56 protein-coding genes (2 of these 56 cut by a window edge) are annotated in these 57,671 nt (G+C 44.3%); 44 read left to right on the top strand and 12 right to left on the bottom strand.

Annotation, left to right across the window (positions count from 1 at the left end):
- The 7 genes from MKY14_RS12510 to MKY14_RS12480 all read left to right on the top strand — a co-directional run.
- On the top strand, positions 1–471 hold the 3' portion of the coding sequence (locus MKY14_RS12510; protein ID WP_038572516.1) for an ABC transporter permease. 381 nt of this gene lie to the left of the window's left edge; only the last 471 of its 852 coding nucleotides appear in the window; its start codon lies off the left edge, out of view; it ends in the stop codon at positions 469–471.
- Positions 468–1,280 (top strand): ABC transporter permease, encoded by an 813-nt coding sequence (locus MKY14_RS12505; protein WP_076129474.1) that lies wholly within the window; start codon positions 468–470, stop codon positions 1,278–1,280. Before MKY14_RS12510 ends, MKY14_RS12505 begins: the two co-directional genes overlap by 4 nt.
- Positions 1,281–1,311: 31 nt before the next feature.
- Entirely contained in the window at positions 1,312–2,670 is a 1,359-nt protein-coding gene (locus MKY14_RS12500; protein WP_076277666.1) for an LLM class flavin-dependent oxidoreductase, read from the top strand.
- 308 nt (positions 2,671–2,978) lie between these two features.
- On the top strand, positions 2,979–3,137 hold the full coding sequence (locus tag MKY14_RS12495; RefSeq protein WP_175618933.1) for a hypothetical protein: 159 nt from the start codon (positions 2,979–2,981) through the stop codon (positions 3,135–3,137).
- A 3-nt stretch (positions 3,138–3,140) separates the two neighbouring features.
- The gene (locus MKY14_RS12490) at positions 3,141–3,377 is read left to right on the top strand and encodes a hypothetical protein (RefSeq protein WP_076193172.1); all 237 of its coding nucleotides are present in this window, start codon (positions 3,141–3,143) and stop codon (positions 3,375–3,377) included.
- A gap of 230 nt (positions 3,378–3,607) precedes the next feature.
- Positions 3,608–3,928: a cyclic-phosphate processing receiver domain-containing protein gene (locus tag MKY14_RS12485; RefSeq protein ID WP_340976557.1), complete on the top strand. Its 321-nt coding sequence runs from the start codon at positions 3,608–3,610 to the stop codon at positions 3,926–3,928.
- A gap of 106 nt (positions 3,929–4,034) precedes the next feature.
- Positions 4,035–4,325: a MazG nucleotide pyrophosphohydrolase domain-containing protein gene (locus MKY14_RS12480; protein WP_036676004.1), complete on the top strand. Its 291-nt coding sequence runs from the start codon at positions 4,035–4,037 to the stop codon at positions 4,323–4,325.
- A 78-nt stretch (positions 4,326–4,403) separates the two neighbouring features.
- Here the strand turns inward: MKY14_RS12480 and MKY14_RS12475 are convergent, their stop codons facing one another.
- On the bottom strand, positions 4,404–5,153 hold the full coding sequence (locus MKY14_RS12475) for an SDR family NAD(P)-dependent oxidoreductase (protein ID WP_076129478.1): 750 nt from the start codon (positions 5,151–5,153) through the stop codon (positions 4,404–4,406).
- 164 nt (positions 5,154–5,317) lie between these two features.
- Between MKY14_RS12475 and MKY14_RS12470 the strand changes: the two genes are divergently transcribed.
- The 5 genes from MKY14_RS12470 (at position 5,318) to MKY14_RS12450 (ending at position 14,886) form a co-directional block, all read left to right on the top strand.
- Entirely contained in the window at positions 5,318–6,235 is a 918-nt protein-coding gene (locus MKY14_RS12470; protein WP_340976555.1) for a LysR family transcriptional regulator, read from the top strand.
- Between the two features lie 117 nt (positions 6,236–6,352).
- The gene (locus tag MKY14_RS12465; protein ID WP_340976553.1) at positions 6,353–12,784 is read left to right on the top strand and encodes a phosphodiester glycosidase family protein; all 6,432 of its coding nucleotides are present in this window, start codon (positions 6,353–6,355) and stop codon (positions 12,782–12,784) included.
- A gap of 616 nt (positions 12,785–13,400) precedes the next feature.
- Positions 13,401–13,538 carry a hypothetical protein gene (locus MKY14_RS12460; RefSeq protein WP_340976551.1) on the top strand — a complete coding sequence of 46 codons (138 nt, stop codon included), beginning with the start codon at positions 13,401–13,403 and terminating at the stop codon, positions 13,536–13,538.
- A 257-nt stretch (positions 13,539–13,795) separates the two neighbouring features.
- On the top strand, positions 13,796–14,455 hold the full coding sequence (locus MKY14_RS12455; protein WP_036676012.1) for a helix-turn-helix domain-containing protein: 660 nt from the start codon (positions 13,796–13,798) through the stop codon (positions 14,453–14,455).
- A gap of 122 nt (positions 14,456–14,577) precedes the next feature.
- Complete coding sequence (locus MKY14_RS12450; protein ID WP_036676014.1) at positions 14,578–14,886, top strand: hypothetical protein; 309 nt, start codon at positions 14,578–14,580, stop codon at positions 14,884–14,886.
- A 181-nt stretch (positions 14,887–15,067) separates the two neighbouring features.
- On the opposite strand, the gene sda is transcribed toward MKY14_RS12450, so the two are convergent.
- The 5 genes from sda to MKY14_RS12435 form a co-directional block, all read right to left on the bottom strand.
- Positions 15,068–15,241, bottom strand: a complete 174-nt coding sequence (gene sda / locus MKY14_RS30825; protein WP_081393959.1) for a sporulation histidine kinase inhibitor Sda — start codon at positions 15,239–15,241, stop codon at positions 15,068–15,070.
- 220 nt (positions 15,242–15,461) lie between these two features.
- Complete coding sequence (locus MKY14_RS12445; protein ID WP_036676016.1) at positions 15,462–15,797, bottom strand: LytTR family DNA-binding domain-containing protein; 336 nt, start codon at positions 15,795–15,797, stop codon at positions 15,462–15,464.
- 21 nt (positions 15,798–15,818) lie between these two features.
- Positions 15,819–15,938, bottom strand: coding sequence for a cyclic lactone autoinducer peptide (locus MKY14_RS12440; protein WP_139330034.1), 120 nt, complete (start codon positions 15,936–15,938; stop codon positions 15,819–15,821).
- Positions 15,935–16,462, bottom strand: coding sequence for an accessory gene regulator ArgB-like protein (locus MKY14_RS30820; RefSeq protein WP_076129481.1), 528 nt, complete (start codon positions 16,460–16,462; stop codon positions 15,935–15,937). The genes MKY14_RS12440 and MKY14_RS30820 overlap by 4 nt, the downstream gene beginning before the upstream one ends.
- A complete protein-coding gene (locus MKY14_RS12435; RefSeq protein WP_248548450.1) occupies positions 16,443–17,108 on the bottom strand; it encodes a hypothetical protein in 666 nt (221 codons plus the stop codon). The genes MKY14_RS30820 and MKY14_RS12435 overlap by 20 nt, the downstream gene beginning before the upstream one ends.
- 137 nt (positions 17,109–17,245) lie before the next feature.
- Here MKY14_RS12435 and MKY14_RS12430 point away from each other — a divergent pair, with 137 nt between their 5' ends.
- On the top strand, positions 17,246–17,764 hold the full coding sequence (locus tag MKY14_RS12430) for a DinB family protein (protein WP_076184145.1): 519 nt from the start codon (positions 17,246–17,248) through the stop codon (positions 17,762–17,764).
- Positions 17,765–17,828: 64 nt separating this feature from the next.
- On the opposite strand, the gene MKY14_RS12425 is transcribed toward MKY14_RS12430, so the two are convergent.
- Positions 17,829–18,398 (bottom strand): thymidine kinase, encoded by a 570-nt coding sequence (locus MKY14_RS12425; RefSeq protein WP_036676019.1) that lies wholly within the window; start codon positions 18,396–18,398, stop codon positions 17,829–17,831.
- A 136-nt stretch (positions 18,399–18,534) separates the two neighbouring features.
- Here MKY14_RS12425 and MKY14_RS12420 point away from each other — a divergent pair, with 136 nt between their 5' ends.
- The 3 genes from MKY14_RS12420 to MKY14_RS12410 are packed head-to-tail and all read left to right on the top strand — an operon-like array spanning position 18,535 to position 22,356.
- On the top strand, positions 18,535–18,765 hold the full coding sequence (locus MKY14_RS12420) for a hypothetical protein (protein ID WP_036676022.1): 231 nt from the start codon (positions 18,535–18,537) through the stop codon (positions 18,763–18,765).
- A gap of 17 nt (positions 18,766–18,782) precedes the next feature.
- The gene (locus MKY14_RS12415; protein WP_340976547.1) at positions 18,783–20,516 is read left to right on the top strand and encodes an ABC transporter ATP-binding protein; all 1,734 of its coding nucleotides are present in this window, start codon (positions 18,783–18,785) and stop codon (positions 20,514–20,516) included.
- Positions 20,497–22,356: an ABC transporter ATP-binding protein gene (locus MKY14_RS12410; protein WP_076129485.1), complete on the top strand. Its 1,860-nt coding sequence runs from the start codon at positions 20,497–20,499 to the stop codon at positions 22,354–22,356. The genes MKY14_RS12415 and MKY14_RS12410 overlap by 20 nt, the downstream gene beginning before the upstream one ends.
- Before the next feature lie 242 nt (positions 22,357–22,598).
- On the opposite strand, the gene MKY14_RS12405 is transcribed toward MKY14_RS12410, so the two are convergent.
- Positions 22,599–22,904, bottom strand: a complete 306-nt coding sequence (locus tag MKY14_RS12405) for a DUF2627 domain-containing protein (RefSeq protein ID WP_076184138.1) — start codon at positions 22,902–22,904, stop codon at positions 22,599–22,601.
- 167 nt (positions 22,905–23,071) lie between these two features.
- Between MKY14_RS12405 and lpdA the strand changes: the two genes are divergently transcribed.
- The 5 genes from lpdA to lipB all read left to right on the top strand — a co-directional run bounded on the left by lpdA (position 23,072) and on the right by lipB (position 28,947).
- On the top strand, positions 23,072–24,493 hold the full coding sequence (lpdA, locus tag MKY14_RS12400) for a dihydrolipoyl dehydrogenase (RefSeq protein WP_340976545.1): 1,422 nt from the start codon (positions 23,072–23,074) through the stop codon (positions 24,491–24,493).
- A gap of 141 nt (positions 24,494–24,634) precedes the next feature.
- Positions 24,635–25,666: a thiamine pyrophosphate-dependent dehydrogenase E1 component subunit alpha gene (locus tag MKY14_RS12395; protein WP_036676031.1), complete on the top strand. Its 1,032-nt coding sequence runs from the start codon at positions 24,635–24,637 to the stop codon at positions 25,664–25,666.
- 3 nt (positions 25,667–25,669) lie between these two features.
- Complete coding sequence (locus tag MKY14_RS12390) at positions 25,670–26,656, top strand: alpha-ketoacid dehydrogenase subunit beta (RefSeq protein WP_036676034.1); 987 nt, start codon at positions 25,670–25,672, stop codon at positions 26,654–26,656.
- A 145-nt stretch (positions 26,657–26,801) separates the two neighbouring features.
- Positions 26,802–28,172 (top strand): dihydrolipoamide acetyltransferase family protein, encoded by a 1,371-nt coding sequence (locus MKY14_RS12385; protein WP_340976543.1) that lies wholly within the window; start codon positions 26,802–26,804, stop codon positions 28,170–28,172.
- 55 nt (positions 28,173–28,227) lie between these two features.
- Positions 28,228–28,947, top strand: coding sequence for a lipoyl(octanoyl) transferase LipB (lipB, locus tag MKY14_RS12380; protein ID WP_076184128.1), 720 nt, complete (start codon positions 28,228–28,230; stop codon positions 28,945–28,947).
- A gap of 70 nt (positions 28,948–29,017) precedes the next feature.
- Here lipB and prli42 read toward each other — a convergent pair whose 3' ends face one another.
- Positions 29,018–29,119 carry a stressosome-associated protein Prli42 gene (prli42, locus tag MKY14_RS12375; RefSeq protein WP_094872112.1) on the bottom strand — a complete coding sequence of 34 codons (102 nt, stop codon included), beginning with the start codon at positions 29,117–29,119 and terminating at the stop codon, positions 29,018–29,020.
- Positions 29,120–29,213: 94 nt separating this feature from the next.
- Between prli42 and MKY14_RS12370 the strand changes: the two genes are divergently transcribed.
- Positions 29,214–30,341, top strand: a complete 1,128-nt coding sequence (locus MKY14_RS12370) for a tripeptidase T (protein WP_076129490.1) — start codon at positions 29,214–29,216, stop codon at positions 30,339–30,341.
- Between the two features lie 1,384 nt (positions 30,342–31,725).
- On the opposite strand, the gene MKY14_RS12365 is transcribed toward MKY14_RS12370, so the two are convergent.
- A complete protein-coding gene (locus tag MKY14_RS12365; RefSeq protein WP_162636775.1) occupies positions 31,726–31,899 on the bottom strand; it encodes a hypothetical protein in 174 nt (57 codons plus the stop codon).
- 77 nt (positions 31,900–31,976) lie between these two features.
- Between MKY14_RS12365 and MKY14_RS12360 the strand changes: the two genes are divergently transcribed.
- The 9 genes from MKY14_RS12360 (at position 31,977) to MKY14_RS12320 (ending at position 40,255) form a co-directional block, all read left to right on the top strand.
- Positions 31,977–32,549: an NUDIX hydrolase gene (locus MKY14_RS12360; RefSeq protein ID WP_036676048.1), complete on the top strand. Its 573-nt coding sequence runs from the start codon at positions 31,977–31,979 to the stop codon at positions 32,547–32,549.
- Entirely contained in the window at positions 32,540–33,739 is a 1,200-nt protein-coding gene (locus MKY14_RS12355; protein WP_340976542.1) for an endonuclease Q family protein, read from the top strand. The genes MKY14_RS12360 and MKY14_RS12355 overlap by 10 nt, the downstream gene beginning before the upstream one ends.
- An 82-nt stretch (positions 33,740–33,821) precedes the next feature.
- Positions 33,822–34,472 (top strand): stage II sporulation protein M, encoded by a 651-nt coding sequence (gene spoIIM, locus MKY14_RS12350; RefSeq protein WP_036676050.1) that lies wholly within the window; start codon positions 33,822–33,824, stop codon positions 34,470–34,472.
- 90 nt (positions 34,473–34,562) lie between these two features.
- Entirely contained in the window at positions 34,563–35,027 is a 465-nt protein-coding gene (gene fur / locus MKY14_RS12345) for a ferric iron uptake transcriptional regulator (protein WP_036676051.1), read from the top strand.
- Between the two features lie 163 nt (positions 35,028–35,190).
- Complete coding sequence (locus MKY14_RS12340) at positions 35,191–35,424, top strand: DUF4227 family protein (protein ID WP_340976541.1); 234 nt, start codon at positions 35,191–35,193, stop codon at positions 35,422–35,424.
- A gap of 159 nt (positions 35,425–35,583) precedes the next feature.
- Positions 35,584–36,477, top strand: a complete 894-nt coding sequence (gene xerD / locus MKY14_RS12335; RefSeq protein ID WP_340976540.1) for a site-specific tyrosine recombinase XerD — start codon at positions 35,584–35,586, stop codon at positions 36,475–36,477.
- A 238-nt stretch (positions 36,478–36,715) separates the two neighbouring features.
- Positions 36,716–37,894, top strand: a complete 1,179-nt coding sequence (gene deoB, locus MKY14_RS12330; RefSeq protein ID WP_076129494.1) for a phosphopentomutase — start codon at positions 36,716–36,718, stop codon at positions 37,892–37,894.
- Between the two features lie 49 nt (positions 37,895–37,943).
- Positions 37,944–38,762 carry a purine-nucleoside phosphorylase gene (locus MKY14_RS12325; protein WP_036676055.1) on the top strand — a complete coding sequence of 273 codons (819 nt, stop codon included), beginning with the start codon at positions 37,944–37,946 and terminating at the stop codon, positions 38,760–38,762.
- A gap of 161 nt (positions 38,763–38,923) precedes the next feature.
- Positions 38,924–40,255 (top strand): pyrimidine-nucleoside phosphorylase, encoded by a 1,332-nt coding sequence (locus MKY14_RS12320; RefSeq protein WP_036676056.1) that lies wholly within the window; start codon positions 38,924–38,926, stop codon positions 40,253–40,255.
- Between the two features lie 110 nt (positions 40,256–40,365).
- On the opposite strand, the gene MKY14_RS12315 is transcribed toward MKY14_RS12320, so the two are convergent.
- Complete coding sequence (locus tag MKY14_RS12315) at positions 40,366–41,379, bottom strand: serine hydrolase domain-containing protein (protein WP_076310281.1); 1,014 nt, start codon at positions 41,377–41,379, stop codon at positions 40,366–40,368.
- A 374-nt stretch (positions 41,380–41,753) separates the two neighbouring features.
- Here MKY14_RS12315 and MKY14_RS12310 point away from each other — a divergent pair, with 374 nt between their 5' ends.
- From MKY14_RS12310 to MKY14_RS12250, 13 genes are all read left to right on the top strand, one after another.
- The gene (locus MKY14_RS12310) at positions 41,754–42,890 is read left to right on the top strand and encodes a D-alanyl-D-alanine carboxypeptidase family protein (protein ID WP_235219379.1); all 1,137 of its coding nucleotides are present in this window, start codon (positions 41,754–41,756) and stop codon (positions 42,888–42,890) included.
- A gap of 175 nt (positions 42,891–43,065) precedes the next feature.
- Complete coding sequence (gene spoIIAA / locus MKY14_RS12305) at positions 43,066–43,419, top strand: anti-sigma F factor antagonist (RefSeq protein WP_036676057.1); 354 nt, start codon at positions 43,066–43,068, stop codon at positions 43,417–43,419.
- Complete coding sequence (gene spoIIAB / locus MKY14_RS12300; RefSeq protein ID WP_036676058.1) at positions 43,416–43,871, top strand: anti-sigma F factor; 456 nt, start codon at positions 43,416–43,418, stop codon at positions 43,869–43,871. Before spoIIAA ends, spoIIAB begins: the two co-directional genes overlap by 4 nt.
- Before the next feature lie 11 nt (positions 43,872–43,882).
- Complete coding sequence (sigF, locus tag MKY14_RS12295; protein WP_036676059.1) at positions 43,883–44,638, top strand: RNA polymerase sporulation sigma factor SigF; 756 nt, start codon at positions 43,883–43,885, stop codon at positions 44,636–44,638.
- Positions 44,639–44,734: 96 nt separating this feature from the next.
- Complete coding sequence (locus tag MKY14_RS12290; RefSeq protein WP_340976539.1) at positions 44,735–47,665, top strand: sensor histidine kinase; 2,931 nt, start codon at positions 44,735–44,737, stop codon at positions 47,663–47,665.
- 37 nt (positions 47,666–47,702) lie between these two features.
- The gene (locus MKY14_RS12285) at positions 47,703–48,365 is read left to right on the top strand and encodes a response regulator transcription factor (protein WP_076219667.1); all 663 of its coding nucleotides are present in this window, start codon (positions 47,703–47,705) and stop codon (positions 48,363–48,365) included.
- Positions 48,366–48,573: 208 nt separating this feature from the next.
- A complete protein-coding gene (locus MKY14_RS12280; protein ID WP_076129498.1) occupies positions 48,574–50,172 on the top strand; it encodes a methyl-accepting chemotaxis protein in 1,599 nt (532 codons plus the stop codon).
- Positions 50,173–50,212: 40 nt separating this feature from the next.
- Complete coding sequence (gene cheB, locus MKY14_RS12275) at positions 50,213–51,316, top strand: chemotaxis-specific protein-glutamate methyltransferase CheB (RefSeq protein ID WP_076129499.1); 1,104 nt, start codon at positions 50,213–50,215, stop codon at positions 51,314–51,316.
- Positions 51,317–51,481: 165 nt separating this feature from the next.
- Positions 51,482–52,486: an AraC family transcriptional regulator gene (locus MKY14_RS12270; RefSeq protein ID WP_076129500.1), complete on the top strand. Its 1,005-nt coding sequence runs from the start codon at positions 51,482–51,484 to the stop codon at positions 52,484–52,486.
- 199 nt (positions 52,487–52,685) lie between these two features.
- Positions 52,686–54,101, top strand: coding sequence for an MFS transporter (locus tag MKY14_RS12265; RefSeq protein WP_340976537.1), 1,416 nt, complete (start codon positions 52,686–52,688; stop codon positions 54,099–54,101).
- A gap of 134 nt (positions 54,102–54,235) precedes the next feature.
- Positions 54,236–55,003 (top strand): ABC transporter ATP-binding protein, encoded by a 768-nt coding sequence (locus tag MKY14_RS12260; protein ID WP_340976535.1) that lies wholly within the window; start codon positions 54,236–54,238, stop codon positions 55,001–55,003.
- A complete protein-coding gene (locus tag MKY14_RS12255) occupies positions 54,993–56,969 on the top strand; it encodes an ABC transporter permease (RefSeq protein WP_340976533.1) in 1,977 nt (658 codons plus the stop codon). Before MKY14_RS12260 ends, MKY14_RS12255 begins: the two co-directional genes overlap by 11 nt.
- Before the next feature lie 46 nt (positions 56,970–57,015).
- Positions 57,016–57,237, top strand: coding sequence for a hypothetical protein (locus MKY14_RS12250; protein WP_076129504.1), 222 nt, complete (start codon positions 57,016–57,018; stop codon positions 57,235–57,237).
- A gap of 88 nt (positions 57,238–57,325) precedes the next feature.
- On the opposite strand, the gene MKY14_RS12245 is transcribed toward MKY14_RS12250, so the two are convergent.
- On the bottom strand, positions 57,326–57,671 hold the 3' portion of the coding sequence (locus MKY14_RS12245; RefSeq protein ID WP_076281412.1) for an ABC transporter substrate-binding protein. 653 nt of this gene lie beyond the right edge of the window; only the last 346 of its 999 coding nucleotides appear in the window; its start codon lies off the right edge, out of view; it ends in the stop codon at positions 57,326–57,328.

The raw sequence follows: 57,671 nt of genomic DNA, 5'->3' as shown, positions 1-57,671 counted from the left end.
CTGCCCCATTTAGCAATCGCTCCACTATTTATTTTGTGGTTCGGATTCGGTGAAACCTCAAAAATATTGTTGATTGCCAAAGGTTCATTTTTCCCATTATACGTGAACACATTTCTAGGAATCCGTTCGGTGGACAACAAGTTGTTTGATGTTGGGAGAGTACTGCAATTCAGTAAATGGCAGATGGTGAGTAAGTTAATTATTCCAGCCTCACTGCCCAACATCTTTTTAGGTATCCGTTTGTCTGTGGGCATAGCTTGGCTTGGACTTGTCGTAGCGGAGATGATGGGCTCTAGCTCAGGTGTTGGCTATCTAATCAATGACGCGCGATCGTTTTCTTTGACCACAGTGGTATTTGTTGGGATCATCGTGTTTGCTGTAGTAGGTAAACTGTCAGATTCATTAGTGAAGCTGTTGGAATCGAGATTGCTAAGATGGCAGGACAGTTATAGGGGAGATAAAGGATCATGAGCAATCACCTATCCAGTAATAAAATAGAGCGTCACGACGATGGTTTAAGCTGGATTCCAAAAAAACTGCATGGTTGGATTGTACCTCTAGCTCTAGTGGTGATTTGGGAAGTGGCAGCTGCGCTCCATCTAGTCTCTGCGACGACATTGCCTGCTCCATCTACCATTATTGCGCAGTTCTTTTCTTTAATAGCTAGCGGTGAGCTGTTTCGACATCTGGGGATTAGCGCCTATCGGGCAGGGCTTGGCTTTTTATTGGGATCTGCTACTGGACTGCTGCTTGGCTTATCTACAGGACTTGGGAAGTTGGTAGAGCGTACACTGGATCCATCTTTACAGATGCTTCGGACGATTCCATTACTTGCCCTTATTCCGTTATTCATTTTGTGGTTTGGTGTAGGTGAATTTTCTAAAATACTAATGATTTCATTAGGTGCTTTTTTTCCAGTTTATCTGAACACTTTCCTAGGAATTCGTAATGTTGATATCAAGCTTGTTGAAGTATCCCGTATTTTCCAATATACAAGATGGCAGTTGCTTAGCAAAATGATTATTCCGGCTGCAATGCCTAATATTCTACTTGGTATTCGCTTATCACTTGGTGCATCGTGGCTTGTACTCGTCGTAGCGGAGATGATGGGAACAAGTGCGGGGATAGGCTATATGATTCAGGATGCCAGAGCTTATTCGCAAACAGATATAGTATTCGTTGGAATTTCAATCTTTGCAGTGATAGGAAAACTTTCGGATTCCGCAATTCGATTGCTGGAGAGAAGATGGCTGCATTGGCGTGATACATTCAAAGGTTAACGAACTCTAGAATTCGAAAGGCAGGGTCATTATGGGAACCAGAAAAGATCAGCTACATTTAGGTGCATTTATTTATTATTCAGGACATCATCATTATGGCTGGCGTCATCCGGAATCGGGAGCGGATAAGATCTTCAATTATAAATTTTATCGCGAATTGGCAAAAACCGCCGAGCGTGGGAAGTTCGATATGATGTTTTTGGCGGATTTGTTGTATGTGATGGGTGCGGATCAAGCAGCTTCGGGTATGCTGGACCCATTGACGCTGTTGTCAGCCCTTTCGACAGAAACAGAAAAACTCGGATTAACGGCTACCGTATCGACCACGTATAACGAACCTTATAATGTGGCTCGCAAATTTGCTTCTTTAGATCATATTAGTGAAGGCCGAGCGGGTTGGAATATTGTCACCTCCCAGCTTGATGTGGAAGCTTATAACTATGGGAAGCCGGAGCATCCAGAGCACGGACTTCGGTATAAAATGGCACGTGAATTTGTTGAGGTGGCAACGCTTCTCTGGGACAGCTGGGAGGATGACTCTTTAATCGTCAACCGCGAAGAGGGACAATTTGCTGACGCGAAGAAGATCAAAGAAGTGGAATACAAAGGGGAGTGGTATTCTACAAAAGGAACCCTCAATGTTCCTCGCTCACCTCAAGGGTATCCTGTACTTATTCAAGCCGGATCTTCTGGTCCAGGACAAGATTTTGCAGCTAGTTTTGGAGAGGTGATCTTTACGGCACAGCAGTCGCTTGAAGCGGCTAAGGCCTTCTATGAAAGCGTCAATTCCAAATTAGCAGATTATGGCCGTGAACGTGGTAGCTTAAAAATTATGCCGGGCTTGTCTCCGATCATTGGAGCGACCGAAGAGGAAGCCCAAAGTAAATATAAAGAACTGCAGGAGTTGATTCCTCCTGCCGCTGTTGTTGGTATGTTGTCTGGCATGTTGAGGTTTGACCTGTCCGAATACCCAGTAGATGGACAGCTGCCTGAGATTCCTGATCCAGTAGAAGCATCAAATGGAATGAAAAGCCGGGTTCAGCTGATTATGGATATGGCTCGTAAGGACAAATTATCGATATTAGAATTAGGCCGCCGTTTGCTTGGTGCACGAGGACATATGCAGTTTGTTGGAACCTATGAACAATTGGCAGATTTAATGCAATTGTGGTTCGAAGAGTACGGCTGCGATGGATTTAATATTATGCCACCAGTACTGCCGGGCAACTTGGATGAATTCGTGGATCATGTTGTGCCCATCTTGCAAGCACGCGGCTTGTTCCGCACTGAGTATACGGGGAGTACCCTTCGTGAACATCTAGGATTGGAGCGTCCGGATATTCGTCATTTTCAGAATCGTAGAGTGGCTGAAGTAGGGGCTGGTAAATAAGGTTGGATTCACTCCTTTATCGGTTTTTGAAGAACCAATAGAGGAGTGTTTTTGTTATAATAGAATAATCTGAATTGTAAAAAATCATTCTATAAATGCCACATTTTAAATGTTTACCGCCCTACAATAAGGTTTATATATGGTAAATATTGTGATAGACTTAAATAGTATTAGAGCACAACTACAGTGTTTGCAGCTGCATTGGTATACTGGTCTAAACCATACCAAAGACGGATATGCTTAAACCAAGCAATAAAATGCTTGGGAGGTGTCATTCTAAAATGTGTGAGAAGGAGGAGGAAAATGGTATGAGTCTTGTACAAAAGAAAAAAAATATCCCTAACTCATTGTCTGAACATCCTAACTTCAAATCGAAAGTACCGCGTTTGAATGTAGTTGATGGAAAGGCTAAAATTGACTCTGATAACCGTCTCCAACAAAAATGGTTTGAGGAATTTAAGAAGTAATAGATGAATCTAAAAGCCGGGCAAGTTTTTTGGTATGAAGTAGATTATCCAAAAACAGGAGAAACCGAAATAAGACCAGTCGCAATAGTGGAAATTATTGATGGATTACCAATTTTTGTTGTTTTCGTTGCATTGACCCACTCTAAAATAAAAAATTTTGAAGGAAAGTATGATAAGTGGAAAATTCCATTATTTAAAGGAAGAGACTGCGGATTAGGGAAAGTTCATTTGCAAAAGTGAATTGCGTAGCCCAAGCGGAGGCCTCCTCCTTTAATTCATCTGATTACATCGGTCAACTAAACCCAATCGATTTAAAGAACGTTAAGAAAAAATTAATGGAATTCCTCGATTCAGGGGATGGATTTTGGTGAATTATACATAATTTTTTGAAGAACACTTCTTCAACGAAGTGTTTTTTTGTACCATAAAGCTGGAGGATACTGTTCACTAGATAAGGACGTCATGAAGAAATGAGGTTCGATATGATAACTGTTTATCTTGATGACTTACGAGACTGTCCAGAAGGGTTTACCTTGGCAAGAACATTTGAAGACGCTGTTAAACTTTTCGAAAATAATGAAGTGAACATCCTTACGCTTGATCATGATTTAGGTGAAGACGCCGAGGGAATTGAACTAAAGAACGGGTATGATTTTGTGAAATACTTTTGTGAGCATGGTTTAAGGGCGAATAAGATTTATCATCATACGGATAATCCTGTAGGCAGAAGAGATATGTACGAGACCTTATTGGCAGCTCAACGCAGAGGTTTTATAAAGAAGGATATATAAATTTACTATTATCCTATAACAGTCAATAAGTATAGTGGAGATTGATGGGACTAAGAGATGTGTTAATCTTTACATAACTTTATACCAAAAAGCGAGGCGTAAGGAAATGAATGCAGCAGAGTTTCAACAGTATGTTAAGGAGTTCAGTGAAATCAAAGGGTTTGATACCAGCACCATTGAGCAGAGAATGCTGTACTTAATGACTGAGGTTGGGGAGTTGTCCAAAGAGGTTTTGTCGGTATCTTTTCATCCAGATGCGGAGCGGAAAGAAAACTTGGGATACGAGATGTACGATGTGGTGTGGAATATTTTTGATCTGGCCAATAAACTTGGTATTGATCTGGAGCAGGCGTTTAAACGTAAGCTGGAGATTAATGAACAGAGGACTTGGGAGTAGGGTGTATCTATTGAATACTTTTAAAAAAATCCAAGGACCTCCCTCGAGGGAAGCCTTGGATTTTTTTCACCCTAAACTTTATTTAAATGAAGCATAACCTTCATCAGCCATTACAACACTACCGTTAATTGCACTAGCTTCTGGTAAGGAGAGCAAGTATACAGTGTCTGCAACTTGTTCAGGTAATGTTAGTTTGTTACCCATTACTTTGCTCTTCATTTGGTCAACCATTCCTTGATCTTTATATCCTTGGATAATTGGCGTATCTACAGCGCCTGGAGCAACGGCAAGCACGCGGATGCCATGAACCGAAAGTTCAAGTGCTGCGGATTTAGTCATCATAATGACCGCACCTTTAGAAGCGTGATATGCGAATGTACCTGGGGAAGCTAGGAATCCAAATACAGAAGCTGTATTGATGATCACACCTTTGATGCCGAGCTCACGCATTTTTTTACCAGCAGCGATAATCCCATGGGCTACACCATGCTGATTGACATTAATGACACTGTGATAATCCTTAAGGTCTTGGTCTAGTACAGGAGTGACGCGGCCGATCCCGGCATTGTTGAACATAACGTCAATTCTTCCATAAGTATCTACAGTTTTTTGAACCAGCGCTTCGACATCTTCATATTTGGAAACATCTGTTTTGACGAAAATTGCTTCGCCACCCTCTTTAATAATTTGTGCTACCGTTTCTTCACCTAATTGTTGATTGAAATCGGCAACGACAACTTGATCACCTTTACTTGCAAATTTAATGGCGGTTTGTTTCCCGATTCCACTGGCTCCACCAGTTATTACGGCTACTCTTTTGTCTGTCATTTGAGTTTCCTCCTCAAGAAATATAGTTATACTAGAAATGAAAGTTGATATAGTAAAAATGGTTACTTACTAACTTATTTACATTGTAACACTTGTCTAAATTAATTAAAATTTAAGTAAATTTAATAGTTATTAAGTAAAGATTAACTTAAGGGGTGATTCAAATGAATTTAGAGCAATGCGAGAATATTGTAGAAGTCGCAAAGATTGGTTCTTTAACCAAAGCAGCTCAGAATCGTCATATCACTCTATCCGCAATGAGTCAGTCCATTACCATGCTGGAGGCTGAGCTGGGAGTTACTTTGTTCATCCGTTCGCGCGGGCAAAAGGCGGTTCCCACAGCAGAAGGAAATACCATTATTAGCAAAGCAAATGAAGTCCTGATGAAAGTAAATGAATTAAAAGAAGAGGCACAGATTTACAGCGATACGTTAAGTGGTCATTTGAAAATTGCTACGATACCTGGACCCATGCATCTGATGGTGAAGGTAATCTCTAGTTTTAAGGCAGATTTTCCAAATGTGAAAATAGAGATTTTTGAAAAAGGACCCAAAGAAATTCTGGATAATGTACTTCAGGATGAAATGGACATTGGACTTATGGTCTCACCGGAGGGAATGCCTGACACATATAAGGGGGTTAAGTTTGAACGGTTAATGGAAGGAAAAATTGTAGTGGGTGTACATCCACAGTCACCGCTAGCCCTGAATTCAATCCTTACACCGGATCAGTTAGTGGGGCAGACGTTAGTTTTATACGATGATCCTTACATTAAGGACTATGTAGAGCGATATTTATCTGACTATGGGCCGATCAATTTGCTTTTTGTAAGTAACAACACACGGGCGATTGAGAATGCAGTTGCAGAAGGACTGGCCATCACAATTGGTCTGGATTATTCGTTTCTAAAAATATCAGAGATGACTTCTGCCTTCATGAAAACCATCGAGTTACGATCACCAGATACCCGTGCGAAATATTCAGGAGCTATTGTCTCTGCTTCAAAACAGACCTCCCAGACCGCCCGAAGATTTATCAACAGGCTAAAGCATGAATTTGATGAAATGATTAGACGAAGTTAACAGTATGCCTTGGTAAATTTTATCTAACCTTTACGCTTCCTAGTTAATATTAACCCTATGATGTTGTCCAAGCTCAGATCGATATTAGGACAGCCAAGTGGGGAGGATGTCAACACAGTGAGAAGGTATCTAAGGCAAATTAATGTTGTTGTTATCTTTGTTTTGTTGATTTCGTTGTTACAACCGGGGGCAATTGTTCGCGCTTCCATCTCTGATTTACCAGCAACAGACTACGGAACCGTTATTGATGTTCGCCAAACAGAGCTTGCACCTGGGGCGATGTATACCTGGATGGATCTCCAGAATGAACGTGGTTTACAAAAGATACATGCAGTGGAGTTCAACCCGCAACAAGGAAATTTGGAGCTGCGGGCAGGTACGAAGGATGGAAAGGTATACGGTATGAAGGGCGTTACAGAAATGGCCACGTATGCGGATTCACCTGAAAACCGAGTGATCGCAGGAATCAATGGTGATTTCTATGAAATCTCCGGTTTTGCTACGGGTGTTCCTAATGGGTTATTTATGGATGAGGGTGTAATCCTGAACAGTTCGATTTCAGCTTTTACTTTCGGTTTAAAAGAAGATGGCAGCTCGATTTTTGGGGTGCCGAGGCTGACCAAAAACGTGACGATAAATGGAAAAACAACCAATCTGACCAGCATCAACCGATACCGAAATACAAATGAGCTGGTTCTTTATACGGAAGATTATAATACAACTACAAAGTCAACCAATGAGGGTGACGAGGTTGTTCTAGATATTGTCGAGGGAGAAGTGAAAAGCGGCCAGACCTTGAAGCTGAAGGTATCTGAAATCCGCAACAATCAAGGCAATACGCCGCTTTCCCAAGGAAAAGTGGTTTTATCTGCCCAGGGTACGTCCCGTGCTGTTCTGCAAGGGTTATCGGTTGGCGATAACGTTACTGCAACCTTTGCGCTTAGCGGAGAATGGAATGATGTGAAGGTAGCCATTGGCGGCGAAGGGCCGCTGGTAAAAGACGGAGTAGTTCAACAAGGTGTAGGGCCTTTAGGAATTCATCCGCGGACAGCCATTGGGACAAAAGCGGATGGAAGTCTCGTTCTATTCGAAGTGGATGGAAGATCTCCAGGTTTTAGTGAGGGCGTAGATACCGATGAGCTTGGCAACATTCTGAAGGATATGGGCGTAGTGAACGCCATGAATCTGGATGGTGGCGGTTCTTCTACTTTTGTGGCCAGAATGCCGGGTACATCTGGTGTCCGAATGATGAATCAGGGCTCAGATGGTTACGAGCGTAAAACCGGTAACGGTTTATTGCTTGTCAATACAGCCCCTGAGCAACCTTCGGCTTCTAAGCTGGTTGTGCAGCCGAATACGGAACGTATTTTGCAAGGCTCCAGCTTTATATTCAAAGCGGCAGGAGTGGACGAGAACGGCCATCCGGCGCCTTATTCGGGTACGCTGAATTGGCAGGTGGACGCTAACCTTGGTACTGTCGATGCGAACGGAGTCTTCACCGGAGGAATCACTGCCGGCACAGGAAATGTAATTGTAGAGGCTGGGGCAGTCAAAGGCAGTGTTGAAATTGAGGTTGTAGATAAGCTTACAGAGCTTAGGTTTCCTGATGAGATCAAAACTTATTCTTCAGGTGCTGCTGCACAATTAACTGTGAAGGCGCTACGTAATGGACAAGTGATTCAAGCTGACAACCCTAGCTTCGAATGGCGGGTTGAGGGCGAGATCGGAACCGTGGACGAGAAGGGTCTGTTTCAGGCGACGAGTGAGAACGGGAAAAACGGAAAGATTTATGCTAAATACAGGGACGTTGAGACCTCTTTTGAAGTAAATGTGGGGTTACCGCCTGTAATGCTGGAGGATTTTGAGAATGGCATTGATAAATATATAGCCTCTAGTGCAGCAGCTAACAGCGTGGCGATTCTGGAAGTGTCTGATCTGGATTTTGTCCGCAACGGGGACAAAGCCTTGAAGCTGGAATATGATTTTGTTAATAAAACAGGCACATCCGGTGCTTATTTAGCCGCAAGCTCAACCGCCAATCGGATTCAGATTCCGGGGTATCCTGAGAAGATCAGTATGTGGATCTACGGAGATGGCAAAAAGCACTGGCTGCGGGGACAGATTCGGGATGGCAATAATGCGGCAGTGCCAGTGGATTTTACTGATCAGGTAAATGGTGTGAACTGGACGGGGTGGAAATACGTCGAAGTATCCGTTCCTAAGGGGAAAACCACCCCGTTAACGATGGATATGCCTGTCCGCTATATGGAGACAAGCAATCTTAACAAGAGTGCGGGAGCTATTTACGTTGATGATATTCGTGCCATTTATGGCCCGCTAGAGGAGGACAGAACACCTCCTATTCTTAAAGATGCATATCCCGGCGTGAACGAAATTGTCAAAACAGCTACACCGACCCTTTCCGTCAATGGTGAGGATGATGGTTATGATCCAGTAGTGCATCCGGGAACGACCTTAATCGATCCTGACAAAACACGAGTATATGTGGACGATCAATTAGTGGAGCATGGCTTTTATCCTCCAAAAGGTCAGATCACTTATAAACCAAAGGTTCCACTTACAGAAGGCCGTCATAAAGTAAAAGTTGCCATCCGCGATTTGAGCGGTAACCAGACGATAAAAGAATGGTATTTTACAGTAAATTTGGGCTCTCCGTTCTATTTGTACAAAACACCAGAAGTAGTATATGCCGGCAACACTTACACTTTGGACGTAACGGCAGAGAAAGCGAACAAGCTGAAGGAAGGACATCTTACGTTTGCTTTTAATCCGGCTGCAGTTAAAGATTTGCAGGTAATTCGGGGGAATATGTTATCAGAAACACAAGTGGAGTCCATCATTGATCCGGTATTGGGCACTGTGCGTCTTAACTTAACGAATATCAATTCTTCCAATCTGGGAGATACGGATCTCATCGGGCAAATTCAATATACAGTTCGAAATGATTTTGTGGGTCCCTACACTCAGGAGCAGTTGGCTGGAGATATTAGCAAAGCTTTTGTAATTGAAAATACATCCGGATCGGTAACTTCTACAGAGGGTACTGGGGTTCCTATTTCTTTTATTGGAGCAGCTGTTGAATCTGTTGTGAAGACACAGTTGATGCTCACTTGGAACCATTATGATCTTGCGAAGGGCTTTGATGCATCTTTTGCGGTAAAAGATCTGAATGGAAGTGTCGTTGAAGGAGCAAAGCTGCTGTTCGATGGAGTGGAGGTACAAGGTGTTGCTTCAGGGGCAAGTGGAACACTAACTACTGACTTTGTCACTTCAGCAGAAGGAACTTTTAAATTGCAGGCGGTAAAAGGAAATACCTATAGTCCTGTAATGACGTTCAAGGTTGCTCCATATGACGCTACTGCAGCTCCGCGTAATGTTAATGTTACGATGGGCCAAGATGCAGCAACTTCTCGCCAGTTCACTTGGCAGACAGAACCGTTGACCATGGATACTGTAGTAGAACTTGTGAAAAAAGCGGAGTTTACAAGCTTTCAAGCTGCGAATGTAATAAAAATTACCGGTAGCAGTTCAATTTACAACACCAACAATGACGGAACGATGCGAGTTCATAAAGCGGAGGCCACTGCGCTTACCCCCGGAACGGAATATGTATATCGTGTGGGTGATGGCGAGTCAAATGTAAGTGAGCAAGGAGCTTTTGTTACAAGTGGTGGTGAGGACACTTCTACAAAATTCCTGTTTATCGGAGATTCCCAAGCAGATTCTAAGGCTGGTTTTGGTCTTTGGGGAGATACGATTGAAGCGGCTTACGCGTATATGCCGGATGCGGAAATGCTGGTTCATGCTGGAGATATGGTGGATAAGGGCTTTGAACAAGAGCAGTGGAACTGGTGGTTTGATGCAGCTCAAAAGCAGCTGATGAATACCACACTTGTTCCGATTATCGGGAACCATGAAGTGATGGGAACCAATGGAGATGGGGATTATCTGGCGCAATTCAATAACCCGCAAAATGGTGCGGCGAGCGTAAAAGGTACGAATTATTCTTTTGATATTAAGGATACGCACTTTGTGGTTATGAATACAGAGCATTCAGGTAGTCCGTTCACTGAACAGGCCGAGTGGTTGGATCAGGATCTTTCCGCTACAGATAAAAAGTGGAAGGTGATTTTTTTCCATCAAGGACCGTACGGCAGCATCTATTCGAATGAGCAGGTACAAGCGAAGTGGGTTCCGGTCTTTGATAAGCACAACGTAGATTTGGTCATGAACGGTCATGATCATATCTATTTGCGAACTTTTCCGATGAAGGAGGGTAAACAGGTTGCAGAAGGCGAAGGCACTCGGTATGTTATCGGCGGTTCCTCGGGTCCTAAGTTCTATGCGCTGACACCACGTTTTTGGCAGGAAAAAATATATGACGAAGATGAGCAAATCTATACGGCTGTTGAGATTGAGAAGAACGAGATTACGGTTACCGCAAGAACAGTAGACGGGGTTGAGATTGACCGTTTAGTAATCGGCAAATTGGTTCCGGAATCCATTACGCTGGATCAAACTGCTGTAGAGCTTGAGCTTGGGGCTAGCCTGCAATTGCAAGCTAAGGTGGGGCCGGATGAGGCTAATCATCTGACAAAGCTTTGGACCATCGTTCCTGATCCGGCAGAATCAGTTGTTACTGTAAATGAAAATGGCTTGGTTACTGCATTGAAGCCAGGGACAGCTAAGATAAGAGTCACAGTGGCAGGTTACCCGAATATTTTTGCTGAAAGTACGATAACTGTAGATGCGCTGCAAGCAATTAAGCTTCAGGGAAAGAGACAGCTTAAACCGGAAGAAGTCGACCAATCTGTAACAGAAGCTGTCTATGCATCTGGTAAATGTACCGCAATATTAGATGGACTTCATTATTCCAGCTTGAATGAGCATATTGCTACGATCAATGAACAGGGTTTAGTTCAGGCTCATCAGGAAGGCTCCACTGTAATTTCAGTAACCTATAGGGAGTTCGCCTCTGAGTATAACCTTGTAGTAACAAATGATGAAGCACCTATTCTTACAGAAATAACAATGGATGGGCCGGATTCGCTGGAACAAGGAAGTATTGGCTCCGTTGTTGTTCAGGCGGTATACAGTGACGGCAGCAAGCAAGAATTGTTCGAGGGAGTAATCTTTGATACATCTGATCATTCCATTGCAATGATTAGTGAGGCTGGAGAACTTCATGCTTTGAGTGCTGGTACAACAAAAGTCAGCGCTGTTTATAACGGTTTGAGCACTGAATATATTCTGATAGTGACTGAGGGCTCGCCGGGTACGACACCAAGCCCAGAGCCGACACCAACACCAAGTCCAGAGCCAACATCAACGCCGGGTGCTTGGGTGCCGGGACCTGCGGTGACACCAACGCCAACCGCTACACCAACTCCGTCGGCATCAGCACAAACGGGCGTAGTCACTATAACGGCTTCTCAACTGTCAGAGAGCAAGAATGCTCAAGGTGAAGTTGTGGTTTCTGTTAATGGGGCGGTTACGGAATTACTTTTGCCAGGCAATGCAGCAGAGCTGCTTGGACGCGCACCGCTTAGAGTGGTTATGCAGGATTTATCCGTTACGATTCCTGCTACAGTACTGGCAGAACTAAGTAAGCTAATCTCAGCTGAGGCTCTTGCCAAGAGTACGATTTCGCTACGGCTGAAACCTGTAGCTGATAATACAGCAGTGGATCTGTTGGCTCGTGCAAGTGCACTTGCGGGTGCACAATTGCGGGCGAAAAGTGATCTGCGGGAATGGTCGCTTAGCATATTCACACAAAATGATCAGTCCTTCTCGTTAAGACAGTTTGCAGAGCCGATTATGATTTCATATAAGGTCGGTGCAGATGTAGATCGAAGCTTATTAGGTATTTATTTTATCGAAGACGTGGGTAAATTAGAGTATATGAGCAGTACATGGACGAATGGTTATCTATCTGCTGCCGTCAGTCATTTTAGTAAATACGTTGTTTTAGAAGTTGATAAAACATTCAAAGATTTGAAGTCCGATCACTGGGCTTACCTTGCTGTGAAGCAGCTTGCGGCAAAACAACTTGTACAAGGTGTTGCTGCGGACCAATTTGATCCGAACCGTGCGGTTACACGGGCGGAGTTCACAGCGATGTTAGTTCGTGCGCTTGGCTTGAAAGGTCAAGCGGAACCTGCTTTCGCTGATGTACCTGCAGATAAATGGTATGCAGAAGCAGTAGGGTTAGCCAAACAAGCTGGAGTGATTAACGGCCAGACTGCTTCACAGTTTGAACCGGAGGCGAAGATTTCCCGCCAGGAGATGGCTGCAATGCTGGCTCGTGCATATGCTTACGCGAAGAGTAATGTATCTGTAGCTAGCCGTAACATTTCGGCATTCAACGATATTGGTTATGCTCCACAGTGGGCTCAAGAGGCAATCAGCGAAGTGTACAGACTTGGTTTGATGCAAGGACGGGCTGAAGGACAATTTGCACCGAACCAAAACGGAACACGTGCTGAAAGTGCACAGATGATCCTCAACCTGCTGAGTGTTATGGAGTAATGATTGTGGCCAGTCTCAGGTTGATGGGGACTGGCTGTTTTTTTGATAATTGGATTAGTTGGATATGTGCAGGGTACGCACGCATGTACACAGAGGGGGAAAGCGAATTAAAAGTAAAACAGGTGGTGAGACACAAAGGATTGGAGAAGGGAAAATGGAGAACGGAAAGTTAAGGCACGCTCGCTGAGGTACGGCTAAACCTAAGACACGCTCGCTGAGGAACGCTAAAGCTAAAGTACGCTCGCTGAGGTGTGCTAAAGCTAAAGTACACTCGCTGAGGTACGGATAAACCTAAGACACGCTCGCTGAGGAACGCTAAAGCTAAAGTACGCCAACAGCGATGCACACTTGGTAAGTTCGGCTCGGACGAGCTACTTTTATCAAGAAAGTTTGTTTTAACAGATAGCCTCGATGGTTTGGGATCGTAACGGACTGTATTGCCGCTATTTTAACTTTTTGGTCCATTTTTCCAAATTTTCGGACTCCACAGCTCTTATTGTCATACTTTTGCCCGGAATCGTAATATATTTTAATGAATAGCTGCATCTGAGTCCGATAGATGAGCAGAATGGCTGAAATCAGCTTAATAAGGTCTCCTCGGTCCGATGAGGTAGAATTGAGTGAGCTAGGTAAGCAAGGTGAGCTAGTTGAGCTAGTTGAGTTAGGTGAGTCAGGTGAGCTAGTTGAGCTAGTTGAGTTAGGTGAGTCAGGTGAGCTAGTTGAGCCAAGTGTGCCAAGTGAGCCAGGTGAGTAAAGTGAGCAGAAAGCGGAAGGTAAGACCAAGAAGATGGATGGGGCTTAAGCAGAAAGTAAAACTGAGGCGAGTAACGAGCATATTCCAAATCCTTACAGACGGGCGCTGAGTCTTTTTCCGGTATTTTGTAAAGATAGGGTTATATTGGGCGTGGAATACTGGGAATTACTCTTCAGAGGCAAGTAAAAACAAGGAATAATTGTTATTAGCCAACACAAATTGTTATGTTGTGTTATGATAGTAGGGAGGTGACTCCCATGAATGATTTTGAGAACTATCCCGATGAGCTGGGTAATTTCATTCGGCACATCAGAAAGACGAGAGGGTTAACCTTAAGAGGACTGGAAGAAAAGAGCGGTATAAGTTACTCACAGCTTAGCAAAATCGAACGTGGAGAGAGCATTCCGCTTAAAGACAATCTGGACAAGATCATTGAAGCGCTTGGAACGGATCTGAAGAATCGGATGTACCATTTGGCAGATTATATGCCAGATATTGAATATATCAAGACCTTGAAGCAAGGATATGAGCTGCCACAGCTCAAACAGTCTCAAGATTACATCTACGAGACAGCCTTTAACAAGCTTAAGGAATTCAGAGCGAAGGAAGGGAAAGAAACATCGTACGTTTCCTTTGATTCGAATGAAGTTATAGTTTACGAAACGGAATATGGGGCAGGAATGGTAATAGAGAAGATTGAGAAATACAATCTGACCGATGTCCTGAACGATAAGTTTGAGGGTAACCTCGACTCCTTAAGAAAGAGCCCCCGTAAAGGGCGTCAAGCCTTTCTATTTGGCGAGTGGCTACGGGAGTGCGTTTATGAACTGAAGGAAGAGGAACAGGATCAGGTCATACAAGCACTTAAAGAATTTACTCAGTTTAAAGTACAACAAATAAAGGGTGCTTATAAATAATGTATGCCTTTTGCTAATGATCTCAAAAATGAATGAATGTTGCCCTTTCTTGCAGCCATCTATTCATCTTGATCCATAAACTAACAACTAAAAATGGTTTGACAGAAAAGGGGATATTAATAATGAAAATTAACATGAAGTTTACCAGCAAGGGCAAAGTCGCTATAGAAAATTTTAATAACGAGGAATTGCTGGAGATCTTCGCACGTTACATCAAGACATTATCCAAAAAGTATGACATCGAAGTTGATGTTCCTCTTGAAGCGAATCAAAACATTGTTGGTGATGGTGCGGTAATCGCAACTGCAAAAAATGTGAAATGTGATGTTGAAACTTTCTTTAAAGAATTGGGCAGAGATATTAAAGTTCCCTTGAAGAAAAGACTCGGCGGCAAATTGGAAAATGTTTTCAAAACAGAAATTACAGAATAGAGCATTATTTTTATCTCAGATTAACCATCATATGTGCATATAAAAAAGGTAGGGCCGCGGAGGCTCTACCTTTTTTATGTTAATGTAGTTGACTTAAGGCGACCTAAGGAGTTTATTGTTGGTTGAAGCTGAAGAAAAATGTGTACCATGCGTCAGTGTGAATTTAATGGGGAAGGGGATGTTATATACTTTCAGAATCTATGAGATTTCTACTTCTCATGATCTCTTTAATAATTTCAATGAAATCCGGTAACGCATGGGCATCAACCGCTAGCTCATAGATTCTTAGTAAATCCTCGTCAGATATAGATTCCAGAGATGAGGGCCGTGGAGAGGGATGAAAATAGTAATTCATTATGATCCTCCATCATTAATTGTTTTTATTATAGGTTTATCTATATGGTATCATTTGGAATAGGATCCGTCTCCTGTCATTCATCCTACGAATTTATCTTTACATTTGAGGATTATTATGGCATAATGTGCGATTTTGAGGAAATTGCTAAAAAGTTTCAATTTTTAATAAAATAATCCCGGCATGCGTGAACATGCCGGGATTATTAAAAAACTGAATTTTATTCTGACGGTTTTTTCTTTTGTGAAGCAAGATACTTCTTAAGGCGAGGTTCATTGGATTCCGAAACAGTAGTGAACTGCGTACCTTGATTAAAGCATACAATCTTCCGCCCGGGATCATAGCCTTCTATGTTGTTGATATTGACGACATTGCTGCGGTCAAGGCGTTCGAATCCCTTACCCTCATACGCTACGGAAAGATCGGAAAGCGTGGTGGGGAGAATAAATTCGCCTTCTTTCGTATGGACGAATATTGTATTCTTATAATTCGAGAAATACAATATATCTTCCTCTAGAATATCACTAGAGGAACCGTCTTTCTGTAAGACACGCATCGTTTCCCCATCCTTGTTTAATTACTTGCGCAGTTCTTTTGGAATCTCAGGGCTGTGAGCAAATGGTTTCAGAATTGTTGCAAAAACAGTAGCAGAAGTACCTAAAATGTTAGAAGCATAACGAGCTAAGTTTTTTTTCATCTGATTGTCCTCCTTTGTAATGGGATTATGACTGTAAAGGATTGAACTAAAAATGCCAATCCAATGACAGGCGAATGGAGCCGAAAATTTAAAAAAACCAGAATTATGGAAAGTAGCTTTAAACCCAAATACCATTCTTTGGGGATTTGGGCATTAGCATCAGGATTCGGAGCACATAAGATCATTACAAGTAAAGAAAAAAGATTAATCCAAATCAAATGGTTATGTATTAGATAAGTTATATGAGGGATCAGTGAACAGATAAAGATAGATACAATATTGCAGGCTCTTGCGGATTTTAAATGCACACCACCAGATGACATTCTTAGGAGCATGAAGCTGAATAAGGCTAAGAATGTTTCCTTTAGCTGTCCAGTGAGCCCGCCAATGCATAAAGAAGTCATAATAATGAATAAAGTATTCAGAATAATGCTAAGGGCATAATGCATGATTTCAATTGAATGCGATTGCTCTGGATTACTTTTCTTAATGACCTCAACAATTTTAAGTGCTAAATGACTCATAGTTATTTCTGTCCTTTTTGTATGAGAAATATAGATATCCCCATAATATTACCCCATAGAAAATTGGGATCAAGAAAAAGAAATTAGATTCAATAAAGTAAGTGAATAAAGTAACGACAATTACTGTAGGAAGATTAAGAGCGAATAATATTTTTTCACTAGTTGTTGGTTTGACTTTTACATCGGGTTTATCAGGTACAAAGTCAAATCCAATACGTTTATAGCCCACATACATACCAATGAGAATCGCGGCTAATGCTGATAAAATCTGCATTGTCATTATGTTTTTTGTAATCGGGTCCGAAGTATTTAGAGGCATGGAGATTACAGAGTTTAATAGATACACAATACTGGCTTGAATCACCGAGTAAGCTTGATAGGCCATCCCGGTTAATATTGAAGCGTAGAAGGGATGAATCCGGAATAACATCCACATAAAACAAAACATTAGTGCAAATTGTGAGAAAATATCTAATGGAAAAATCCCATAGTTGATCCTAATTGTATAAGAACAAAAGCCCATAATAAAACTAGCAAACACCATCTCTTTATGATATAGATCAATTTTGAAGATTTTGAAAGCCAGAAAAAACATTGCATAAGTCTCTAGTATTGAAAATATCATAAAAAGAATAAAATCTAGCATGCCGACACTCCCGATGACTTCTAGTTTAACCAACCCTATTATTGCAAGTATCGTATAAAATGAGCTAAAATACAACAACTACAGTATAATTTTCCTCCTATTTTTTCAAAAAAATTCAAAATGAGAGGGGTTTAGACATGGATCGACGTCCAGAAAGCAGTGAGTATCTCAAAGAATTATCAAAATATGTCGATTTAGTGCCAGCTGAAGGAGACATGATTACTATTTTTAGAGAGCAGACGGATGAGATTTGCACTTTTATTTCGAATCTTACGGAAGAACAAGGGGACTATCGTTACGCTCCGGAGAAATGGAGTATCAAGGAAATGGTCGGACATCTGGCTGATACCGGAAGAATCATGTCCTACCGTTTATTGTGCATCGCCAGAGGGGATACGACTCCACTACCGGGTTTTGAAGAGAAAGACTATGTACTTACCGCCAATTTCGAAGCGCACACTTTAAAAGCATTGCTGGCCCACTACAAGCTTGTTCGAGAATCGACATTACTCCTAATGGAAACTCTGCCGGAGGAAGCATGGATCCGGAAGGGAATAGTTAACGAGGCTACTCTTTCTGCGAGAGCTCAGGCCTGCATTATGATTGGACATGACCATCATCATTTGAATATTCTTAAAGAAAGATATTTAGGGTAATATCTTCTTAATCAAAAAAGCATTCCAATAGCCTTTATGGCTTTGGGATGCTTTTTATACACGGCTATAGCGGTGGATTCTTGTGACATTTGCGGCATACCGGATAGTAAGCTTCATTGCCACCAATCTGGATTTGCTTGCCGCTATATACGGGCTTGCCGTTTTCTACTCGTAGAGCCATAGTAGCTTTGCGCTCGCAGAACCAGCAGATCGTCTTCATTTCCTCAATTTTATCAGCGTAGATCAGCATATATTTGCTGCCTTCAAATAACTGATTCTGAAAATCATTTTTAAGTCCGAAGGCCATTACCGGAATGCCCAGCTCATCAACGATACGCACTAGCTGGAGAATACATTCCTTGCTTAGAAATTGACATTCATCAATAAGTACACAGTGTGGTTTAGGTTGGTTACTGCTGACGATATTATAAATATCTGTGTTCTCATCGATGGGGATTGCTTGTTTCCGAAGCCCAATACGAGAAGAAATAAAACCAACCTCGTCCCGGTCGTCTATGGATGGAGTGAAAATGAGCACCGATTTCCCCTGCTCTTCATAATTATGTGCAACCTTGAGTATCTCAATAGATTTACCACTGTTCATTGCTCCGTATTTGAAAAACAATTGTGCCACTTCCATCTATCCTTTCGTAAAAAACATTGATTATATCTTAAAAATGCGACCATATTAGAGTATCATATTCGGATCAGATGTATCCAGTGAAAACATTGCGATTGATTGGATGTGGTATGATAAGAGGTAATAAGAGATGGGAAAGGAAGTAATAAGTGTGACTGAAAGATTAGACGAATATAAGGAACGGTTAGCTCTTTTGCAGCAGAATGGAGATTTATCCAGTGACACTGAAAGCTTGCTGGAAGAAATGATGGCGGATTTGGTGGAATTGAATCGGAGTAATAAAGCACTGCGTCGAGCAATACTGAAAACTGGACAGGCTTCCACGATGTCAACTCGGTTAAGGGATGCACTGTACGAATAGAAAAAGAGGGTATGCGAATGGCTTTGATTTTCTCTTTTCTCAAAAAATATAAGGTAGCTGCAATAGCTGCCCTTGTAATGATGCTCATTGAATTGACGGTAGAATTATCACAGCCTTTGATCATTTCCAAAATCATTGACTTGGGGATCCGAGAAAAAGATACCTCTGTAGTATGGCTGTGGGGCAGTGTATTGATCGGCAGCGCGGTAGTTGCGTTTACAGCCGGGGTACTCAGTTCTTTTTTTGCTGCCCATGCAAGTCAGAGCTTTGCGTTCGATCTTAGGGACAAATTGTACGAAAAGGTACAGTCTTTTACGTATGAAGTATTTAATCGTTTTGCTACTTCGTCACTGATTACCCGTCTGACTGGCGATGTATCACAGCTGCAGGATACTATTTTTATGAGCTTGCGCTTTATGACACGGGTGCCACTTGTTGTGGTAGGCAGTGTGATTATGGCGTTAGTTGTTCATGTGAAGCTGGGATTACTGCTGACGGTGGCGTTACCTTTGTTGATTTTTTTCCTCTACTGGATTATGAGAAAAGCTTCCTTGTTATTTCGTACGGTCCAGCAGCGTTTAGACGGAGTTAATGGCGTGATTCAGGAGAATCTTACGGGTATTCGCTTGATCCGTGTATTTGTGCGTATGGGGTATGAGATTGAACGTTTCACGGTATTTAGCGGGAATTTGATGAGATCAACGGTGTCTGCCTTGCGTTTGACTGAGACGACGATGCCTTTTGTTATGCTTATTGTGAATGCGGCGATTTTGGCGATTTTATGGTTTGGACGGATAGCCATTTCCAATGGGGAGGCTACTTTGGGTCAGACTGTTGCTGTTATTAATTACTCCTTGCGAACAATTGGGGCGTTATCAGCTATCTCTGGTCTTGTTGTAACATTTTCCCGCGCTCGTGCCTCCTCTCAACGTGTTTCAGAAGTTATGGAAGCGGGAGCTGGAGTTCGTGAAGGCGGGACTTTGCAAGGTGAGCCAATTCAGGGCCACGTTAAATTTGAAGGCGTTTGCTTTAAGTATCCTAATAGTGATATCACTGTCCTGGAGGACATTCATTTTGAAGTAGCTGCTGGTGAGCGAGTAGCGATTATGGGGGCGACCGGATCAGGAAAATCCTCACTCGTGAGTCTGATTCCGCGCTTGTATGAAGAGACAGAGGGCATCATTTGGATTGACGGTGAAAAAAGTGCCGATATCGATATTTCCAGACTGCGGAGATCGATAGGTTATGTGCCTCAGGAATTGCAGCTTTTCAGCGGATCAATTCGCGATAATATTGCATGGGGCAATGAACACGCCACACTGGAACAAATCCAACAAGCAGCGGGAGGTGCACAAATTGACGAGACGGTAAAAGGGTTGCCAGATGGTTATGACACGATGCTTGGTCAACGAGGGGTTAATCTCTCCGGCGGACAAAAGCAGCGGTTAACGATTGCCCGTGCACTTGTTAGAAAACCGGCTATGTTGATCCTTGATGACAGCACCAGTGCCCTTGATGCGGTTACGGAAGGGCTTTTGCTGGAGGCGCTAAAGGATATCTCCTGTACAACCTTTTTGATTACTCAGAAAATCAGTTCAACGGCATCAGCCGATTTGATCCTGTTGCTGGATGAGGGACGATTAATTGGCAAAGGCTCGCATAAGGAGCTTATGGCAAGCTCCGAGCTGTACCGCAAGATTTATGAATCACAGGTAGAGGAGGCGAAGCAGCATGTTCAAAGCATTAATTGAACCTTTTCGTCATCCTAAACCGAATTTTGAACTTGGCGTGGGACGAAGTCTAGGGACAGCATCTGGCGGCAAACCCAAAGCAAAGGCGAAGGATTGGTCAGGGACGCTGATCCGGATCTGGAGTTATCTAGCTGAGCGTAAAGCCAAGCTTATTCTTGTACTGATCATGGTTGTCTTCAGCTCAGCGCTAGCGCTGCTGGGGCCATACATGATTGGCAGAGCGGTGGATAATTATCTGGAAGGTACCGGCGGGCGATCATGGGTTGTTTTTCTGACAAGCCTTGCTTGTGTGTACATTTTTTATTCTCTGACTTCTTGGCTGCAAAACATATGGATGATCGAAATTGCTCAAGAAACTGTATTACGGATGCGTACGGAGCTATTCTCCCATTTACACCGTCTGCCTATTTCCTTTTTTAATCGGAGACAGCAGGGGGAAATTATGAGCCGTCTTACCAATGATATCGAGAACGTCAGCTCTACGTTGAATAGCTCGGCTATTCAGATATTTTCAAGTGTCTTAACCTTGCTAGGAACCGTAGGGGTTATGCTGTGGCTTAGTCCCTTGTTGACGCTGCTCACATTCCTCGTAGTGCCTTTGATGTTGTTAGGCATGCGCTGGATTACACGCCGTACAGGCCCATTATTTAAAGAACGCCAGCGTAATGTAGGGGAACTTAACGGTTATATTGAGGAGACCTTATCCGGACAACGGATTATCAAGGCTTTTTCACAAGAGGAACGCGTCATCTCTGGTTTTCATGAACGCAACAAGCGAATTATGCTGTCAGGTTACTGGGCGCAGTCCATTTCTGGTTTCATCCCGAAGCTTATGAATGGTCTTAATAATCTTAGCTTCGCCATTGTTGCAGGAATTGGTGGTCTGCTTGCGATCCGTGGGTCGATTACAGTGGGTGTGATCATCGTATTCGTGGAATATACCCGCCAGTTTACTCGTCCGCTTAATGATTTAGCGAATCAGTGGAATACCTTGCTCTCAGCGGTGGCAGGGGCCGAGCGGGTGTTTGAAGTGCTGGACGAAGAGACCGAGGCTAAAGATGAAGGTGCAGCCAAATCACTTGAAACTGTACAGGGTGCGGTGAAGTTTGAAAATGTAGCTTTTTCTTATGATGGAGGTTCTAACACGCTGCAGGATATCAGCTTTGAAGCGAAGCCTGGCGAGATGATCGCTTTAGTTGGACCTACCGGTGCAGGCAAAACAACGCTAATTGGGCTGTTATCCCGTTTCTATGATCCCAATCAGGGGAAAATCACGCTGGATGGCTTAGATATCACTTCGATTCGGCGGGAAAGCTTGAGAAGTCATATGGCCTTTGTATTGCAGGATTCCTTTTTGTTCAAAGGGAGTATCCGCGATAACATCCGATACGGGAGGCTGGATGCGTCCGATGAAGAGGTTGAAGAGGCGGCTAAGCTGGCCAATGCCCATTCTTTTATTATGCGAATGCCCGAAGGTTATGAACGGATGCTCTCGGCGGATGGCAGCGGTATAAGCCAAGGGCAGAAGCAACTGCTCTCCATTGCGAGAGCGATTCTTGCTAACCCCTCTATGCTTGTGCTTGATGAAGCAACCAGCAGTATTGATACAGTGACCGAGATCAAGATTCAGGAAGGGCTGCAGGCGCTGATGAAAGGGCGAACGAGCTTCGTCATTGCTCATAGACTTGGCACGATACGTGCAGCTGATCGAATTCTTGTGCTTCAGGGCGGCAGATTATTGCAGCAAGGCTCTCATGAAGAGCTGCTGAAGCAAGGCGGACTGTACAGCGAGTTGGTACAGGGGCGGCGGAAAGAGGCGCTTGATAAGGCGGGTATTTAAGAAAAAGGCGGGAATTTTCAGGGAGCGCAGATTGCGTCCATGAAGTTCTCGCCTTTATGTTATTTATGATAGATAACGAGCACCAGATCGGGTGAGCTGGGAGGGTTTGAATGTGGGGAAATCTATTGTACAAATTACAATCAGCAGGGTAATAAGGCTTGATTGTGTGCGATTCGAGATTCAGATGATCAGGTGAATAAATGATGAGATGAAAAAGCTGATCCTAAGTTTAGCATAGCCTCTTAAGAGATCGTTTCCTGCGTTCCGGCTTGTTTCACCTTTTGCTTCTCCTTGAACCTTGGACCTACGTAATTCTTCTTACGGTCCCTAGCCAGAATCCAGCCACCAAGGAAAGTCATGCCAGCTGCGAAGAGCAGCAATCCACCACCGAAATGCAGCCAAGCAAAGTGGGGCACAACAGAATCATCACCATGCATGGATATGTAATCAAAAATATCATCCTTCATCATGAGGAAGCCCTTCATTGCTATTAAGCCCGGAAACACAAGAATAAGGATGGCAATGAAGCGTGAAATTAACAGTTTCATAAGTGTCTCCTACCCCTCTTAGCCCTTTAGATTCACCCATATGATAACGCTTTAGCAAGAAAAAGTCCATTTGCATATGACGTTTATAAGTTTTGTAATAGAGCAAAAAGAGAGTACAATATACTAAGTAAAATGAACTTACGTGTAATGACTGGAGGATACATATCATGACAATTTCATGTGACGTGGCCATACTTGGCGGAGGTACTGGAGGGTATGTGGCGGCTATTCGCGCTGCACAGCTTGGAAAGTCCGTTGTCGTCATCGAAATGGACAAACTGGGAGGAACCTGTCTGCATCGGGGCTGCATTCCTAGTAAATCGCTGCTCCGTAGTGCAGAGGTATATGCTGAAATCAATGAGAGCGAGAGCTATGGCATTGAGACAAGCGGTGTACAGCTGGTATTCCCAAAGGTACAGAAACGCAAAGAAGCTGTAGTTGAGCAACTTCATCAAGGCGTACAATATTTGATGCGCAAAAATAAAATACAAGTTGTCAAAGGTAAAGGGCGCGTAACGGGTCCTTCTATTTTTTCTCCGCGCAGCGGTGCTGTAGCTGTGGAACTGGAAGATGGGGAGATGGAAACAGTAGTTTCTAGCCATCTTATTATCGCTACGGGCTCACGCCCCCGAGTATTGCCTGGTCTCGAACCAGACGGGAAAGTGATTCTTAGCAGTGATGAAGCTCTCACACTCGAAGAGCTCCCATCCTCTATCATTATTGTGGGCGGCGGTGTAATTGGGGTCGAATGGGCTTCAATGCTGGCTGATTTTGGAGTGCAGGTGACTGTGGTTGAAGCGGCAGGTCAGTTACTGCCTCAAGAGGATGAAGAGATAGCTAAGGAACTGCAACGTTTGTTGAAAAAGCGTGGGGTTAAGGTACTGACTGAAACTACAGTGGATGCTGCAACCTGCCAGGTAACGGAGGATGGAATTTCGATCGAAGCCCGTAAGGGAGAGCAAAGTCAAAGCCTAACGGCAGAAAAATTGCTTGTATCCGTAGGCAGAGTGGCCAACATCGAGAATATTGGACTGGAAAACACAGACATTCGCTTTGACAAAGGGATTATTGCTGTAAACGCTAGTATGCAGACGGCAGAGCCGCATATTTATGCCATTGGCGACTGCATCGGTGGGCTTCAATTGGCTCATGCAGCCAGTCATGAAGGGATAATGGCGGTTAATCATCTATCTGGTGAGAAGCTACATCCTTATCATACACATTTAGTACCACGCTGTGTCTATACTCGGCCTGAGGTAGCAAGTGTGGGTTACACCGAGAAGGAAGCTAAACAGCTTGGACATGATGTAGTGATTGGGAAGTTCCCATTCTCGGCCATTGGTAAGGCAATTGTATATGGCCAGAAGGATGGATTTGTCAAAGTTGTAGCCGATCGTAGCAGTGGAGATATTCTTGGTGTGCAGATGATTGGTCCTCATGTGACGGATCTAATTGGAGAAGCGGCCTTGGCACAGCTTCTGGATGCAACACCTTGGGAGATTGGCGAAGCTATACATGCTCACCCTACCCTTTCGGAGATTATCGGAGAAGCAATGTTAGCTGTGGATGGAAGATCTATTGGATTTTAGTTTTTCTTAGCTTTTCTTTTTGGGTAGAAAGGGATTATAATATACTCAAGTCAAGTCTTAGTACCAGGTTTTAAGATCAGGGCACAATTGGTCTTAATTCCTGTAAGACTTCAGGCTTTATGAATAAGGAGGTATCTCTTTATGGAATCCCAAGGTACTGTAGAAACGATTAACAGACATAAGCAGCTTGGACTTAGTGACGGCCAGGTCATCGATATGTACAGATATATGTCGCTCGCTCGTAAATACGATGAGCGCAGTCTGCTGCTTCAGCGCGCTGGCAAGATCAACTTTCATGTCTCCGGTATAGGCCAGGAGGCGGGTCAGGTGGCGGCGGCGTTCGCGCTGGACCGGCAAAATGATTATTTTTTACCTTATTACCGCGATTATGCTTTCGTGCTCTCAGTGGGTATGACTACACGCGAACTTATGTTGTCCGTATTCGCTAAGGCAGAAGATCCAAACAGTGGTGGGCGGCAAATGCCGGGTCACTTTGGCAGCAAACGTCTGCGTATTGTGACAGGGTCAAGCCCTGTAACCACTCAGGTCCCTCATGCGGTTGGCTTTGCTCTGGCGGCCAAAATGCAGAAGAAGAAATTCGTCTCCTTTGTAACCTTCGGTGAAGGTTCCAGCAATCAGGGGGATTTTCATGAAGCTTGTAACTTTGCCGGAGTGAATAAGCTGCCGGTTATTATCATGTGCCAGAACAATCAGTACGCAATCTCTGTTCCTGTTCATAAACAGTTAGGCGGCAAGGTTAGCGACCGTGCACTGGGTTATGGATTTCCTGGTGTGCGTGTAGACGGAAACGATCCGCTTGAGGTTTATCGTGTCGTTAAGGAAGCGCGGGAAAGAGCCCTCGCGGGTGAAGGTCCTACGCTGATTGAAGCGATGATGTACCGTTTGTCTCCACACTCCACCTCAGATAATGATCTGGCTTACCGGACCAAAGAAGAGGTTGATGAGAACTGGAAGAAGGACGGCGTAGCAGGATTCCGTAATTACTTGATCGGTCTGGGATTGTGGAGTGACGAGCAAGAACAAGATCTTGCTGCTGAATGCAATCTTGAGCTTAAAGCGGCTATCGAGTATGCCGATAATGCTCCGTTCCCGAAACCGGAAGACACACTGCTGCATGTATACAGTGATTCCGACCTCAAAGGAGGGGCATAAACCATGGCTATAATGGAATATATCGATGCCATCAGGCTCGCGATGAAGGAAGAAATGGAGCGCGATGATTCCGTGTTCGTGCTTGGTGAGGACGTTGGTCTCAAAGGCGGCGTATTTACCACAACTAAAGGTCTACAGGAACAGTTTGGCGAAGAGCGGGTTATGGATACACCCCTCGCTGAATCAGCGATTGCTGGTGTAGCCATCGGAGCAGCTATGTACGGAATGAAACCAATAGCTGAAATGCAATACTCCGACTTTATGCTTCCGGCGACGAATCAAATTATCAGTGAAGCGGCTAAAATCCGCTATCGTTCAAATAACGATTGGAGTTGCCCGGTTGTCATTCGTGCTCCTATTGGCGGCGGGGTGTTCGGCGGTTTGTATCATTCACAGTGTCCAGAATCGATTTTCTTTGGTACACCTGGATTGAAGATTGTAGCGCCTTACTCCGCTTATGATGCTAAAGGATTGTTGAAAGCAGCTGTTCGGGATCCTGATCCGGTTCTTTTCTTTGAGAACAAAAAGTGTTACAAGCTGATCAAGGAAGAAGTGCCGGAAGGGGATTACACCGTTCCAATTGGCGAAGCTAATCTGTTGCGTGAGGGAACGGATATTACGGTGATTGGCTACAGTCTCCCGCTGCATTTTGCTATGCAGGCTGCGGAAGAATTGGAACGCGAGGAAGGAATTACAGCACATATTCTTGATCTGCGTACCTTGCAACCGCTGGATCGTGATGCGATTATTGCTGCTGCCCGTCAGACCGGTAAGGTATTGATTGTGCATGAAGATAATAAAACAGGCGGTATTGGCGGCGAAGTGGCGGCTATTATTGCTGAGCATTGTCTGTTCGAACTGGATGCACCGATCTTCCGTCTTTGTGGTCCCGATGTTCCGGCGATGCCAATCAGCCCGCCAATGGAGAAGTTTTTCATGCTAAGTAAAGAAAAAGTGAAGGCGGAAATGCTCCGGCTGGCACAATATTAATTTGTTGAGTAGATGCGAAGCTTCCTAAAACTCAGGTGATGCTGACGAAGCTTCGTAAAACTTTAAGAATATGCTTACGAAGCAAGTTTTACTATGTAGTCTTTCTAAGAGTCAATGCTTCGTAAAACTTTTAAGGAGTGAAAAGATGTCTGACAACCAAAAGTTGACTGACGTGATCATGCCGCAGCTGGCGGAATCGCTAGTATCGGCGACGATCGGCAAATGGCTGAAGAAACCGGGCGATCCGGTAGAACAATACGAACCAATATGTGAGCTTATTACAGATAAAGTAAATGCGGAATTACCTTCAACGATAGATGGAGTTATGGGTGAACTATTGGCGGAAGAAGGCCAGGTTGTCAATGTCGGCGAAGTCATTTGTCGTATAGCCGTGCCTGTGACTGCATCTGCTGCTGTAAACGTGACTAACACTAACACAGTTGCAGCTAATTCCTCTAATAATGTTGCAGGACAAAGTGCGACTTCAACTGCTGGCGATATGATGCGTGCACGCTATTCTCCTGCGGTACAGACTTTGGCTGCTGAACATAACATCGATCTGACTTTAGTTGCTGGTACTGGTATGGGTGGTCGGATTACCCGTAAGGATGTGCTGACTTTCCTCGAAAGCGGCGGAGCTAGATCTGCAGCTTCGATTTCTGCTAGCCAGCCTGCCCCAATGGCGTCACAACCGCCTGCTCCACAGTTCGTTCAAGCCCAAGAGAAGAAGGCAGAAGAGCCACTTCGCCATTCGGGTCTACACTTGAGCGAATCTCCTCGTATTCCAACAATTGAAGTTGAGGGTGGCAGAGGCAGCAGTTCTGAATACCTGATTGATGTAACGCCAATCCGGAATACAATTGCTACAAGAATGCGTCAAAGTGTCTCTGAGATTCCGCATGCTTGGACAATGATTGAGGTAGACGTGACTAATCTGGTCGCACTGCGCAATAAACATAAGGATGAGTTCAAGCGTAAAGAAGGTATCAATCTAACCTATCTGGCTTTCATGATGAAGGCTGTTGTGAGTGCGATTAAGGATTACCCGATTATGAACTCTGTCTGGGCTGTAGACAAAATTATTGTCAAACGTGATATCAATATCTCGTTAGCGGTAGGTACAGAAGATTCGGTTATCACTCCTGTGATTAAGAAGGCTGATCAGAAAAATGTCGCTGGGTTGGCTCGTGAGATTGATGAATTGGCACAAAAAACACGCGAAGGCAAACTGAGCCTGGAAGATTTGCAGGGAGGGACTTTCACTGTAAATAATACAGGCTCGTTTGGCTCCATTCTTTCTTATCCAATCATTAACTATCCACAGGCAGCGATTTTAACATTTGAATCGATTGTAAAAAGACCTGTGGTCATTAACGATATGATAGGTGTGCGATCAATGGCTAATATTTGTCTGTCGCTCGATCATCGGATTCTGGACGGAGTCATTTGTGGTCGTTTCTTGCAACGCGTCAAGGATAATATTGAAGGATATACCCCGGATACGAAACTTTACTAAAATAATAACGAGCCAAACTGTGCAGGCATGAGACTGAAAAAGGGGACCTGACGGTATGAATAATTCGGATATTCGTAAGCTGCAGATTTCATATGACCCTATTATGGAGTATGGGACGGCCTGGGAGCTGCAAAAAGAAAGTGTGCATGCCATTGATTCTGGCGAGCAGCCGGAGAGACTTATTCTTTTGCAGCATCCGCCTACCTATACTATTGGTTCACAAAATCATCCTGAACATCTTCTCTTGGATCAAAAGCAGCTCGAAGAAAAAGGAATCGCGCTGTTTGAAATCGATCGCGGAGGAGATATTACATATCACGGACCCGGTCAGCTTGTAGGTTATCCGATCCTTAAGCTCGGAGAAGATGGCAAAGTGGATTTGCATGGGTACTTGCGCAGTCTGGAGGCTGTTATTATTGATTATTTGGCATCCTACGGTATTGCCGGAGATCGTAAACCGGAGTACACCGGAGTATGGGTTGGCGATGAGAAGATCTGTGCTATTGGTGTGAAGTTTAATAAGAGTAAATTTAGAAGAGGTTTTATTACCAGTCATGGTTTTGCTTTTAACATTTCTGAGGGGATTGCGGCGCGCGGGTTTCAAGGGATTATTCCATGCGGGATCACCGATTTTGGGATAACTTCTCTAGAGGAATGTGCAGGTCGTCGATTTGAGCTTCAAGAGGTGGCTAGAGAGCTGGTTCCATATTTCTTGAAACATTTTCCATATGAAGAGCTGATGGATACTTTCTGTGATATGGCAACGGTTGATTAGGAACAAACGTGCAGGCCAAATAGCGGCAAGGAGTTCCTAGCCGCTATTATTAATGCTTCCTGAGCAATGTTTAACCTGCAAGGAACGGCTCGATAACCATAAAGAGCGTAGAGGCAATCATGGCAAACAACATGACGTAGATGAAGATCTTGAACCATTTATTACGTTGCATGGGTAACTCCTTTAGATTTAGTTTAAGTTATTAACATGAAGATGGTAATGCCGTACAACCATTGTACCGTATTCACGAAAGAGAGGGAAGTCCAGTGATTTCACAAGACCGATTGATTCAGGAGTTTATGGAACTTGTCCAAGTTGATAGCGAAACAAGAAATGAACGGCAGATTGCCGATGTCCTTAAGAGTAAGTTTAACGAACTGGGTTTAGAAGTGCTCGAAGACGATTCCCAGGAAAGAACCGGACATGGAGCAGGTAATCTATTCATTACCTGGCCAGCTGAGAATGGAGGAGCTGCTCCAAAGCTTCTGTTCACTTGCCATATGGATACGGTTGTTCCCGGACAAAATATCAAGCCTACACTTGGTTCAGATGGATGGATTACAAGTGATGGCACTACGATTCTTGGAGCTGATGACAAAGCAGGGCTTGCGGCATTGTTCGAAGCCATTCGCGTGATCCAAGAGCAAAAGCTTCCGCATGGTCAGATTCAATTCGTGATTACAGCGGGTGAAGAATCTGGATTGCTGGGCGCACGTTCGATGGATCCAAGCAACTTGGATGCAGACTTCGGCTTTGCGCTTGATTCCAATGGTGAAGTTGGAGCGATTGCGGTGGCAGCACCGACACAGGCTAAAATCACGATGCAAATCTTTGGGAAATCGGCTCATGCTGGCGTGAACCCAGAGGACGGCATCAGCGCAATTCAAGTCGCTAGCAAAGCGATTGCAGCCATGAAGCTGGGTCGTATTGATAACGAAACCACAGCGAATATTGGAAAGTTCGCTGGCGGCGGCCCAACGAATGTAGTGTGCGATCACGTCCAGCTGGATGCAGAAGCACGCAGTATTGTGCAGGAGAAGGTTGGCGATCAAATCGCTTCGATGCGCGAAGCACTCGAGACAACTGTGCGGGAATACGGCGCAGAATGCGAATTCCGCAGTGAAATCATCTACCCTGCTTTTAGCTTTAATGAACATGATCCGGTAGTGCAGCTTGCACAGCGGGCCATTACTTCTATGGGGCTTACTCCACGTCTGTTCCACTCTGGCGGAGGTAGTGACGCTAACGTGTTCAACGGTCTAGATGTTCCGACTGTTAACCTTGCAGTGGGTTATGAACATATCCATACTACCAAGGAACGGATTAAAGCCGAAGATATCGTTAAAGTGGCTGAACTCGTTGTGAATATTGTAAAAGAGAGCGTAAAGGGCTAACGCCTTATAAAACACCAGAGCAGCGATTCTACCGTAACGGAGGATCGCTGCTCTGCATTTTTTTTATGGGGAGTTTAGTGCAGCTATATTTAGGGTAATCCCAAAAAAGTCATGCGACCTCTAACGCCGCTTTTGGCGAGTCTCGAAGTAGAGATTTTCGGAATCCCCGGATGCCACCCCTCTCTTGAGGCTAAAAGACCCAGATGACGCTAAAAGCAAAATTATCGCCATTTGAGAAGAGTTTCGGACACCAGCGCAGCTATTCCATAAGAAGAGGAGCATATAGTGTGTTTTTCGTGCCGATAGCTGCAATGGGGTCCGATAGAATCGCAAAAGTAGGGAAAAGGTGTGTTTAAGGGAAGCAGTGTCCGATAGCGCCAAGTCCGCCCCCTCTTTTGAGGCTAAAGGACCCAGATGACGCTATAAGCAAAATTATCGCCATTTGAGCAGAGTTTCGGACACCCGTGCAGCTATTCCTTATAAAGAGGAGCATATAGTGTGTTTTTCGTGCCGATAGCGTCACTGGGGTCCGATAGCATAGCAAAAGTGCGGAAAAGGTGTGTTTAAGGTCAACTGAGTCCGAAAGCGCGAGTCACTTCCAATGGGCAGAGAGCGACAGCACCAAGTCCGCCCCCTCTCTTGAGGCGAAAGGACCCAGATGACGCTAAAAGCAAAATTATCGCCATTTGAGAGGAGTTTCGGACACGAGCGCAGCTATTCCTTAAGAAGAGGAGCATATAGTGTGTTTTTCGTGCTGATAGCGTCACTGGGGTCCGATAGCATAGCAAAAGTGGGGAAAAGGTGTGTTTAAGGTCAACTGAGTCCGAAAGCGCGAGTCACTTCCGATGTGAGAGAGCGATAGCGCCAAGATCCCCCCTCTCATGAGGCTAAAGGACCCAGATGACGCTAAAAGCAAATTTATCGCCATTTGAGAAGAGTTTCGGACACTAGTGCACCTATTCCTTAAGAAGAGTAGCAAATAGTGTGTTTTTCGTGCCGATAGCGTCACTGGGGTCCGATAGCATAGCAAAAGTGCGGAAAAGGTGTGTTTAAGGTCAACCGAGTCCGATAGCGTACAAAGGTAGGCGCAATAGCAACCTAATCAAACAACTTGTGCTAGATATCAGCATCGTGAGCGATCAACAAGTTGTGTCTGACGCCAGCATGGTGAGCGATCAACAAGTTGTGTCACATGCCAGCATCGTAAGCCCATTAGTTGCTTAATCAATCAACCTGTGCCCAATACCAGCGGCCTAAGCGCAATTCCCCCTAATCGGGGCGACGCAAAAAGACTGGGGTGCCCCAGCAGCCATTTCATGGCTTTTGAGACACCCCCTATAGTTGTGTGAACATGTATGGCTAAGTCCCAAAGGAGAGGATGAATTCATCCTGCCTTGGACGGAAGGATTGCGGATTGATCGTGCAGGGAAAGAATGTATGCCAAGGGCATATCGCGCCCATACTGCTGGATCCATCCAGCCAAGATGGCCTTTATTTCCTCCGGCTTACCTACCATCATCACTGCGGATGAGCTTGTACGGCTGAAGATTTCATTCATCTGAAATTCCTTCTTTCCCTTTAAGTTTGCTATAATACACCGTATGCACAATAGAGAAAAAGGAGACCAGAAACTTTATGGGAGAACAACATTTGCACAGCAAACCCGAGCTTGATGAAGTGACATTGTCTACACAGCCAGTTTTTGATGGGAAGATTATATCTTTGCAGGTGGACACAGTGAGACTGCCTGATGGAAATACTGCGACACGTGAAGTTGTGAAGCATCCCGGCGCCGTAGCGGTGCTTGCTTTAAACAACAACAAAATGCTTGTTGTAGAGCAATACCGTCAGCCCATGCAACGCACTGAGGTGGAAATTCCTGCTGGGAAGCTGGATAAAGGTGAAGATCCATTAGTTGCGGCTGGTCGTGAACTTCAGGAAGAGACTGGATTTCACAGTGGAGATCTGAAATTGCTTAAATCTTTCTATACTTCTCCCGGCTTCGCCGATGAGATTATTCATTTGTATGTGACTACTAACGCTCAACCAGGGGACATGTCACTGGACGAGGATGAATTTCTAGAGGTTTCGGAGCTTACCCTGGAGGAAGCGTATCAATATATGGCTGACGGGCGCATCGCGGATGCAAAAACGATGATGGCAGTGTACGCTTGGCATCTATACACGCTGACAGGCCAATGGAATTAACAACTGAACTGAAGAGTTTCTATTGCGATTTGCATGTTCATATTGGGCGAACGTCGGAAGGTCAGGCTGTCAAAATTAGCGGCAGCCGCGAGCTTACCTTTGCGGGCATTGCCAAAGAAGCTGCAGAGCGCAAAGGACTAGAAATGATCGGTATTATAGATAGTCATTCACCTGGCGTCCTGCGGGATATTCAGCGGTCTTTGGAATCTGGAGAGATGACATTAGCTGAAGGTGGAGGCATTGCTTACCGAGGGACTACGATCATTCTGGGAACAGAGATTGAAATCCGCGAGCCAGGGCGAAAAGAGTGCCATGTGCTCGCTTACATGCCGGACGTGGAACGCATGACCGACTTTAGTGCGTGGATGAGCCGCTATATGCGGAACGTGAATCTAAGTTCCCAACGCCTGTATGCTCCGGCTAGGGAGCTTCAGGATGAGATTTACGGCCGGGGAGGCATTCTTATCCCTGCACATGTTTTCACGCCTCACAAGGGCTTGTACGGCTGTGCTGCCGAGCGTATGGCGGACATCTTTGATCTGGACCGCATAGCTGCGGTTGAACTTGGGCTGAGTGCAGATTCCGAAATGGCTGGATATCTCTCTGAGCTGGATAATTTCACGTTTCTAACCAACTCAGATGCGCATTCACTGGGTAAGTTAGGGCGTGAGTATAATGTGATGGAGCTGGCACGGCCTTCGTTCGCTGAACTGCGGCTTGCACTGGAACGTAAAGATGGGCGGAAGGTAAGTGCTAATTTCGGACTTAATCCGCGGCTTGGCAAATACCACCGGAGCTATTGCGGGGGCTGTGGCAGTATTATTGATGAGGCTTATGTCAACTCGGACCGTTGCCAATATTGCGGCAGTCTTAAGCTGGTTAGAGGTGTCTTCGACCGGATCCTAGATATTGCGGACCGCAAGACCCCGTTAGTGCCTGCTGACCGTCCACCCTATCATTATCAGGTTCCGCTTGAATTTATCCCGGGGTTAGGGAAGGCGAAGATGAACGCGTTACTGCAAGCGTTTGGAACTGAGATGAACATTTTACATGGTTGTGGTGAAGCGGAAATTGCCAGCGTTGTAGGTGCGGATCTGGCGTCGATGATCGTCCAGGCCCGCTCTGGAATTTTGGAGCTATCAGCAGGCGGTGGCGGGACGTACGGTAAAGTGGTACAGCCCAGAAAGTAGAGGCATTACCTGAAGGACAAGTCATATCGCGGGACGTTTTCTCATATGGTGTAACATGTAACCGGAAAGGGGAACGTCCCAAATGCGTAATTTACGGCTGATGATGAAGGAACAGACGCCTCTGTATATTTTTGTCGGCGTATTATTTCTGGTAGGTGTTGTGTTTGGAGCTCTTATCGTTAGTGCGCTTACGATGGATCAGCAGCAGGAGCTGGGGGATTATCTGGGGAATTTCTTTGTTACGGTTGATCAGCAAGGTCTGCCAGCCGCACCTGATTCGTACTGGAGTATAGCGGCCTTGAATCTGAAATGGATCGGACTGATCTGGATTCTTGGGTTGTCGGTCATTGGGCTGCCGGGAATTTTGATTCTTGATTTTTTAAAAGGGGTACTGATCGGTTTTACGGTTGGCTGTCTGGTCAGTCAATATTCTTGGCATGGGATGTTGTTCGCGTTAGTCTCTGTGGCTCCACATAATCTGGTGCTGATCCCTGTGTTGCTGGTAAGCAGTGCAGCTGCGATAGCTTTTTCCTTGCAGATGATCCGCAGCCGGGTGATGGGACAGCGCCGGACGCCAGTGACTCGTCCTTTTACCATGTACACTATATTGTCATTTGTGATGGCGCTTTTGATCCTGGGTATTTCATGTTTTGAGACTTGGGTTACACCAACCATGATGCGTTGGGTCACGCCTTCACTTGTACAAGCGGTGACGACCTTGACTGTGCAGTAAAAGCGTTTGACTTCTGAAAGCGACACCCCCTATAATGGAAGAAGTGGTTTGAAGACCGGTGCGGTAATTATCCAAGGGGGAGGGAGACAGGTGGAAGCACGGATAGACAAGATTAAGCAACAGTTACAATCCCAAGGATACAAGCTTACACCCCAACGGGAAGCGACCTTAAGAGTGCTGCTGGAGAATGAGGAAGATCATCTTAGCGCGGAAGACGTATTTATGCTCGTGAAGGAGAAAGCTCCCGAGATCGGTCTTGCGACTGTGTATCGTACCCTCGAACTTCTCAGTGAGCTTCATGTCGTAGAAAAGATCAATTTCGGCGACGGTGTAGCCCGGTATGATTTGCGAACAGATACTGCGAAGCATCATCATCATCACTTAATTTGTGTGCAATGCGGCAGTATGGATGAGATTCGTGAGGATTGGCTCGGTCCGCTGGAAGAGAGACTGGAGAAAGAGTTTAATTTCACAGTGCTTGATCATAGACTTGATTTCCATGGGATTTGCTACCGCTGTACTGATAAGAACAATACAGACGGAAATCCATCCTAAAGTTATCTTATATTAAGAATTAACTTCACAAGTCCTCCCCGGTTCCTATACCGGAGGGGGCTTTTTAAATGATTAGTCTATTAGAGCCATACATATCAGCCTTTTTTGGAGCATAAAATGAAGGACGAGCAGAATTCATTTATATGTAATAGGAGGCGTCCTTATGATTGTTTCTGTGCCCAAAACAGTGCGTAAGCTGTATTTTATGATCATGTTTGTGGCTCTAAGCTATTTACTCTACTATGCTATGAGCTGGCTAGGGGAATGGCTCAGTCCGATAGAGAATTATGGAATTCCTGAAGGCACCGCTGTTCGGGCATTTGATCACGCCGAGGTTGGTGATGATGGTCTGAATGCACGGCAGCGCTTGCGTTTCTATTACTGGTTCGGAGAATGAAAGCTACGCAGGAAGCAGGAACAAGCGAGAAGAATGTCGAAGAAAGCTAGGGTGGATTTATGCAGAGTAAGCGTTGTGTACACATCTGCTGAAGCCTCATGCTGAATGTGCTGCAGGAAGACACTAAGAGTAGCTGCGCCAGGACAGGAGCGTGAAATAATGAAGTCACACTTGCAGCCTTTTTTACATTATTTGTCCGGTGATAAAGGCTTGTCCCCGAATACACTGGAATCTTACGGTAGGGATGTATCGCAGTTTCTAGAGTTTGCTGAAGAGCGGGGGGTTGAGCAGCCCGAAGAAATCCGAAGATCTCATGTGATGTTATATCTTGGCTCCTTACGCGGAGCGGGAAGAGCCACTGCAACGCTCAACAGAAACGGAGTGTCCCTGCGGGCCTTTTTTCATTATTTGCTGAAGGAACGTTTAATTGAGCAGGATCCAACACTGGACATGGAAACCATGAAGCCCGATAAGAAGCCACCTATGGTGCTTGCGGTTTCGGAGGTTGAGCGTCTGCTAGCTGCTCCAGATGTGAGTACAGCACAAGGGATGCGCGATAAGGCTATGCTGGAATTGCTCTACGCAACGGGGATAAAGGTTTCTGAATTAATTTCTCTTAACGTAGACGATGTGCATACGGACATGAAGTTTGCGCGCTGTACAGGGACTTCGGGCAAGGAACGAGTGGTTCCCATTGGAACCATTGCTGCAGAGAGTGTAGCAGCTTACACTTCTCTTATGCGGGACAAGCTGCTTCGTGATCATCAGGAGGAGCCGGCCATGTTCCTGAATAGCCTAGGTGGGCGTTTAACCCGCCAGGGGTTCTGGAAAATCATAAAAAAATACGCTCGGGAAGCAAACATTGAGCAGGATATTACACCGCATACGCTTAGGCATTCCTTTGCCGCCCATTTACTGGAAGGTGGAGCGGATTTGCGTTCCGTACAACAAATGCTGGGTCATGCTGATATTTCGACGACTCAGATTTATAACGGTATCGCGCGTAAGAATATGAAGGAAGTATATGAGAGCCATCATCCCAGAGCTCGCTGATCATGCTTCAAAGATGCTTTTTGTGAGTAAGATAGTTATGATGGAATCATACTTATAGGATAGACTGGGGAATGGGTAATTTTCCACAGGTTATCCTTTGGCAGAAACGGATACCTGACAGGCGATACATTGTATCGCTAGCTACGGAAGCGTCTGACTTCCGGGAGAAGGTACAGCCGTTTCTTCTTGTTGGTGCAAACGAATGAACGATCTATATTAAAAAAGGAGTGAAGACAATATGTCCTCATTTAAACGAATTGGTTTTATTGTTTTGGATAGTGTAGGTATCGGAGAAGCTCCAGATGCTGCGAATTTTGGTGATGCAGGGTCGCATACGCTTGGCCATATTTTGAACCGTGTTCCCGGATTAAAACTGCCTAACCTTCAGCAGTTAGGATTAGCTAATATTGCTCCGCTGCCGCCACTTGAACCTGTAGCTTCACCAACTGGATATTATGGCAAGATGCAGGAAGTATCTGTAGGTAAGGATACGATGACCGGGCACTGGGAGCTGATGGGGCTGAAAATTGAGGTTCCATTCAATACGTATCCGGATGGATTTCCGGCAGAATTGATTGAGAAATTCGAAGCAGCAACTGGCCGGAAAGTGATCGGTAATAAACCGGCTTCCGGTACGGAAATTTTAGTTGAATATGGCGAAGAGCAGATGAAGACCGGAGCTTGGATTGTGTACACCTCTGCGGACAGTGTATTCCAGCTTGCGGCACATGAAGATATCATTCCACTGGAAGAGCTATACAGCGCGTGTAAAATCGCCCGTGAGCTAACTATGGCTCCTGAATTCTCCGTAGGGCGCGTTATTGCTCGTCCATATGTTGGCGAACCAGGAAAGTTCGTACGGACCTCGAATCGCCATGATTATGCCGTGAAACCACCGGAACCAACGGTAATGAATTCGCTGGCTGATATCGGAAAAGATGTTATCGCGGTAGGAAAGATCAACGATATTTTCACAGGTGAAGGGGTTACAGCTTCTTACCCTACGAAGAGCAATGAACATGGTATCGAAGTTACCATTGAGCAGCTTCGCCAACCGTTCAACGGGTTGCTGTTCACGAATCTGGTGGATTTTGACTCTTTATATGGACACCGCCGCGATCCGGAAGGATACGGTCATGCACTGGAAGTATTCGATCAGGCGTTGCCTGAAATTCTATCCACGCTTGGTGAAGATGACCTGTTGATTATTTCAGCAGATCATGGGAATGATCCAATCCATAGTGGAACAGATCATACTCGTGAATATGTGCCGCTGCTTATTTACAGCCCACGCCTTAAGCATCCAGATAGCTTGGGTATTCGTGAGACCTTCTCGGATGTTGCTGCAACCATTGCTGATAATTTCGGTGCGAAGGCGCCGCAGTATGGGACAAGCTTTTTAGCGAAACTGCAATAAAAGAATGTGGGTTGCGCCACAACATTCATTAAGGAGGATCATCCATAGCATGTTAACTCAAAAAGAAATTCAAGAAGCAGCCATTTATATAAAAGACAAATGTCCGGTGGCTCCGGAAATTGGATTGATCCTTGGTTCAGGACTCGGTGTGCTGGCAGACCTGATCACCGATGGAATCAGCATTCCATATGATGAGATTCCTCACTTCCCTGTGTCCACTGTAGAAGGGCATGAGGGAGAACTGCTGATCGGTATGATTGAAGGACGCCGTGTCGTGATGATGAAGGGCCGCTTTCATATGTATGAGGGTTATGGACCGGAGGTTACGGCATTCCCTGTTCGGGTTATGAAAGAACTTGGTATAGCCAGCCTATTAGTAACTAATGCTGCTGGTGGAGTGAACACAGATTTCACGCCGGGCGATCTTATGCTCCTTACGGATCATCTGAATATGACGGGACGGAACCCGTTAATAGGACCTAATGATCCTGCACTGGGCGTGCGCTTTCCGGATATGTCAACCGCTTATAGCCGCCGCCTGATCAAGGTAGCGAAGGAAACGGCAGCGCAGCAGAATTTCGAATTCAAAGAAGGCGTATATGCAGGTCTGCTGGGACCTTGCTACGAAACACCTGCTGAAATCGTAATGCTTCGTCATCTAGGGGCTGACGCTGTGGGCATGTCTACTGTGTCGGAAACCATTGTTGCCCGGCATGCAGGTATCGAGGTATTGGGTATCTCCTGTATTACTAACATGGCTGCGGGAATTCTGGATCAACCGCTCAACCATGAAGAGGTTATGGAAACTGCAGATCGTGTGCGTGAGCGTTTCCTGAAGCTGGTGTTGGGCTTTATTCCGAAAATGTAATTTCGGGTACTGCATTATGAATTTTTGGGAGGTCCAATCTATGACACAAGTGAATGAGCTTGAGCCATTGACGTTTGAACAGATAATGAAGGTAACTAATTTGACTAGACCAAAATTTATCGGACTTGCTCACGCAATTGTCCGTGAAGTGCAGGTGTAATATGAGAGCTGTAGATATTATTCAGAAAAAAAGAGATGGTGGAGAGCTGAGTCGTGAGGAAATTTCCTTTTTAATTCAGGGCTACAGTAAAGGTGAAGTGCCTGATTATCAGCTCTCTGCATGGGCAATGGCTGTTTATTTCCAAGGCATGAACGCGCGGGAAACCGGCGATCTAACGATGGAAATGGCGATGTCCGGCGATCAAGTAGATCTTAGCCCAATTGCAGGCATTAAGGTTGATAAACACTCCACAGGCGGAGTGGGCGATAAAACAACTGTAGTACTGGCACCCTTGGTAGCTTCTGCTGGAGTACCGGTAGCGAAGATGTCCGGCCGCGGACTTGGGCACACTGGAGGCACGCTCGATAAGCTGGAGTCCATCAGTGGTTTCTCTATCGAGATGGCTCGTGAGCGTTTCTTTGACCAAGTAGGGGAGATCGGGGCTGCCGTGATCGGCCAGTCGGGTAACATTACACCCGCAGACAAAAAGCTGTACGCCCTTCGGGATGTAACTGCAACAGTTGAATCCATCCCCCTTATTGCAAGCTCTGTGATGAGCAAAAAGATTGCAGCAGGTGCGGATGCGATCGTGTTGGATGTCAAAACAGGCAGCGGTGCTTTTATGAAGACGCTGGATGATTCTATAGCACTCGCTCAGGCGATGGTTGACATTGGAACGCATCTGGGTCGCAATACCGTTGCGATTATCAGTGATATGGACCAGCCGCTTGGTTACGGGATCGGAAATGCGTTGGAAATTAAGGAAGGAATCGAGACCTTGAAGGGTCACGGTCCGAAGGATCTGCAGGAGGTCTGTCTTATTCTGGGCAGCCAGATGCTTGTTCTTGGCGGCAAAGCCAAGGATGAAGCGGAGGCACGTTCGATTCTTATGACGCATATTGAAGATGGCAGTGCGCTAGAGAAGTTCAAACAAATCGTGAAGGCACAAGGTGGAGATGTATCGCAAATTGATTCTCCGGAGAAGCTCCCTACGGCTAAGCGATTCATTGAAGTGAAAGCAAAAACCAAAGGGTTCATAGAAGGGATTCAGGCCGAGGAAATTGGCGTTGCGGCTATGCTGCTTGGAGCTGGACGTGAAACTAAGGAATCCGTAATCGATCTGGCTGTGGGGATTCAACTTTCTAAAAAGGTTGGAGATGCTGTAGAGATCGGCGAGACGCTTGCAGTCTTGCATATCAATGATGCCAGTGAGAAGAAAGTAGAGGAAGCTGAAGGTAAGGTGTTAGAAGCCTACCGTATCACTTCTGAACCTGTTCCTGCCCAACCTTTGGTATTTGCACTTGTTACTAAAGATGGGGTAACACGGTACTAGCCTAGGCAATATAAATATTGTCATGGCTATGGCCTTAAACAAACAACAAAGCAGCGATCCTCCCATAACGGGAAGGTCGCTTCTTTGCGTTTTGCTCAATGGTGCAATATTTATAACTGATTATTAATCTTATTGAATATCAGCGAAGCCCCGCTGCTTGTATTACATAATACGACCACAGCCTCGCCACTAGCTGGATAGATAGCCGACCGGAAGGAAACACCGGGATCATAGCCCATAATGTGAAATTTGAACACTTTTTCTTCGCGGAGGGTAATCCATACACCATAACCATAATAGCCTTCGCCATCCACATGTACATGGGGAGTAAGCAATAATGAAGTGAGTACTGGACTCAATAATGTATGGTTCATTAACCCGCTCCAGAATAGCTGCATGTCGGGGGCAGCGACGAAAGCTCCACCGTCAGCGCCTCCCTTTACCGGGATTGAGTAGATGTTGGTTCTCCAGTTTCCGTTCTCTTCCTCTATGTATCCTAGTGCACAGTTGGCAGGTAAGGCATCTAACGTAAAGTAACCGGATTGCTCCATTCCGCAAGGCTTAAAGATGTGCTGCTCTACATAATCGGAAAAAGACATTCCACTCAGCTTCTCTACCAGAAGGCCTAGCACGATATAGCCGGCATTATTGTAGTGGAAACGTTCGCCAGGGGTCCACATCATGGGAAGAGTCCGGAACATCGGCACAAAATCCTCAAGCTGTCGCAAGGTGTACATAGGCCGTGCCTTCCACAGATCCTCGAAATCATCCATAATTGTTTCATCAAAATAATCCGGAATACCAGAGCTATGCGTAAGCAGCTGATGTATGGTGATGTCGGGACTAAAGAGAGGGAACTCTACCTTTTTCAGATAATCTAATAGTCTACTTTCAAAAGAAATCAATCCCTGATCGACCAGCTGGCAGACAGCGATCGCGGTAAATATTTTACACCCGGAAGCAATGCCGAACCGAGTATGAACATTGTTTTCGCGCTTATCCGACTTATTGGCATAACCGTAACAACTGCTGATGACTTTTTTATCAGGTTGTTGTACCAGCACTACACCAGAGAAATTGTTCTGTTTAGCTTCTGCTTCAATACAATCTGCAAGGTGGTTCATCTGTATATTCACTCCTCTATAAGCAGTTAAGTTCTTAAATACCATTCGTTAAAATATTACATTTTCCTTTAAAGGGAGGTTAATTGAGTACGGAAAAATTGGAAATACTTAAAATTTGAATTAACTTTTGATCTCCCCTATAATAAAAATGCTCTGCAACTGCTGCTGGGCTTTTTTTTATTGACAACATCATTACTTCTTGCGATAAATTATTATAGTTATTTACTTGGAAATGGAATAATTCCCACCCTTTCTGACGAAACTGGAACACAGTACCTGTGATATGAAGGTTAACGTTCAGGAGGGGAACCATTGTGAGAAAAATGCGTTTTGCTGTGCTTGTGCTCTGTATCGTTGTGTCGGTTCTAGGACCGATGTCAGGTGCTTATGCTGAGGAAAAAAGCAAGGATTCTGGCAGTAATGCTGCCGCTGTAGATCTTGCGCCTGGTGCGCGTTCTGCGATTTTGATGGATGCAGGCACTGGCACTATTATTTATGAGAAGAACAGCCATGATAAGCTGCCTCCCGCAAGTATTACGAAGATTATGACGATGCTGCTTACGGTGGAAGCACTGGATGAAGGAAGACTGCAACTGACGGATAAGGTGCGCACGAGTGAATATGCCGCATCGATGGGCGGATCGCAAATTTTCCTGGAGCCTGGTGAAGAAATGTCGGTGGATGAGATGCTCAAAGGCATCGCTATGGCCTCCGGTAATGATGCATCTGTGGCAATGGCAGAGAAAATAGCGGGTTCGGAGAGCGCTTTTGTCGATCTGATGAATAAAAGAGCGGAAGAGCTGGGTCTGAAAGATACCCACTTTGCCAATTGCAACGGTCTTCCAGCTGCTAATCACTATTCCTCAGCCTACGATATTGCGGTAATTAGCCGGGAGCTTTTAAAGCATGATAGAATTATCAAATATACCGGTTCCTATCAGGATTATCTGCGTAAGGATTCCACCAAACCATTCTGGTTGGTAAACACGAACAAGCTTGTACGTTTCTATACAGGCGCTGATGGACTGAAAACAGGATATACCGCTGAAGCAAAATTCTGCTTATCCGCTACGGCTGCAAGAGACGGTCTGCGTGCTGTTGCTGTTGTGCTGGGTGAGCCGAACACGAAGACACGTAACAGTGAAGTGTCGGGCATGTTTGACTATCTCTTTTCGCAATATAAGATCCACACTATTCACAAAGAAGGGGACGCTATCGGTACCCTTAAGATTGAGAAGGGTGTGAAGTCCGAGCTGCCGATTACGGCGAAAGAGACGTATAGTGTTCTTTTGAAAAAAGGTGTGACGCAAGAAGGCATTCGTCACGAACTAGTACTTCCAGAAAGCGTGAAGGCACCAGTGGCTGAAGGCCAGTCCATAGGCAAGCTGGTTGTCTACCAAGGAACCCAAGTGATTAAAGAGTATGAACTTAAAGCAGGGGAAGCTGTGGCAAAAGCAGGCTGGTGGAAGCTCTTTAAACGTACAACAGGCTCGATGTTCGGCATGGATTAAAAAGAGCTTTTTTGTAGATTGCGCCCATGTGCTTTGTAGATTCATAGGGGTTTTCTTCTAGTTTTGTCGTGAGGCAGGATTCCTGATTTGCCACGTAGAAACCTTGTCCTTGAAGAGAATGGGTACTGTCTCTTAAGGCCAAGTTTTCAAAGCAACGAAGAGGAGAGTGGCAAGCATGAATTCTAATGTGGAAATGGAGCATCACAGGGGTGTGCTGATTGTCCGTTTATCTGGGGAACTCGATCATCATGCCGCCGATTTTGTAAGAATGGATATGGATGAAGCGATTATGCGGGGTCAGGTATCGCATTTGATCCTTAGTCTTAAGCATCTGCAGTTTATGGACAGTTCGGGTCTCGGCGTAATTCTGGGAAGGTATAAACTGATCCATAGTAAAGGCGGCAAAATGGTGGTGTGTGATGCAACGGCACCTGTGAAGCGACTTCTGGAAATGTCAGGCCTGTTCAAGATCATGCCCCTATATGACGACGAGAGCACTGCACTCTCGGATTTGGAGGTTGCGTTATGACAAATGGTAAGGCTGGTAACTTCATGAACGTGCAGTTCGCTGCACTCTCGGAGAACGAATCATTCGCGCGTGTAGTTGTAGCGGCGTTCGTTTCTAGGCTTGATCCTACAATGGACGAGCTGAATGATCTGAAGACAGTCGTGTCGGAGGCGGTCACCAATTGTATTATTCATGGGTATGATAGTGATCCGGAAGGTATTGTGACTATTTCAGCTTCGCTGGACAACGAAACGGTACATTTAACCATTGAGGATCAGGGACGGGGCATTGAGGATTTGGAGCTGGCACAACAGCCGCTATATACCTCAAAGCCAGAGCTGGAGCGGTCGGGCATGGGCTTTACCATTATGGAGAATTTCATGGATGAATTTGAAGTCACTAGTGAACCGGGACACGGCACTTCGATCTCAATGAAGAAAACCATCGTTTCGAAAAAAGCTTTATACAATTAGGGGTTGGAGCCATGGATGCAGAGTCAAAAAAAGCTCCGCCGACCTATTTGGACGATGCGGAGGTCAAACGTCTTATCGCGCTCAGTCAGGCCGGAGATAATCTTGCCCGAGACACACTAGTTAGCTGCAATATCCGGTTGGTCTGGTCGGTAGTGCAGCGGTTTATGAACCGCGGGTATGAACCTGACGATTTGTTCCAGATCGGTTGCATCGGGCTCTTGAAGTCCGTTGATAAGTTCGACCTCAGCTATGAGGTCAAATTCTCCACTTATGCCGTGCCGATGATCATTGGCGAGATTCAGCGTTTCCTTCGCGACGATGGAACCTTGAAAGTTAGCCGTTCTCTTAAGGAGATGGCTAATAAGGTCCGCAAGATGAAGGATGAAATGTCTAAGACGCTGGACCGTCTGCCTACCATCGGTGAAGTTGCTGAGGCACTGGGGGTTACCCCTGAAGAAGTGGTATTTGCTCAGGAAGCTAACAAGCCACCGACCTCGATTCATGAGACGGTGTTCGAGAATGATGGCGACCCGATCACACTGATTGATCAAATCGCTGACGAATCACAGGAACGCTGGTTTGATAAGCTGGCACTGAATGAGGCTATCGGAGGTCTCAGCGAGCGTGAACGGCTGATTGTTTATCTTCGGTATTACCGTGACCAAACGCAGTCAGAGGTTGCCAGTCGCCTTGGGATTTCTCAAGTGCAGGTATCCCGGCTGGAGAAGAAAATATTGCAGAATATCCGCGAGCAGATTGCTCAGTAGATAATGGCTAAAATGTAAAGACGCTTGCGAAATAGCGAATAGGAAGAAAAAGCCGCCCCGAAAAGGGGGGGCTTTTTATGTGGAGGGAATCTCAATATGCATTCACTTGGCGACAAGGATATGACCTCATGGTCTATTGACATGGAAGCGAATTTGCTGACAATGTCGAATGTTTTGGAGAAATGGGTGGACTGTTCAGATCATGCTTTAACGCATAACCCCAATTTTTTACGTGAATATGTGTACGGTGAGGATCTTGAACGGTTTGATGCGTATATAGATAAATTATACTCTGGTCACCTATGTAATCTTGAGTATCGTATGCAGTTACCTGCAAAAGCGCTGAAGTGGGTTCAAAGTATAGGCACGCCCGTTTTTAATCAAGAGCATAAGGTTTGTCGAATAGATGGCGTCATCATAGATATCACGGAACAAAAAAATGCTCAAGTCCAGTTAGAGAGTAGCTTTTCTCTGTATCAGCAGATGTTTGCTACGATCGATGTGGCGATTTGGTCTTACGATTACGTATCACGGAAAATGTTATTCATATCGGATGCCATTTTCAATATCACGGGATATTCACCAGAACAGGCGAAGGAAGATGACTTTTGGCTAAGAATTGCTCCTAAAGAAGAGCGGCCTTTAATTCAAGAGATTATAACTACAGTGGGGCAAGGAATAAGCAATCTCAGTGAATATCGGATCATCCATGCCAGCGGTGAACTCCGATGGGTCCAAGTCAGGATCATTCCCAGTATGGATGAGACAGGGGCAGTGGTACGGCTCAATGGGATCTTAATCGACCATACGGAAAAAAAGCAGATGCAAGAGGTTCTATTAAAAAGTGAGCAGCGCTACAAATCCCTGTTTGACCATAACCCAGATATTGTGTGTGAATTGGATCTGCAGGGCAGCATTGTGGCTATCAATCCAGCGGCAGAGCAAATTACTGGCGAAGCTTTTAATAGATTCGGAGAAAACTTATCCATTGTGAATTTATTTGGTGCAGAGAATTCGCATATGATGTCTGATTATTTTGAGAAAACGGTTGGCGGAGTTCTGCAGCATTACACGGTTACTTCTATCCGCGAGAATGGATTAGTTAACCATTGGTCGATGAAAAACATCCCTGTACATGAAAACAATCAAATTGTAGGTACCTTTGTTATCGCAAGAGATATCACTGCATCTGTGGAGGTGGAAAAGCGGCTGGCTCAGCGGGAGGCGGAGTACAGGCTTATTACAGAGAATATGGAGGATATGATTGGGGTTCTGGATCAGCAAGGGAACTTCATTATTGCTTCGTCCTCTTGTGAGAAAATTATTGGGCTTCCTGTAGGTTCAATAAAGAACACAACTATTTTGGAGTATATTCATCCTGATGAACAAGAAGTGTTGCGGGAACAGATCTTGGATATTTTTCGGACAAAAGTATGTAAGATGTTTTACAATCGGTTTATTCACATCAAAGGTCACATTATAGATCTGGAATGCTTGGGTACACCTGTTCTTGGTGAGGATGGAGAAGTAGTTAGTATTGTGATCGTAGCAAGAGATATTACAAAAAGGGTTCAGATGGAGAGTGAACTTAGAGAAAGCGAGGAACTCAATCGGCTGCTTATTGATATGTCACCTGAAGCGGTAGTACTCCATAGTGAATATAAATTCCTTTATGTGAATTTTTCCTGTTTAGGATTGTTTGGAGTGTGCAGTGAGGATCAATTGATTGGCACCTCTATTTTTAATTGGGCCCACCCAGACTATATAACGCTGGCTAGAGATCGGATGCGTGAAATCTATTATGGACCCAATCGGATATTAGCTCCTATTGAACAAAAGGTCGTGCGGTCAGATGGATCTATTATCGATGTAGAAGTAACAGCTAGCTCAATTCTATATAAGGGTAAGGTTGCATGTATCTCTATCTTTAGGGATATCAGTGATCGGAAAAAAATTGAGGTGGAAAGACAGCTTACAGAGCAGATCATTCGGAACAGCGAGGAAAGGTATTTCAACTTACAGATGAGTCTTGATCAATTCTCGCAAGATTTGTTTGGTGCGATGAAGATCAGTCACATGGAACAACGATTACTGAAAGAAGTTAGAGAGGTCTTGCGGGTTACCAATATTTGTATGGTTGAAGTTGATGATAACCATGATAAAATATGCGAGATTATTGAGACCGAGCGGGGCTATTCACTTAAGATCGGAGAGTTCCGAAGAAAAAGCTATATTCTATCCATTAATGAGAAGTCTATTTTATTAGAAATAAGTTCTGTTCGAGTGTGGCTGAAGACGATTACCCGTTATGTTAGTGTGTTATTTGATAATTTTTTGCTCATAGAAGATCTAACTAAGGACCTTGAGTTAGCGGCTTCCGAGCAAGCTCCGACATGGTTGCTGCGCTTTATGTTTAATTTATCCGAGAATGAACGCAAACGGCTTGCTCAAGATCTACATGATTCAGCACTTCAAGAACAGATCATCTGGTATCGTAAGCTTGATAATTTTTTAAGTGATAAATCCGTTACGGGGGAACTAAAGGAGCAGCTAGAACAGATCACAGAAGGTTTACTCGATGTTATCTATGAACTGCGGATGATCTGCAATGAGCTTAGGCCACCAGCATTAATCAATGAGGGGCTTGCTTCCTCACTTGAGACGTTGTTTGAATTTGCTCAGCTGCGGAACGACTATCAGATTTATTTTGAGTCAACAGCTTTCAAGCATAAGTTAAAAGACGAGATTCTAATAGGTCTGTACCGTATTGTGCAGGAACTTTTGGCTAACGCAGCTAAACATTCTTGTGCCACAGAAGTACGTATCTCCTTAGCTAGCGAAGGGCAACAGGTGCTTTTGGATTATGAAGATAACGGAATTGGAATGAGCCTTTTAGGAGAGGATTCTCTTAAGAGCATGGGGATTTATGGGATGAAAGAAAGGGTTCGCAGTATGGATGGGACCATACGATTTCTTTCGCCAGAGAATAAGGGATTAGCTGTCTTTATATCCATACCTGCAGATTAATCATGGGGCATAATAAGGGGATAGGGGTGTATTAGGCATGATTCGAATTTTGTTAGTGGACGACCATCCCTCTGTCATGGAAGGGACTAAGATGATACTGGAACAAGAGGGAGATATGGAGGTTACCCTAGCCAATTCAGCCCATGAGGCGCTTAACATGGTGGGTAGCCATACGTTTGACGTGATGCTGTTTGATCTTCATATCGCTGATGGGAATGGGATTGATTTGGCGAAGGAAGTCTTAAAAATAAACGCAGACGCGATTATCTTAATCTATACCGGATACGAAATTACAAACAAATTCAACTTGATGATCGAATCGGGTTTGTTTGGATTTATTTCAAAAACGACCAATAGAGAGCAGTTGGTTGCAGCAGTGCGTTGTGCTTTAAGGGGAGATGTCATTTTGCCTCATACCCTAGTTAAACAGTTAAGAAAAGTATCACCTAAAGGAATGGAGATTAATATTGACCAAGCAAACCCGAAGATAAGCAAAAAAGAGCATGAAATGCTGACAGAGATTGCAAAAGGAAAAAGCAACAAGGAAATAGCAGAGATTGTACTTATGAGTCAACGATCGCTGGAATACAGTTTAACGAGTCTGTTCCAAAAACTAAATGTGAAATCAAGAATTGAAGCGGCAATAAAAGCTAAACGACTGGGCATATTGAAGGAGTCCGATTTCAACAATTCACTATGAAAATTCGTAACAAACAAATAGATCAAAATCCCGTTCACGGTGCTGTGAGGCGGGATTTTTTGGTCTGCGCTTTTTTTGCGGGACGACGCAATATTTTTGCGTGGTCGCGCTATTTTTTTTCGGTTACCTTAATCTGCTTACCGTATATGATGAAATAGTTCCTAAGAATTACTAAAAAATGACTAACGCCAATGAGGGGCTGAGGAAAATGAAGTGGTTTTATAATTTAAGGACAGCAGTGAAGTTAATCTCCGCATTTCTGTTAGTATCCGCAATATTGTGCTTTGTAGGATTCTATGGAATTACGAATTTGAGTAAGATGGACCGCTCTATCGTGGACATGTACGAAAATCGCTTAACACCTATAGCTTATCTAGGAGAAGCGAATGAACTATTTTTAACAAATAGAATCAATATCCGTGATATAAACACGATGGCTAAAACAGCGGCAGAAAAGAAAGAATACGAAGATAAAATACATAAAAACGTTCAAAGTATTGAAGAGATCATGGGTAAATATAGCAAGACTGCGTTGAGGGAAGAAGAATTGGCGATAATGAAAGATTATCCTGAGATCTGGCAACGTTATATCACAAGTCTTGATGATACTATTGAAATTGATAAAACAAATATTAGTAATGAGAAATATACAAATTATTTGCGCGAAAGTGATTTGCAAACAGCCACAACAGAGCTGACTAACTTTCTGCAAAAATTAATAGACATCAATATGAAGCAGGCTCAAGGTTCGATTGTTAATGCCAATGACCTTTATCAGTCCTCTCGTTTGATTACGTTTAGCGTTACTATTGTTGCGCTGCTCATCAGTATTGGTCTGGGTCTTCTAATATCGCAGATCATAGCACGGCCTCTAAATCAAGTAATGCGCCTGCTAGGTAAAGTGGCTAATGGTGATTTAAGCGAAACGTCGAATCTGGAATCTAAGGACGAGATTGGAATGCTAGCTTATTCTGTTAATGAAATGGTTCTGAACCTAAGACGCACTGTTAGCGGCATTTCCTCTTCTGCGGAAAGTGTCTCAGCTGCTGCACAGCAAATCTCAGCAAGTACAGAGGAAGTAGCTAGTGGAAGTATGAGTCAAGCTAGTGCAGCACAAACGATGAATGAGTTGTTCCGAGAATTATCTGCGGCGATTAATTCAGTAGCCCAGAGTGCTGAACAGGCTTCTGAGCTTTCAGATCAAACGATGCGTATCGCTCAAGATGGAGGGATCGTGGTTAAGAACTCCGTACAAGGAATGGCAGTACTGGATACACAAATGTCTAGACTTGCGGAAGACTCCGATAAGATTGGTGAGATTATCGCGGTGATTGAAGATATTGCCCAACAAACAAATCTGCTTGCCCTAAACGCAGCGATAGAAGCGGCCCGCGCAGGTGAACAAGGTCGAGGTTTTGCCGTTGTTGCGAATGAAGTAAGAAAGTTAGCTGAGCGGAGCAGTGGGGCTACGAAACAAATCACGGGCATTATCAAAGAAATGCAGAAGAATACGCAGCACAGTGTAAATGCTGTAGTAGAAGGAGTAGCTTTTTCACAAAAAAATGGAGAAGCCTTTGAACATATCCTTACGATGGTGAACGATACCGCTCATAAAGTAACAGAAATTGCAGCTGCCAGTGAAGAACAGGCCGCACAATCGTCTGAGGTGATGTTCTCAATTGAGAGCATATCCGCCGCAACTGAAGAAATGGCGGCAAGCAGCAGTGAAACGGCAACGACCGCCAATGCTTTGGCTCAGCTAGCAGAAGAGTTAAATAGTCTGGTATCTATTTTTAAAGTTAAATAAACAGTGTCAGGGTATTATCATTGATAGGAGAGGAGAAGTAGTGCAAAAAATAAAGGTGCTCGTTGTAGCTGCTTCAGTAACCATGCGTAAACAGATCTCGAACCTAATTTCGGAGGATTCAAGCCTCGAGGTCATTGGAGTAGCTCGAAATGCATCCGAAGCGATCAGCATGGTTCAAAAACTCAGGCCCGATGTCGTGGCTATAGATATAGAAATGCCGGAATTGAACGGTTTGGTAGCACTCACAAGCATAATGTCTCAGCGGCCAACACCTATACTTATCCTGAGCTCCGCTACAAAGGATGGAATAACAGCAACCATTACTGCTCTACAAAATGGTGCAGTGGATTTCATATCCAAGCCGGCTCAATCTTATGGACCTGGTCTATACAGCATAAAAGATGAGTTATTATTCAAAATTAAGAAAGCCGCTGAAATTCCTTTAAGAACTCTTATTCTTAACAATATAAACATCTCCAAAGTGAAAGCTCGACAAGAGAAACAAAACAACGTTAAGAGTGGATGTACAGAAGTTATTGAGCAGATCGTGGGAATTGGATGCGGAGTAGGGGGGCCGAAGGCATTAGAAATCTTAATTTCCTCGCTCCCGGCGAGCTTCCCGTATCCCCTGCTGGTTGTTCAACATATGCCACCTAAGTACACAAAAGCATTGGCGGAACGACTGAATCGGTTCTCAAGTGTACGGGTGGTGGAAGCCAAGGACAAGCAATCGGTGCTCGGTGGAACCGTCTATATCGCTCCAGGTAATTCTCATATGACCATTATTCAGGAGGGGCAGGATCTCAGAATAAAACTTATGAAAAAGCCTGCAGTGAATGGACACTGTCCTTCGGTCGATATCTTGTTTGAGTCTATATCTGCACTAACTGGTCTACAGCAGCATTTAATCCTAATGACCGGAATGGGAAGTGATGGCGCCAAAGGGATGCTGGCTGCTAAACACGCTGGCGCCCAATCAACGCTAGTAGAATCGCAAGAAACTTCTATTGAAAGTGAAATGCCTGAAGCAGCCGCGAAGCTGGGTTGTGTGGATTACGAGCTGCCCTCGCATTTGTTAGCCTCGAAGATTATGGAGGTTACGGGGGAGCTGAGATACCGGAGGGATGCATTTCCATCGGTTTGAAGGGTCTTATTTTACTACTAAAAAAGCGTTGGCAGGATAAAATCCGCCAATGCTTTTTTGTGTTTCATGTTGACACTTTCAAGTGATAACAATTATCATTTACGAAGCAAGAGTAGAGATCATGTAACTCATCGTATACAAGGAGCGAAGAAGGAGAGGTTTGCGATGACTTTAAATATATTGAATATGGAAATTCATGATCTTTTTGATCAATTTACAGAACGGATAGAGGGGCATGTTGAACATAACCAATGGGAACAGCGGCTTACTATTCCTTCACATATTGGTAAGGGAAGCGTCACCCGTACACGGATTCGTCCAGGTATGGAGATTATGTATACGGACATAACTTACGAACAGGATATGAAGCTCCACATTCAAGAAGCTTGTCCGTTGTTTGAACTAAGCTATAATCTAAGCGGAGAAATCTATTGCGAATGGAACGGCAAGGAAAGTTACACGGATAAACAAATGGGCAATGTCCTTTTTCTAGAGGATGTTCAGGTGTATGAAGAGAAAAAAGCAGGTGTCCCCAATCAATTGCTGGAAATACGGTTTGCTCCTAGTGAACTGCTGAATTACGCCGGAGATTTATCGGAGACACAGCAAATGGAAACCTGGCTTAGACATCATCGTGGAAATATTGATCGTTATCCAGATACTGCGGCAATCCGAAAATGTGTCTCCGAAATGATCCACTGTACCTATCATGGAACATTGAGACGTTTATATATGGAGAGCAAAGCCCTTGAATTTATTGCTTTGTTTGGTGAGTCTGATGGTTACGGTTCTATTAGCGATAGTATGACGCTGCGGCATGATGATATTACTAATCTGAAGCGGGTACATGAATTGGTGCAAATCCATTTCGAACAACCGTTATCTATACGTGAGTTGGCTAAGCGGGTAGGTATCAACGAATTCAAGCTGAAAAAAGGCTTCCGCGAATTATTTGGCATGACGATCTTCGAGCTTGTACGTATAAAAAGGATGGAGAAAGCGCTCTGGTATATGGAGGTTGAAGGTTTGAATATAGGGAAAACAGCTGTTTCGGTCGGATATAGCAATGTCAGCAATTTCACGACGACCTTCCGTAAGCATTATGGCTGCAATCCAAGCGAATACTTAAAACGTATCGAACAACAGAGTTTGGAACGAAACAGGCTGTAGGAAGATTTGTAAATGCAGAAAGCTTAAAGCTTCAAGTGTTAGAACATAGGGTTCGGAATCGAACGTTATCTTCTGCATGCTTGAGGTTTTTTTGTGTTTGCTCCCTTATCAAGGAGTGAACCTCCCTTAACAGGTAGAGAAAAAGACCACTCTAAATGATAATAATTTCATAGATTGCAGATAAAAAGGTGGTCATACAATGGGACAACAACAAGTAGATTCACGCAGGTGGTATGCGCTGGGGGTTATTTTACTGCCAACATTACTTATTTCATTAAATACTTATATGATTCAAGTTGCGCTTCCATCTATGCAATATAGCTTGAACGCAAGCTTTTCGGAAGCACAGCTTATCGTTACCGGATTTTCGCTAGGATTAGCTGTGGCGTTGATTATTAGCGGAAAGCTTGGGGATATATACGGCAGAAAACGGATGTTGATGATCGGGGTGAGCGGGTTTACGGTCATGGCAGTGTTAGGCGGATTGACCTCAGATCCGGCACTTCTGATTGTTATTCGGATTGTGCAGGGATTGGCTGCGGCGCTTATTCAACCTCAGGTTCTATCTACGCTGCAGGTCAGTTTTCTGCCAAAGGAAAAAGGGCTTGTTTTCGGCATTTACGGCGCCATGATTGGCATTGGATTTGCATTCGGATTCATCCTCGGAGGTACTATTGTGAATTGGAATCCGTTCGATCTCGGTTGGCGGACAGTATTTTTTTTCAATGTGCCATTTGGACTTCTCGTCCTGCTGTTAATGCCGATTGTACCTGAAACACGGGCTGAGCAGGCGGGCAGTATTGATTGGACTGGAAGCTTCCTACTGCTGATCGGTTTGTTCCTGTTGATCTATCCGTTGTCAGAGGGACAAAAACAAGGGTGGCCGTTGTGGATTTTTGGCTGTCTAATGTTAGCTCTTTTCGTGTTGTTTACTTTTATCTGGGTTGAAAATCGAAAGGGAAAGCAGGGGACGTTACCGTTAGTCGATCTGTCTATTTTCAGAGATCGAACATTTAGCGCTGGTCTGGCAACCGTTCTTGTCCTTTATCTAAGTATGTTCTCTTTCTTTTTTATTTTGAGCTATTATATGCAATTTGGTTTGCACTATAGTGTTCAAGATACGAGTATGGTTTTCTTGCCTATAGGGATAGGCTTTTTTATGACTTCCCTAATCTCGTCTCGAATGGTCAAAAGATGGGGGATGAGTGTACTTAAGATAGGAGCGCTGATGATGGGGAGCTGTAGTCTGCTGCTTATGTTAGAGCTAAATGTGGACGTTACGCAGCTGCTAGACCCTCGTAATATCCTACTATTATTGATATATGGTTTCGGTCTTGGAATGGCTACTACGCCCCTAGTTAACGTCACGCTTAGTTCAGTACCCACAAAGATCACGGGCACGGGTTCAGGCTTGATCACTACCTTTATGTATTTTGCGAATTCGTTAGGAGTGGCGTTAATCGGTATTTTATTCTCCGCTTCGCTAAAGCATTCTCTTTTGGAAGCAGATCTAGCGGATTATGTAAGGGCGTTTTCCTTCTCATTAGCAGCAATCGGAGGACTTGCTTTTACTGGTTTTCTTTGCCTTTGTTTTTTGCGGGAGCGGAAATTGTAGAGGAGGTATCCTGCTTTTTTTGCGCTGTGAGCAATCTAACAAACGAACGCCCTTCTTAGCTTTATAGTAATACCGAGTGATTGAATTCCATTTAATGTAACTCACTCCAAACCTATCAATGAGAAGGTGCCAGGATGTCCATACTGCAAGTAGAGAATCTCTCGAAAGAATATAAAGGCAAAGGCAAAACGAATCGGTTTCGAGCGCTGAACGGGATTAGTCTTAGTGTGGATAGCGGCGAGTTTGTGGCGATTATGGGACCCTCGGGGAGCGGGAAAACAACACTTTTAAATATACTAAGCGGAATCGACACGGAGTATAGTGGGGTTGTAAGAATTGCAGATACTAGTATAAGTGAGATGTCCAAGAACGAGCTTGCGATTTTTCGCCGGCAGCGTATGGGATTCGTTTTTCAGGATTACAATCTGCTGGATAGTCTGACCCTACGGGAAAATATCATGGTGCCCATGGTGCTGGATGATCAAGAGGCAGTAGATATCAATGCCAAGACAGATGAGACGTTATCGCTATTCGATCTGGATGAGGTGAAGGACAAATATCCTTATATGGTTTCAGGGGGGCAACAGCAGCGGGCGGCGATCAGCAGGGCGATTATAAATCATCCAGATGTGATTTTTGCGGACGAGCCGACGGGGAATTTGGATTCCAAAACCTCGAGTACGGTGATGAAGACCTTCGCCAAGCTCAACACTCTAAAAGGAGCAACGATAGTGATGGTCACGCATGATCCTTTTGCGGCCAGCTATTGTAATCGGGTGCTTTTTATCAAAGATGGGAAGGCTCTACTAGAGATTGCTAGAGAGAATAAAGAGCGCAGAGCATTTTTGGATCTGATTCTGGAGAACCTGGCCTTTATTGGAGGGGGAGAAGATGACCTTTAGGAGAATGGCATTTCAGATATTTAAGGCGAATCTTAGAAGATATTTGTTATTTTTCCTATGCAGCAGCTTTACGGTCATGATCTTTTTTACATTTTATTCGCTGTACAGTAATCCTGATTTTAATGACCCTTATCAAGTGAATGGGATGGTGTCAGGTAATTTATATGCTCCTTTTTTGGTGATAAGGGTGTTTGCTGTTCTGTTTATTGTATATGCTCAAATGGCCTTTTTAAAATTCAGAAAAAGCGACTTTGGGCTATTAATGGTACTTGGAATGACAAGCCACAATATCCGCAAAATCATTTTGTTCGAGAATAGCATGATCGCTTTAGCCTCGATTCTCACTGGTTTAGGTACAGGGACAGTTTTCTCCGGTATTTTTTTCTTGATTGTTTCGCTGTTTGTAAATATTGGGGACAGCGCTTTTATACTGACGCCGGATAGTTATCTGTATACCTTTAAATTCTTCGCGGTGATTTACATAGTGGTGATTGCAGTCAATTTGCTACTAACTTTGCGATACAGTATTTTACGTCTTTTAAAAGAGTCCAGAACCGCAGAACGCAACCTGATTCATGGGAAAATCACCGGGGTCATCGGAGTTTTGCTCTTGGGAATCTCCGTTTATAATATGCTCACTCATTACAACCCTTCCGATGCTCGCATGATGTTAATAAATCTGGGAATTAGTATGTTAGGCGTTTATTTGCTGCTGTCAGGACTTGGGGACTGGTTGAAACTTTTTATATCGCGATCAAGCAGAGCATATCACAAGCACCTGCTGTTTAGTTCCAATTTGATCTATACCCTTGGTCGCTCCAAAATAGTGCTTTCTCTTATCACCTTCCTCGTCTTCATCACGATTTCTCTAAGCGGAATTATTTTTTATTTGACCTGGAATGCTGAGGATATTCCGGTTGCAAACAATCCATATGATATTGCCTATTCAGAAGTATTCGGAAAAAATAGCATCTCACCAAAAATACTAAGCGAGATCACGGATCATGGCGCCACGCCGCTGCTTTCACACCAAAAGCTGGAGTATATCGACTTGTTTAATTTCAAAATATTTCTGGACCAGAATATAAACGCATTAATCGGCACTGATTATCATGTGGAGAAAGATCACTTTCTAAATCTGGCCATAGTTGCACAAGGAGAAGAGTGGAAGAATCAAAGACCGGAAATGCCCACCTTTGATCTGATGCTTGCTTCCGGGAAGCATACGCTGTATTCACAAGGTATCCTATTTGACATGGTATTTAACCCTGTGCCGAATCTAATGAATGGTCTTCATATCATTGTAAACGAAGAGGATTATATGGCGCTGAAAGCGGAAAATAAAAAAGCGATCGGTAATCTTCAGCTCCTGAATTTTAAGGATTGGAAAAAAACTGCGGATATAGATGCTAAGTTAAATGCCGCTTTAGCCAAATATAACAAAGACAATACAGAGTCCTGGTATGGCAATGAACGGCAAGAGGCCCTCGTATTCTCTACGAAGTCTAGAATAAGTGACTATCTACAGTTACAGGAGTCTGGCCGATTTGGAATCTTCGTAATTTCATTTGTTGGTTTAATATTTTTCGGCGCCTCCGGGATAGTGCTGCATTTCAGTATTCAGACCGATTTAGAGCGTGAGCGGATCAAATTCAGGAAGCTGAACAAGATTGGAATTACTTCTAAGGACGTGGCTCGCATTATAGGCGGCCCTTTAAAAGTGCTGTTTTTTCTCCCGTATGCATTAGGTATTGCGTTGTCTTCTTTTTATGTTGTTAGTTCTTCCAGGGTTGAAATGTCTACAGCTCTGGAGCCGATGTGGTTTTGTTTGTTAGTAGGCGGAGCGTATCTTTTATTTCAAGTCCTTTTTTATCGTATATACACCAAAATATACACTCACAATATGCTGGCACATATTCAGCTACTCGATATTCCTTTAATAGAACAAAAGGGGATTTCAATTTAATCCCAAATATGATAATATTGGTGCACAAAACGTAGGGGGATTACATTTGAAAAAGATTTTATCCAGAATTGCAGTCGCATTAATGATCTTGACCCTTGTTGCGATAGTCACTTGCTTTTATATTGGTGAATTCACCTATGCGTATGGATTAATTTTGGTGCTGTTTTTCGTATTTGCGGGGATGGGACAGCTCTATAAGCTTAAAAATGATGAGTATATGTACAAAAAACTAAATAACACCGATGAGTATAATGAATATACTAGATGATATAAATTCAACAGAAACTTCTTATGTATAGCCAAACCCCCCACTTTAGACAGTGCCTAAAGTGGGGGGTTTTTGTATGTGCCTATGTTTATTTCTTACCGTTGCGTTCAAGAATCATATCTACGAACAGATCAATCTGTGCGGTAATCGCAATCGGATCATAGCGGTAGTAGGTATCAAAATCATTGTAAAATAGATGATCGTTCTTCGCAGCATCAAGTCCGTTCCAAACTGGAGATTCCTTCAGTTCTTTCAGCTTATCCCCTTTTTTGTCAGGATCATAAGTGGTGAGGAACATGTAGTCAGCTGCATATTCGGGCAATAGCTCCATGGACAGCTGCAACGTTTGGTTGTCGTTGCTGTTCTTAGTAGGCATTTTTAGCTTAAGTGCGTTATAAAGGGCTTGTCCGCCACGGCCAGCATTATTTCCGAAG

The organism is Paenibacillus sp. FSL R5-0887 (genome assembly GCF_038002305.1).
GTDB lineage: Bacteria > Bacillota > Bacilli > Paenibacillales > Paenibacillaceae > Paenibacillus_AQ > Paenibacillus_AQ odorifer.
Note: the sequence above shows the minus strand (reverse complement) of the source record. Positions and strands in the feature narration are given on the sequence as shown.

Coding starts and splice junctions, on each gene's coding strand:
- MKY14_RS12280 (WP_076129498.1), top strand. CDS start 48,574: ATGAAGTGGTTTTATAATTTAAGGACAGCAGTGAAGTTAATCTCCGCA.
- MKY14_RS12450 (WP_036676014.1), top strand. CDS start 14,578: ATGAAAATTAACATGAAGTTTACCAGCAAGGGCAAAGTCGCTATAGAA.
- MKY14_RS12255 (WP_340976533.1), top strand. CDS start 54,993: ATGACCTTTAGGAGAATGGCATTTCAGATATTTAAGGCGAATCTTAGA.
- MKY14_RS12415 (WP_340976547.1), top strand. CDS start 18,783: ATGGCTTTGATTTTCTCTTTTCTCAAAAAATATAAGGTAGCTGCAATA.
- MKY14_RS12420 (WP_036676022.1), top strand. CDS start 18,535: ATGGGAAAGGAAGTAATAAGTGTGACTGAAAGATTAGACGAATATAAG.
- MKY14_RS12405 (WP_076184138.1), bottom strand. CDS start 22,904: ATGAAACTGTTAATTTCACGCTTCATTGCCATCCTTATTCTTGTGTTT.
- MKY14_RS30820 (WP_076129481.1), bottom strand. CDS start 16,462: ATGAGTCATTTAGCACTTAAAATTGTTGAGGTCATTAAGAAAAGTAAT.
- MKY14_RS12470 (WP_340976555.1), top strand. CDS start 5,318: ATGAATTTAGAGCAATGCGAGAATATTGTAGAAGTCGCAAAGATTGGT.
- MKY14_RS12445 (WP_036676016.1), bottom strand. CDS start 15,797: ATGCGTGTCTTACAGAAAGACGGTTCCTCTAGTGATATTCTAGAGGAA.
- deoB (WP_076129494.1), top strand. CDS start 36,716: ATGTCCTCATTTAAACGAATTGGTTTTATTGTTTTGGATAGTGTAGGT.
- MKY14_RS12435 (WP_248548450.1), bottom strand. CDS start 17,108: ATGCTAGATTTTATTCTTTTTATGATATTTTCAATACTAGAGACTTAT.
- MKY14_RS12390 (WP_036676034.1), top strand. CDS start 25,670: ATGGCTATAATGGAATATATCGATGCCATCAGGCTCGCGATGAAGGAA.
- MKY14_RS12290 (WP_340976539.1), top strand. CDS start 44,735: ATGCATTCACTTGGCGACAAGGATATGACCTCATGGTCTATTGACATG.
- MKY14_RS12285 (WP_076219667.1), top strand. CDS start 47,703: ATGATTCGAATTTTGTTAGTGGACGACCATCCCTCTGTCATGGAAGGG.
- MKY14_RS12440 (WP_139330034.1), bottom strand. CDS start 15,938: ATGAAAAAAAACTTAGCTCGTTATGCTTCTAACATTTTAGGTACTTCT.
- MKY14_RS12340 (WP_340976541.1), top strand. CDS start 35,191: ATGATTGTTTCTGTGCCCAAAACAGTGCGTAAGCTGTATTTTATGATC.
- MKY14_RS12475 (WP_076129478.1), bottom strand. CDS start 5,153: ATGACAGACAAAAGAGTAGCCGTAATAACTGGTGGAGCCAGTGGAATC.
- MKY14_RS12310 (WP_235219379.1), top strand. CDS start 41,754: ATGTCAGGTGCTTATGCTGAGGAAAAAAGCAAGGATTCTGGCAGTAAT.
- MKY14_RS12395 (WP_036676031.1), top strand. CDS start 24,635: ATGGAATCCCAAGGTACTGTAGAAACGATTAACAGACATAAGCAGCTT.
- MKY14_RS12315 (WP_076310281.1), bottom strand. CDS start 41,379: ATGAACCACCTTGCAGATTGTATTGAAGCAGAAGCTAAACAGAACAAT.
- MKY14_RS12325 (WP_036676055.1), top strand. CDS start 37,944: ATGTTAACTCAAAAAGAAATTCAAGAAGCAGCCATTTATATAAAAGAC.
- MKY14_RS12410 (WP_076129485.1), top strand. CDS start 20,497: ATGTTCAAAGCATTAATTGAACCTTTTCGTCATCCTAAACCGAATTTT.
- spoIIM (WP_036676050.1), top strand. CDS start 33,822: ATGCGTAATTTACGGCTGATGATGAAGGAACAGACGCCTCTGTATATT.
- spoIIAA (WP_036676057.1), top strand. CDS start 43,066: ATGAATTCTAATGTGGAAATGGAGCATCACAGGGGTGTGCTGATTGTC.
- MKY14_RS12455 (WP_036676012.1), top strand. CDS start 13,796: ATGAATGATTTTGAGAACTATCCCGATGAGCTGGGTAATTTCATTCGG.
- MKY14_RS12495 (WP_175618933.1), top strand. CDS start 2,979: ATGAGTCTTGTACAAAAGAAAAAAAATATCCCTAACTCATTGTCTGAA.
- MKY14_RS12485 (WP_340976557.1), top strand. CDS start 3,608: ATGAGGTTCGATATGATAACTGTTTATCTTGATGACTTACGAGACTGT.
- MKY14_RS12355 (WP_340976542.1), top strand. CDS start 32,540: ATGGAATTAACAACTGAACTGAAGAGTTTCTATTGCGATTTGCATGTT.
- MKY14_RS12385 (WP_340976543.1), top strand. CDS start 26,802: ATGTCTGACAACCAAAAGTTGACTGACGTGATCATGCCGCAGCTGGCG.
- MKY14_RS12320 (WP_036676056.1), top strand. CDS start 38,924: ATGAGAGCTGTAGATATTATTCAGAAAAAAAGAGATGGTGGAGAGCTG.
- MKY14_RS12265 (WP_340976537.1), top strand. CDS start 52,686: ATGGGACAACAACAAGTAGATTCACGCAGGTGGTATGCGCTGGGGGTT.
- prli42 (WP_094872112.1), bottom strand. CDS start 29,119: ATGCAACGTAATAAATGGTTCAAGATCTTCATCTACGTCATGTTGTTT.
- MKY14_RS12270 (WP_076129500.1), top strand. CDS start 51,482: ATGACTTTAAATATATTGAATATGGAAATTCATGATCTTTTTGATCAA.
- xerD (WP_340976540.1), top strand. CDS start 35,584: ATGAAGTCACACTTGCAGCCTTTTTTACATTATTTGTCCGGTGATAAA.
- lpdA (WP_340976545.1), top strand. CDS start 23,072: ATGACAATTTCATGTGACGTGGCCATACTTGGCGGAGGTACTGGAGGG.
- MKY14_RS12430 (WP_076184145.1), top strand. CDS start 17,246: ATGGATCGACGTCCAGAAAGCAGTGAGTATCTCAAAGAATTATCAAAA.
- lipB (WP_076184128.1), top strand. CDS start 28,228: ATGAATAATTCGGATATTCGTAAGCTGCAGATTTCATATGACCCTATT.
- MKY14_RS12500 (WP_076277666.1), top strand. CDS start 1,312: ATGGGAACCAGAAAAGATCAGCTACATTTAGGTGCATTTATTTATTAT.
- MKY14_RS12505 (WP_076129474.1), top strand. CDS start 468: ATGAGCAATCACCTATCCAGTAATAAAATAGAGCGTCACGACGATGGT.
- MKY14_RS12260 (WP_340976535.1), top strand. CDS start 54,236: ATGTCCATACTGCAAGTAGAGAATCTCTCGAAAGAATATAAAGGCAAA.
- sigF (WP_036676059.1), top strand. CDS start 43,883: ATGGATGCAGAGTCAAAAAAAGCTCCGCCGACCTATTTGGACGATGCG.
- MKY14_RS12365 (WP_162636775.1), bottom strand. CDS start 31,899: ATGAATGAAATCTTCAGCCGTACAAGCTCATCCGCAGTGATGATGGTA.
- spoIIAB (WP_036676058.1), top strand. CDS start 43,416: ATGACAAATGGTAAGGCTGGTAACTTCATGAACGTGCAGTTCGCTGCA.
- MKY14_RS12490 (WP_076193172.1), top strand. CDS start 3,141: ATGAATCTAAAAGCCGGGCAAGTTTTTTGGTATGAAGTAGATTATCCA.
- MKY14_RS12360 (WP_036676048.1), top strand. CDS start 31,977: ATGGGAGAACAACATTTGCACAGCAAACCCGAGCTTGATGAAGTGACA.
- MKY14_RS12480 (WP_036676004.1), top strand. CDS start 4,035: ATGAATGCAGCAGAGTTTCAACAGTATGTTAAGGAGTTCAGTGAAATC.
- sda (WP_081393959.1), bottom strand. CDS start 15,241: ATGAATTACTATTTTCATCCCTCTCCACGGCCCTCATCTCTGGAATCT.